At 33.1% G+C, this 47,477-nt stretch carries 39 protein-coding genes and 3 pseudogenes; 21 read left to right on the top strand and 21 right to left on the bottom strand.

Translation table 11 applies throughout. The features are described 5' to 3' along the window. The first annotated feature begins 37 nt into the window (after nucleotides 1-37). The 3 genes from umuC (at nucleotide 38) to QE177_RS15525 (ending at nucleotide 2,699) form a co-directional block, all read left to right on the top strand. Entirely contained in the window at nucleotides 38-1,309 is a 1,272-nt protein-coding gene (umuC, locus tag QE177_RS15535) for a translesion error-prone DNA polymerase V subunit UmuC (RefSeq protein WP_280552630.1), read from the top strand. A 498-nt stretch (nucleotides 1,310-1,807) separates the two neighbouring features. Further along, on the top strand, nucleotides 1,808-2,452 hold the full coding sequence (locus tag QE177_RS15530) for a DNA methyltransferase (protein WP_280552628.1): 645 nt from the start codon (nucleotides 1,808-1,810) through the stop codon (nucleotides 2,450-2,452). 25 nt (nucleotides 2,453-2,477) lie between these two features. Beyond that, nucleotides 2,478-2,699 (top strand): hypothetical protein, encoded by a 222-nt coding sequence (locus QE177_RS15525; RefSeq protein ID WP_280552626.1) that lies wholly within the window; start codon nucleotides 2,478-2,480, stop codon nucleotides 2,697-2,699. Between the two features lie 327 nt (nucleotides 2,700-3,026). On the opposite strand, the gene QE177_RS15520 is transcribed toward QE177_RS15525, so the two are convergent. The 3 genes from QE177_RS15520 to QE177_RS15510 are packed head-to-tail and all read right to left on the bottom strand — an operon-like array spanning nucleotide 3,027 to nucleotide 4,617. Then, complete coding sequence (locus tag QE177_RS15520; RefSeq protein ID WP_280552624.1) at nucleotides 3,027-3,551, bottom strand: hypothetical protein; 525 nt, start codon at nucleotides 3,549-3,551, stop codon at nucleotides 3,027-3,029. Nucleotides 3,552-3,565: 14 nt separating this feature from the next. Continuing rightward, on the bottom strand, nucleotides 3,566-4,270 hold the full coding sequence (stbB, locus tag QE177_RS15515; protein ID WP_280552622.1) for a StbB family protein: 705 nt from the start codon (nucleotides 4,268-4,270) through the stop codon (nucleotides 3,566-3,568). Then, on the bottom strand, nucleotides 4,267-4,617 hold the full coding sequence (locus tag QE177_RS15510; protein WP_280552620.1) for a hypothetical protein: 351 nt from the start codon (nucleotides 4,615-4,617) through the stop codon (nucleotides 4,267-4,269). Before QE177_RS15510 ends, stbB begins: the two co-directional genes overlap by 4 nt. Nucleotides 4,618-4,988: 371 nt before the next feature. On the opposite strand from QE177_RS15510, the pseudogene QE177_RS15505 reads away from it, so the two are divergent. Beyond that, nucleotides 4,989-5,750: pseudogene (locus QE177_RS15505) on the top strand (Rpn family recombination-promoting nuclease/putative transposase). Nucleotides 5,751-5,921: 171 nt separating this feature from the next. On the opposite strand, the gene QE177_RS15500 reads toward QE177_RS15505, so the two are convergent. Together QE177_RS15500 and QE177_RS15495 are read right to left on the bottom strand one after the other, a co-directional pair. After that, entirely contained in the window at nucleotides 5,922-6,056 is a 135-nt protein-coding gene (locus tag QE177_RS15500) for a hypothetical protein (protein WP_280552618.1), read from the bottom strand. 341 nt (nucleotides 6,057-6,397) lie between these two features. After that, entirely contained in the window at nucleotides 6,398-6,910 is a 513-nt protein-coding gene (locus tag QE177_RS15495; protein WP_280552616.1) for a lytic transglycosylase domain-containing protein, read from the bottom strand. A 250-nt stretch (nucleotides 6,911-7,160) separates the two neighbouring features. On the opposite strand from QE177_RS15495, the gene QE177_RS15490 reads away from it, so the two are divergent. Next, complete coding sequence (locus QE177_RS15490; RefSeq protein ID WP_280552666.1) at nucleotides 7,161-8,126, top strand: Rpn family recombination-promoting nuclease/putative transposase; 966 nt, start codon at nucleotides 7,161-7,163, stop codon at nucleotides 8,124-8,126. Between the two features lie 46 nt (nucleotides 8,127-8,172). Here QE177_RS15490 and QE177_RS15485 read toward each other — a convergent pair whose 3' ends face one another. Continuing rightward, nucleotides 8,173-8,643, bottom strand: coding sequence for a lytic transglycosylase domain-containing protein (locus tag QE177_RS15485; protein ID WP_280552613.1), 471 nt, complete (start codon nucleotides 8,641-8,643; stop codon nucleotides 8,173-8,175). Between the two features lie 509 nt (nucleotides 8,644-9,152). Between QE177_RS15485 and QE177_RS15480 the strand changes: the two genes are divergently transcribed. Both QE177_RS15480 and QE177_RS15475 read left to right on the top strand, forming a co-directional pair. Beyond that, entirely contained in the window at nucleotides 9,153-9,548 is a 396-nt protein-coding gene (locus QE177_RS15480; RefSeq protein WP_280552611.1) for a hypothetical protein, read from the top strand. A gap of 222 nt (nucleotides 9,549-9,770) precedes the next feature. Continuing rightward, complete coding sequence (locus tag QE177_RS15475; protein ID WP_280552609.1) at nucleotides 9,771-10,820, top strand: acyltransferase; 1,050 nt, start codon at nucleotides 9,771-9,773, stop codon at nucleotides 10,818-10,820. 39 nt (nucleotides 10,821-10,859) lie between these two features. Here QE177_RS15475 and QE177_RS15470 read toward each other — a convergent pair whose 3' ends face one another. The 7 genes from QE177_RS15470 to QE177_RS15440 all read right to left on the bottom strand — a co-directional run bounded on the left by QE177_RS15470 (nucleotide 10,860) and on the right by QE177_RS15440 (nucleotide 18,246). After that, entirely contained in the window at nucleotides 10,860-11,765 is a 906-nt protein-coding gene (locus QE177_RS15470) for a sugar phosphate nucleotidyltransferase (RefSeq protein WP_280552607.1), read from the bottom strand. A gap of 247 nt (nucleotides 11,766-12,012) precedes the next feature. Beyond that, entirely contained in the window at nucleotides 12,013-13,062 is a 1,050-nt protein-coding gene (locus QE177_RS15465) for an acyltransferase (RefSeq protein ID WP_280552605.1), read from the bottom strand. A 44-nt stretch (nucleotides 13,063-13,106) separates the two neighbouring features. Further along, the gene (locus QE177_RS15460; protein WP_280552603.1) at nucleotides 13,107-13,808 is read right to left on the bottom strand and encodes a glycosyltransferase family 2 protein; all 702 of its coding nucleotides are present in this window, start codon (nucleotides 13,806-13,808) and stop codon (nucleotides 13,107-13,109) included. Nucleotides 13,809-13,833: 25 nt separating this feature from the next. Then, nucleotides 13,834-14,766, bottom strand: coding sequence for a glycosyltransferase family 2 protein (locus tag QE177_RS15455; protein WP_280552601.1), 933 nt, complete (start codon nucleotides 14,764-14,766; stop codon nucleotides 13,834-13,836). Next, nucleotides 14,759-15,613 carry an NAD-dependent epimerase/dehydratase family protein gene (locus tag QE177_RS15450; RefSeq protein ID WP_280552599.1) on the bottom strand — a complete coding sequence of 285 codons (855 nt, stop codon included), beginning with the start codon at nucleotides 15,611-15,613 and terminating at the stop codon, nucleotides 14,759-14,761. Before QE177_RS15450 ends, QE177_RS15455 begins: the two co-directional genes overlap by 8 nt. Next, nucleotides 15,610-17,502: a rhamnan synthesis F family protein gene (locus QE177_RS15445; protein ID WP_280552597.1), complete on the bottom strand. Its 1,893-nt coding sequence runs from the start codon at nucleotides 17,500-17,502 to the stop codon at nucleotides 15,610-15,612. Before QE177_RS15445 ends, QE177_RS15450 begins: the two co-directional genes overlap by 4 nt. Nucleotides 17,503-17,514: 12 nt before the next feature. Then, nucleotides 17,515-18,246: an ABC transporter ATP-binding protein gene (locus tag QE177_RS15440; RefSeq protein ID WP_280552595.1), complete on the bottom strand. Its 732-nt coding sequence runs from the start codon at nucleotides 18,244-18,246 to the stop codon at nucleotides 17,515-17,517. Between the two features lie 288 nt (nucleotides 18,247-18,534). On the opposite strand from QE177_RS15440, the gene QE177_RS15435 reads away from it, so the two are divergent. Next, entirely contained in the window at nucleotides 18,535-18,840 is a 306-nt protein-coding gene (locus tag QE177_RS15435; RefSeq protein WP_280552593.1) for a hypothetical protein, read from the top strand. Between the two features lie 191 nt (nucleotides 18,841-19,031). Here the strand turns inward: QE177_RS15435 and rfbD are convergent, their stop codons facing one another. The 3 genes from rfbD to QE177_RS15420 form a co-directional block, all read right to left on the bottom strand. Further along, nucleotides 19,032-19,886 (bottom strand): dTDP-4-dehydrorhamnose reductase, encoded by an 855-nt coding sequence (gene rfbD / locus QE177_RS15430; RefSeq protein ID WP_280552591.1) that lies wholly within the window; start codon nucleotides 19,884-19,886, stop codon nucleotides 19,032-19,034. Beyond that, the gene (gene rfbC / locus QE177_RS15425; RefSeq protein WP_280552589.1) at nucleotides 19,883-20,419 is read right to left on the bottom strand and encodes a dTDP-4-dehydrorhamnose 3,5-epimerase; all 537 of its coding nucleotides are present in this window, start codon (nucleotides 20,417-20,419) and stop codon (nucleotides 19,883-19,885) included. The genes rfbD and rfbC overlap by 4 nt, the downstream gene beginning before the upstream one ends. Before the next feature lie 221 nt (nucleotides 20,420-20,640). Continuing rightward, nucleotides 20,641-21,282 carry a recombinase family protein gene (locus QE177_RS15420; protein ID WP_280552587.1) on the bottom strand — a complete coding sequence of 214 codons (642 nt, stop codon included), beginning with the start codon at nucleotides 21,280-21,282 and terminating at the stop codon, nucleotides 20,641-20,643. Between the two features lie 167 nt (nucleotides 21,283-21,449). Here QE177_RS15420 and QE177_RS15415 point away from each other — a divergent pair, with 167 nt between their 5' ends. Continuing rightward, nucleotides 21,450-21,629: a DUF4158 domain-containing protein gene (locus QE177_RS15415; protein WP_280552585.1), complete on the top strand. Its 180-nt coding sequence runs from the start codon at nucleotides 21,450-21,452 to the stop codon at nucleotides 21,627-21,629. A gap of 32 nt (nucleotides 21,630-21,661) precedes the next feature. Here the strand turns inward: QE177_RS15415 and QE177_RS15410 are convergent, their stop codons facing one another. Next, the gene (locus QE177_RS15410; RefSeq protein WP_280552375.1) at nucleotides 21,662-22,213 is read right to left on the bottom strand and encodes a recombinase family protein; all 552 of its coding nucleotides are present in this window, start codon (nucleotides 22,211-22,213) and stop codon (nucleotides 21,662-21,664) included. 200 nt (nucleotides 22,214-22,413) lie between these two features. Here QE177_RS15410 and QE177_RS15405 point away from each other — a divergent pair. After that, nucleotides 22,414-25,374, top strand: a pseudogene (locus QE177_RS15405) (Tn3 family transposase). A gap of 179 nt (nucleotides 25,375-25,553) precedes the next feature. On the opposite strand, the gene QE177_RS15400 reads toward QE177_RS15405, so the two are convergent. Both QE177_RS15400 and QE177_RS15395 read right to left on the bottom strand, forming a co-directional pair. Further along, entirely contained in the window at nucleotides 25,554-28,790 is a 3,237-nt protein-coding gene (locus QE177_RS15400) for a P-loop NTPase fold protein (protein ID WP_280552663.1), read from the bottom strand. 446 nt (nucleotides 28,791-29,236) lie between these two features. Further along, nucleotides 29,237-29,862: pseudogene (locus QE177_RS15395) on the bottom strand (recombinase family protein). 961 nt (nucleotides 29,863-30,823) lie between these two features. Here QE177_RS15395 and QE177_RS15390 point away from each other — a divergent pair. The 7 genes from QE177_RS15390 to QE177_RS15360 all read left to right on the top strand — a co-directional run bounded on the left by QE177_RS15390 (nucleotide 30,824) and on the right by QE177_RS15360 (nucleotide 37,566). Then, nucleotides 30,824-31,756 carry a replication initiator protein A gene (locus QE177_RS15390; RefSeq protein ID WP_280552661.1) on the top strand — a complete coding sequence of 311 codons (933 nt, stop codon included), beginning with the start codon at nucleotides 30,824-30,826 and terminating at the stop codon, nucleotides 31,754-31,756. Nucleotides 31,757-32,115: 359 nt separating this feature from the next. Further along, complete coding sequence (locus QE177_RS15385; protein WP_280552659.1) at nucleotides 32,116-32,880, top strand: ParA family protein; 765 nt, start codon at nucleotides 32,116-32,118, stop codon at nucleotides 32,878-32,880. Next, on the top strand, nucleotides 32,877-33,194 hold the full coding sequence (locus tag QE177_RS15380) for a hypothetical protein (protein ID WP_280552656.1): 318 nt from the start codon (nucleotides 32,877-32,879) through the stop codon (nucleotides 33,192-33,194). The genes QE177_RS15385 and QE177_RS15380 overlap by 4 nt, the downstream gene beginning before the upstream one ends. Nucleotides 33,195-33,345: 151 nt before the next feature. Beyond that, nucleotides 33,346-35,055, top strand: coding sequence for a HEPN domain-containing protein (locus QE177_RS15375; protein ID WP_280552654.1), 1,710 nt, complete (start codon nucleotides 33,346-33,348; stop codon nucleotides 35,053-35,055). A gap of 341 nt (nucleotides 35,056-35,396) precedes the next feature. Then, nucleotides 35,397-35,828 carry a TIR domain-containing protein gene (locus QE177_RS15370; RefSeq protein WP_280552652.1) on the top strand — a complete coding sequence of 144 codons (432 nt, stop codon included), beginning with the start codon at nucleotides 35,397-35,399 and terminating at the stop codon, nucleotides 35,826-35,828. Between the two features lie 4 nt (nucleotides 35,829-35,832). Continuing rightward, on the top strand, nucleotides 35,833-36,822 hold the full coding sequence (locus QE177_RS15365) for a caspase family protein (protein WP_280552649.1): 990 nt from the start codon (nucleotides 35,833-35,835) through the stop codon (nucleotides 36,820-36,822). A gap of 201 nt (nucleotides 36,823-37,023) precedes the next feature. Then, nucleotides 37,024-37,566, top strand: a complete 543-nt coding sequence (locus QE177_RS15360) for a recombinase family protein (RefSeq protein ID WP_280552646.1) — start codon at nucleotides 37,024-37,026, stop codon at nucleotides 37,564-37,566. A gap of 91 nt (nucleotides 37,567-37,657) precedes the next feature. Here QE177_RS15360 and QE177_RS15355 read toward each other — a convergent pair whose 3' ends face one another. Continuing rightward, nucleotides 37,658-40,243 (bottom strand): AAA family ATPase, encoded by a 2,586-nt coding sequence (locus tag QE177_RS15355; protein ID WP_280552643.1) that lies wholly within the window; start codon nucleotides 40,241-40,243, stop codon nucleotides 37,658-37,660. Nucleotides 40,244-40,866: 623 nt separating this feature from the next. On the opposite strand from QE177_RS15355, the gene QE177_RS15350 reads away from it, so the two are divergent. The 4 genes from QE177_RS15350 (at nucleotide 40,867) to QE177_RS15335 (ending at nucleotide 46,418) form a co-directional block, all read left to right on the top strand. Beyond that, nucleotides 40,867-41,832, top strand: coding sequence for a DUF4238 domain-containing protein (locus QE177_RS15350; protein WP_280552641.1), 966 nt, complete (start codon nucleotides 40,867-40,869; stop codon nucleotides 41,830-41,832). A gap of 1,499 nt (nucleotides 41,833-43,331) precedes the next feature. Continuing rightward, nucleotides 43,332-44,636, top strand: a complete 1,305-nt coding sequence (locus QE177_RS15345) for a nucleotidyltransferase (protein WP_280552639.1) — start codon at nucleotides 43,332-43,334, stop codon at nucleotides 44,634-44,636. Continuing rightward, nucleotides 44,629-45,201 (top strand): SLATT domain-containing protein, encoded by a 573-nt coding sequence (locus QE177_RS15340; protein ID WP_280552636.1) that lies wholly within the window; start codon nucleotides 44,629-44,631, stop codon nucleotides 45,199-45,201. Before QE177_RS15345 ends, QE177_RS15340 begins: the two co-directional genes overlap by 8 nt. Nucleotides 45,202-45,458: 257 nt before the next feature. Then, a complete protein-coding gene (locus tag QE177_RS15335) occupies nucleotides 45,459-46,418 on the top strand; it encodes an Rpn family recombination-promoting nuclease/putative transposase (protein ID WP_280552634.1) in 960 nt (319 codons plus the stop codon). A 41-nt stretch (nucleotides 46,419-46,459) separates the two neighbouring features. Here QE177_RS15335 and QE177_RS15330 read toward each other — a convergent pair whose 3' ends face one another. After that, nucleotides 46,460-47,302, bottom strand: a complete 843-nt coding sequence (locus tag QE177_RS15330) for a GIY-YIG nuclease family protein (protein WP_280552632.1) — start codon at nucleotides 47,300-47,302, stop codon at nucleotides 46,460-46,462. Nucleotides 47,303-47,477 lie beyond the last annotated feature (175 nt).

Genomic DNA, 47,477 nt, shown 5'->3' with positions numbered 1-47,477 from the left:
AATATGCTGTTTATTGCCAATAAGTGTAAGAGATTTTATGTTTGCATTAATCGATGTTAATAGTTTCTATGCCTCATGTGAGCAAGTATTTAGGCCTGATTTAAAAGGTAAACCGGTAGTTGTTTTATCAAATAACGATGGCTGTGTTATCGCTCGCTCAAGAGATGCTAGAAAACATATCCGAATGGGGGCACCGTGGTTTGAAATTGAATCTTTTGTGAAAGAAAATAACGTTGCCATTTTTTCATCAAATTATACTTATTATGCTGATATGAGTATGCGTGTCATGGAAGTATTAACCTCTTTAGTTCCAAAGTTGGAAGTTTATTCAATCGATGAGGCATTTTGTGATCTCTCGGGAATTGATTCAATACATGATTTAACCCAATTTGGTTTTTATCTACAACAACAAATTATGCAGCGCTGCCATTTACCTGTTGGGGTAGGAATATCCACGACCAAGACGTTAGCGAAATTAGCCAATTTTGCGGCAAAACAATGGCAAAAAACCGGAGGTGTTGTTGATTTAAGCCTAAAAGACAGACAACAAAAACTGATGTCTCTTGTCCCGGTTAATGAAGTCTGGGGAATTGGGCGAAAACTTTCAAAAAAACTTCAGTTGCTTAATATTAATACGGCATTAGATTTAAGCCGGTTACCGCCAGATGAGGCTAGAAAATTACATTCTGTCGTTTTGGAAAGAACTGTCAGAGAGTTAAATGGTATTTCATGTTTAACACTAGAAGAGCAACAAAACACAAAAAAACAGATAATTTGTTCTCGTTCATTTGGTAATAAAATCACTAATTACGATTTTGTTAGGCAAAGTATATGCGCTCGTGCGGAGCGGGCAGCGGAAAAGTTAAGAGAAGAAAAACAATTCTGCAAATTAATCAGTGTATCTATTCAAAGCAGTCGTTTTTCAAAAAAAGATGGGGGATTTTATCGATATGGCTCTCAAAAACTGACTTATCCAAGTCAAGATAGTCGAGATATTATAAAAGCTGCCACCCAAATTTTAGATAATATCTGGGTGGAAGAAATTAAATACAGTAAAAGTAGTGTTATGTTGAGTGATTTTTTTGATTCTGGCGTGACACAGTTTTCCCTTTTTGAAAAACAAAAACCCTATAAAAATGGTGATATATTGATGCAGCTTATTGACGATATTAATCGATCTTCACCAGCAAAAATAGGTTTTGCGGGCAAAGGTAATGGAGAGAAAAAGTATCCATGGCAAATGAGAAGAGAATATTTGTCTCAAAAATGGACCACTGATATTGATCAGACTGCTATCGTGAAATGTTAAACAAATCTTATTAAGTGAAATTCACAGGGTTAACAAAGATTGAATTGAGTCGCTTATTCAAAAATTAAAAATGTTCGCACGCAAGAAATCATGCAATAGATAAGGATGTCGCCACAATTAGCGGCTCCACTTTTTTCTTCGGGATATTAGAAACACATTAAAAAAGCGTATTACTTAAAGAAATTTCACAAAAAACGTCTTCTTTTCGTACGAACCTTTTTGATACAACTACCATTCAGCCCAAAATTAAGTTTATCTCACCTGGTTAATTCAAAATTTAAAGGCTTCCCTTACTGCCCGATGCCAGCTTGCCATACGCCCATTTTAAGGGGACGGCAAGCCTTCAAGTAGCTTTCGCGGCATATCCTCGCCACTAGTGGCTCCGGTATTCCACGTTCCACTTGACCCCAAATGGTCAATGGCTTCGTGACATCGGGCAGTAAGGGAATGGCGATATAGGGTCGCCTCCTGCTGTCCCATTAAATAGGAGACACGGCAATGTCCCGATTTATACAAGGCGACAGCCTGAAAATTATGTCAACTTTTCCTGATAATGCAATCGATTTTATTTTAACTGACCCACCATATCTGGTCGACTTTACTGATCGGTCAGGGCGTTCAATTGCCAACGATAAAAATGATGATTGGTTGTTACCCGCTTGTCAACAGATGTTTCGCGTATTAAAACCCAACAGTCTAATGATAAGTTTTTATGGCTGGAATCGCGTTGAGAAATTTGTTGATGCGTGGAAAAAGTCAGGGTTTCGTGTTGTCGGTCATTTAGTTTTTAAAAAAAACTATGCATCAAAAAAGGCTTTTTTAGGGTATAGCCATGAAAGCGCTTATCTGTTGGCTAAAGGTCATCCACTAATGCCAAAAAAACCCATAAAAGACGTACAAGCATGGCAATATACCGGTAATCTTTATCATCCCACTCAAAAACCAGTCAGTTGTTTACAGTTGCTTATAGAGTCTTTTACGCAACCTCATGACATCGTACTCGATCCATTTGCGGGTTCTGGCGCTACCTGCATCGCGGCAGCACTGTCAGCACGGCGCTACATCGGGATTGAGCTTCTTCCTGAATATCACACCATCGGTCAACAACGTATTGCCGCTTTACGTAATCGCCAAGTTGCTTAATTTCATCACACAAAAGGAAATTAAAATGAATTATTCCAACCATGAAATTCTAAGAAAAGATGTGGCTTTACTGGTAAAGAAAATAGATAGGTTTTATTTTCAGCTTTTTGAGTTTGAGAAAAAATATTCAGATGACGCCAATGATCTGATCGGGTGTTTAATCGCTCAACTTATCAAACCGATAACAAAGCAAGCGCAAAATGTCTATAAACAAATGATCATATTGGATAGTGCTTTTAAAGATTAATAAAAAGGGCGGTATATCCGCCCAGTTATTAGATTAATTTTGTTGGCGTAAAACCGAGCTTGCAGCGTCGATACTCGACGCGCCGCATCAACCGCGCTGGCCAAAAAATGGCCAGCGCTTTAAGGACGTCCTAGCTTGGAGGTGTGCCAAATGTATTTACACTTATCTCTGCATCTTTTAATTTTGAAGGAGCAATAGGACGTGAAAATATAAGGGAGTGATTAATTATTTTTAAAATTAAACCATCAATTTTTTGATGGTTATGCTGATTTAGTAGTAGAAAGGGGGATAGAGGGCATTTTATGAGCAGCTCCATAGCGATACGATCTATTTTTCACTCAGTAATTTCCTTTTTTCCTCTTCAAATTGTTGTTGTATTTTTTCCGGGAGGTTTGCTATAGCGGCTTGCTGAATTTGATAAGCATCGGCATAGTTTTCCATTTTTTCTTCGTATTTTTGTTGAGAGTAAAATAAAAAGCCTAACATACAACCACAAAATAAGGTATTGAATATCACTAAAAATGCCATAATCACAGACAGGTTATGAGTTTTGGTGTGATGCTTTTCTGACAACATTGTTGTTCTTTCATTAATAGCCATTTTTTGCTTAAAATTGTCAGCTTCATTATCTGCTGACGATTTTATTTCTGCTTGAAATTTTTCAAGCACCTCTTTAGCGCTTTTCTCAGTTTGTTCAACGGCGTCTGCAATTAACCTTAACGAACCCTCTACAGCATTTTTAATATCTGATGGTAATGCGGTGATTTGGTCGTTGACACGACCTAAATCTCCAATCAGTTCAATCATCAATGCGTCTCTGGCGCTTCTTGGATTGGGTTCTTTTTCATCCATTCTTTTAATCTCTATCAATCGAATAAATTATCATAAACAGAGTCCAGGTTTCTTTTAACGCTTTTTGCTAGAGCTTTAAGACCAAACATGTCTGCCCAATGATTTCTGTCTTTTTCGCTGGCCTCTTTGTTATTTTTTAATAATGATTTGTAATCGGTTTCATCAGAAAGTAATGCATCAACGGTTAATCCTTTTACAGACAAGGCGTCAAACAGCTCATTTTCAAAAATTGCGCACTCTTTATTAAGGGTAAAATTTTTCTCTTTTTTGTGATGATTAATCACAAAACAAAATTCTTCATCAATGTCATTATCAACTCGGTTGAAGATAATTTTTATCTTTTCTTTTGGAATACCAATATTTGCAAGGGTATTAATCATCAGAACTGTCTCTTTCTGTTCTTTCGTGCCGGAAGTGACAGGAACTAAAAAAAAGTCTAATTCTTCATGAGAGTCATCAAATTTAATCATGTTGTTCATGAATTCTTCGATGTTTGATGAGCCGATATCGATAATTGCAGCATCTTCCAACATAAGTTTCTTAAATAGTGTCCTGAACTTATTGCCATCCATTTTTTCAACATCAATCCCTAATCCCTGAGCGGTTTCATTGATTGATTCAATAGCGAAAACGGGGGCTTGCATTCTCGGTGATAATAAATGGGCCGCGACAGTGGTTTTTCCGACCGTTCCAGTGTAATTAAGAATGGCTATTTTCATGATTCAGGCTCCTGATAATTTTGTAAGTCTTCCAGATCAATTGATTGTTCTCTCAATTTTTTTAAATCTGACGGATTGCGGATTTTTTTTACGGTTTCAGCTTTACTCTTTTTCTCTATCGTTTTTTTAGGCGCTGGCACAGAACGCATTTTCTCTAAAAGATCAGCGCAATATTTTTTGATATAACGATTAAATTGGGATTCACTAAGGGCAAATTGATAGGTTTCAACTAAGTAAAAATAGATTTGTCGGTTAGTATACCCTTGATTGAGTTTTTCTCTGATTTCATTGAGGTGTTTTATGAAGACAGAGCGCCCAATTCTTGATTTTGATCTCCAGTCATTCATTTTCTATCCCTTCTAATTAGCCGAGTTATGTTGAAATATAACATTAAAGCATATTAGTGCGTTTTAAGGAGTTTTAATGATTATTAATGACATTATACGCATGTTTATTGCGTATTAAAGCGTTTTATTACGTAATAGTGAAAATTAATGAATTCGAACCTTAATCATTGAAATACCAGAGGCACGTCACCGATGTTTACAATGGGCTAAAAGCCCACTGTAAAATCGACCGTGCCAAAGGGGGCTCCCTTTGAAACCCCAGGTTCATTAGATAAATAAAATTTTGCCGATATTGGTGGCTATCAGACCACATCTGGGCCTTCATCATCTACCTCTGTTTGCGGTGTTTCTGTTCCATTATCGATAGTGAGATGAAGACCTATCAAAGTGATATTTTGTATTCAGTTAAAACAGAAAAGGGGAAAGGTTACTTTTATCTGTTAATTGAAGCGCAGTCATCACCAGATAAGCTCAATGCATGGCGACTTATGCGTTATTGTATGGCGGCCATGTAAAAGCATTTAGAAGCCGGCCACAAAAAGTTACCTTTAGTATTTCCTTTCCTATTTTATTGTGGTGAAAAAAGTCCTCATCCCTATAGTACTAACTGGCTTGACTGTTTTAGTGACAAAAAATAAGCAGAGCAAATTTATACTCAACCCTTTAAGCTTGCGGATATCACTGTACTCGACGATGATAAGATCATGCAGCATCGTCGAATGGCTTTGTTAACGCTAATACAGAAGCACATTCGTAGAAGGGATATGACGGAATTATTGAATGAAATTGTAAAATTATTGTCGTATGATTATTATACAGACAATCAAGTAATTACTATGATGAACTATCTCATACAGGAAGGGAACGCCGAGCAACCAGCAAAACTAATCAAAGAGATAGCTAAACAATCAGAAAAACATGAAGGAGCACTTATGAACATAGCTCAAGGGTTAAGACAAGAGGGGCGCAAAGAAGGTATTCAAGAAGGCATTCAAGAAGGGATGCAAAAAGGCAAACTTGAAGCACAACTTGAGATAGCAAAGCAGATGCTCGAAAGTGGTATGAATAGGCTGTCAGTGATGAAATTTACTGGGTTGTCAGAGTCTGAATTAAGAAACCTGTTTAAAGATTAAAGTATGATAGAACGCGAGAAATTAAGTCTAACATGCCACAGAACTGTTTCTTAGAAGAAATAGCGTATTCCTTGTTCATCAAAAAGTTATTTTCAATAATCAATTCCTATTCGCATGAAATAAACGCCTGTCTGTACTGATTGGCATCGAGCCAATCACTCCAGAACGTTGTTACCCACCGCTTGATTTTGTTGCAGGTACGGCTTCGCCTACCCGTACGCAACGGATATGCCCACTTTTTTGGGTGGGCATAGCCTGCTCAAAAAAATTGGCAGTCGTGGATAACAACGTGGGTGTTGGCGGCATGGATAGTGACCAGCAACTGTAAAACCCAGCTTGCAGCGTCCATACTGGACGCGCCGCATTAACCGCGCTGGCCGCTTTTTTGCCAGCGCTTTAAGGACGTCCCACCCTGTGGTGAGCATGAATACACAAAATGTCAAAACCGCCGCTCAAAAGCCTTCTGAAAGATGGGTTAAAAAAGAATCGACAGTGATTGAGCAACAGGCCGATGGCTGTTAGAACAACTAATGGCAATAACTAAAAATGAGGAGTAGCGGTAATTGCTTTTGTTTGTAAACAGTTTGAAGTATCTTTGTGTTTTGAGGTAACGATGGCGCGTGAAGATGCAAGAGTGTAATGGGTGATTAATTATCTTTGTTGATTTGATTACTTCTAGAATCAGCTAGGTTAATAACTGATGATTTTTTTATTTTTCCACTTTTTATTTTCTTATAGTGATTATAAACTTTTTGCGCGTAGTGATAACGATTTTCAATCGTCGAATTAGCATTACGCATCCCCGCATTATACATTCCAATTGCCAACCAGTGTTTGCCATAGGCCGCAAAGTTTCGATTTAATATCATTGCCCCTAGATGAATATTCAAACAGGGATTAATTAATAAATTATTTTCCGTTAATGTGGGATATTCTTTTTTTATTGATTTAAATGTTTTGGTATTAATCTGCATGATACCTAAATCGAATGAACCATCTTTATTTTTGTTTTTTGCATTTGGATTGAATTTTGATTCTTGCCAGGCGATAGCCCTTAAATAATCAGGATCGATTTGATAATACTTGCCTGCGCTGTCAAAACAATCAGCGGTTGCGGTTTTTGCAATAAGTGTAATGAATAAAAAATGTATTTTTTTCATTTTAGTTCATATTGAGTAGCAAATTGAAAGCGAATTTATGTATTACAGGTTTAATTATCATAATAATTAAAAAATATTATATTTTGAAAAATTAAAAGTATAAAAATAAAATATATGTATATTAATTATACTGTACATTATTTTTTACAAATACATTGATGAATTTTACTGTTGAAAATAAAAATGATGATGAATTTACTATTAAATTTTGACTAAAGTGATGGCAGGAGTTATCCCTCAAGGTTATACTGTGGCGATGAAAAAAACACTTTCCCATCATGATAGCTTGTTTAAAAAATTCCTTGGCGATATTGCGATTGCAAAGGATTTCCTGGAAATCCATTTGCCTGAAAATATTCGCAGATTGTGTGATTTTAGTACGTTGGCAATGGAGTCCGGTAGTTTTATTGAACCAGACCTGCGTAGTCAGTGCTCTGATATGCTCTATTCTGTGCAAACAACAGCGGGAAAAGGGTATATTTACACGCTTATAGAACATCAAAGCCGGCCAGAAAAATTGATGGCTTTTAGGTTGTTAAGATATAGTGTGGCGGCAATGCATCAGCATCTTGAGCAAGGTAATAAAACCTTGCCGGTCGTGATACCGCTACTGTTTTATCAAGGTAAAACTTCACCTTATCCTTACAGTACCCAATGGCTCGATTGCTTTGCTGATCCAGAACTGGCAAAATCTGTCTATATGCAAGCATTCCCGTTGGTTGACATCACGGTGATCCCAGATGAGGAGATTTTAAGCCACCGACGAGTTGCATTAATGGAATTGGTACAAAAGCATATTCGAACCCGCGATATGCTAGAATTTAGTCAGGAGATAGCTAGTTTATTAAATCAGTATGTAATACAGCCAGAGTTGTTTAAAGGATTAATGTATTATATTGTTGAGCGTGGGAATACTTCGGATGCAAAACAGTTTTTGCATCAGATTGCGGAAAAAGTGGATGATTATCGGGAGGTCGTTATGACTATTGCAGAACAGCTACGCCGTGAGGGTGAGCAAAAAGGTAAGATTGAGGGTATTCAAGAAGGAATCCAAAAAGGAATCCAAGAAGGTATTCAAAAAGGTATTCAAGAGGGTGAAAAACAAGCTGCAATGAAGATAGCTCGTCAGCTTCTTGAGAATGGTGTTGATAAAAATGTTATAAAAATGTCAACCGGTCTTTCAGATGCAGAGATGAAAAAGTTGTTTAAAAATTGATGTATGACGATAGATTACATTAATAGTAATGTGGTAGAAATGGTTTTCAATAAACCTCTTTGCAAGAAATTTTCCCTATTTTGATTTGATTGTAATGATGATAGATTTTTTGCGCGTAGTGATAACGATTTTCAATCGTCGAATTAGCATTACGCATCCCTGCATTATACATTCCGACTGCCAACCAGTGTTTGCCATAGGCCGCAAAATTTCGATTTAATATCATTGCCCCTAGATGAATATTCAAACAGGGATTAATTAATAAATTATTTTCCGTTAATGTGGGATATTCTTTTTTTATTGATTTAAATGTTTTGGTATTAATCTGCATGATACCTAAATCGAATGAACCATCTTTATTTTTGTTTTTTGCTTTTGGATTGAATTTTGATTCTTGCCAGGCGATAGCCCTTAAATAATCAGGATCGATTTGATAATACTTGCCTGCGCTGTCAAAACAATCAGCGGTTGCGGTTTTTGCAATAAGTGTGATGAATAAAAAATGTATTTTTTTCATTTTAGTTCATATTGAGTAGCAAATTGAAAGCGAATTTATTGCCTACAGAGATTTATTTATAATAAACAATTAAGCATATTGTCGCCCATAATTTGAAAATTTTTTTAACAGATATTACCTTAATTTTTTTCTAATTAGCCTCGCTAAATCGCTTTTTTCACTGCTAACTTACACACCACACGCAAAATGTATATTTTGTTTTAACTTCATGATATATAAATTATTTATTCAAAATAACCTAATTTATGTCTCTAATAGATAGATTCTTTATAGAATCTTATTGGCTTATTAAAAGCATCATTATGATTTTAAAACAAATTCATTAAAAAGATTCTTATAAGATTCTTTATGAAATCTTTTTAGATTCTTTTTTATTTTTAATTAATTGATTTTATTAATAAATAAATTAACCTGTTTCATTTTTATTCCAATAGATGCTATGTAGATTCTATAATCTAATGTATAATAGTGTAAAAGTTGATTCATAATAAAGGGTTGAGGAATTCTGCATGGATAAAACAAAAAATAAATACCGCTTATCATTACCTATTCCCGATTCAGTTTTGCAACAAATTGATCAGTTCGTAGCGGAAAAACGTGCGGATGGCGAACCAAACTCTACTTCTAATCGTACGGTTATTGCCATGGAGATGTTAAAAATTGGTTGTCTTGTAATGCAGAAAAGAAGGGATAATAAGGACAATGCAGAACCGAAAATTACATTAGATGATAAGTTAGCGCTTATCGCTAAATCGGTTTTAAAAATCGAATTTATGGAAAATCTTTTGTTTTATGCAACCAAGAAGGATCAAGAAAAAGCATCACAATATATGTCAGATGAAAATTATCAAAAGTACCTGGAAGAGATGGAATATAAACTCAGTTATTTTTTTAAAGAAAAATAAAATTACTGATTTCTTTTATTATTATTAAATTTTTTTGATAAAGTCCGTCTAATAACATTCATAATATCAATTATTACTCTTGATGCGAAAAAATTGTATTTTTAGTTTCCGATTCTTAATAAGAAAAAATCCATAAATTTTTATAAAAGAAGCTATAATTAACTAAATAATTTTTAATTATAAATGACAATATTAATTATAAAAAACAAAAGTGAATTGATTATGTTTTTCAAAAATATTCAAGCATTACGAGGAATAGCTGCTTTAATTGTTTTTTTTAGTCATCTTCTATGTACAAAAAACGAATTATCATCTCCATGGATTTTTCGTACTGTGAGTATTATTTGCCCAGCGGGAGTAGATATTTTTTTTGTACTGTCTGGTTTTATTGTGACATTATCAGCAATTAATTCGTCATCGAATTTTATGGATATAAAAAGTTCATTAATGTTTTTTTTAAGAAGAGTGATGAGAATTTATCCAGCATATCTAATTATACTTTTTCTCACATTTTTTATATCTCCACCGGTATGGTTGTCTCCTGATTGGTTACCTCATTATCCAGTTTATAGGCTTGCTACATTAACAACATCAATCAACTATAAAGTTATGGTTGCATGGACCTTGGCATTTGAAATGTTTTTTTATCTCGTTCTTTCGATTATTATATTTTTTGGTAAAAAGAAATTTAGCGTTATTTTATTTTCTTGGGTTTTTATTGAAATTATTTTAATTTCATATTTTAACTCAGTGGATAAAAGTTATGCAGAATGGGTACCATTAAATCCGCAGATTATTCAGTTTTGTACAGGTAGCCTAATGGCTTTATTTATTAAAAGCATTACATATCAATATGGCAGAACCATACTCTTCAGTGGTTTTTTTATCTTTATAATTATGTGTTATGTTAATATGAATCTGGGTAGCTGGAACGCATGGAACAGAACATTAACGTTAACATTACCTAGTGCCATGATTGTTTATGGTGCTATAGCAACTGATCTTGGTAAATCATTTTCGTTCGGAAAACAATTTATTTGGTTGGGTAATATTTCATTTTCAATGTATTTATGGCATCAACTTACATTTCAAACAATGCTTTATTTATTTGAAAAATATAATTTAATGGGAATAAATAATATTGTAATATTAACAGTATGGGCATCAATTGCTATTTTAATTGGTTTTTTATCATTTAATTTAATTGAAAAACAAGTAAATAATCTGATGAAAAATAAAGTAAAAATTATATCATCATTAAAAATAGCGTAATTAGTAAAAAGGACTCTTTATTTTCAGTGCGATAACATACTAACTTTCAATAGCTTCAATGGAATGAATTATTTTTGAATTTTGTTCAACAATTCTAAGAAGATATTGACCATATAAAGTTTTACTAATCATTTTTGCCTGAAAAATTACCTGTTCTATAGTCAACCATCCATTTTGGAATGCAATTTCTTCAAGACAAGCAATTTTAAGGCCTTGACGATTTTCAATAGTATGGACGAATTGAGCGCCTTCAATGAGGTTGTCGGGAGTTTCTAAGCATATCCATGTAAACCCACGTCCCAGTAATTCTACATTTAATTGACTCATATTGAGATATGCTTGATTAATTAAGTCTATTTTTACCTTACTCCTGGTAGTAGATTTTATTTCTCTTGCAATTTCAACAATACAGTTATCATAAAAGCAGATACCCGTCATAATCCAAGGTAATTTTGATTTTATTGACTCTTTTTCAATCGATAGCACTTTATAATTCTCATCAAATTCCACTGCTCCAAAACCATTACATTCGGTTGTTTGATGGATAAATATAGTTGCTCCTGTTTCTCTTCGAGAGATAATTTGAAGTCTTTTAATAAAATTGTGACCGTAATATATACTATCATCTAAGATCAATGCACAACGTTCTCCATTAATAAATTCTTCATTAATCAAAAATATCTGAGCTATATCATCAGTATTAGATTGATTTTGATAACTCAGGTTAATACCTAAATGATGACCATTACTAAGTAATTTTTTAAAAGCGGATATATTTTTATGGTCAGTAATAATTAGAATATCCCTAATTTTTGCTAACATAAGTACAGCGATAGAATGATAAATTATTGGTTTATCATAAATAGGCAATAACTGCTTGGATATACTATTAGTAACCAGATGTAGCAACGAAGTCGAATTATTAGCAATAATAATCCCTTTCATTATTTTTTCCTATAAAATTAATAATATTCATTTTATTGTGAGATAGAATAAATATATTAAGTTATAAATTAAAATTTAGCCAGAATATTATTATTTTATACGATTAATTGTTTTTTTATGCTTTTTATAACTAATGAAACTTTAATATGATTTATAATAAACAACAGTAATATGATGTTATTTTATAATGAAAAAATAATAATTAATCATGTTCAGAATAATATAAATATGACTTGTTTTTAATTTTCTAGTAAAGTTTTAGCCATTTGGATATAAAATGTCTTATTTTTTTTATCAATGGATCACACAATTTAGCTGTAAATAAACTGAAAATAACAATTATAATGTAAAAAAAGATTATCTCTCCGAAGTTGAGCGCGTAAAAATTTATTTTATGAAAAAGGAAAAATAATATTTGGTGATGAAAAAGAAAGGCGGTAAAACAATACTTAGAAATAAAATTTATTAATTCTTTTATTAAAGAGATATTATCAAATGGTTGAGAAATAAAAACAAGAATACTAAAAGTAGAACAACCGAAAAACAATATATAAAATAAAAATGAAAGTTTATCTTGCAAGAAAGTAATCATAATATAAATTATTATCACACCAAAAATAAATAACAATCGATGTATTTTTTTTGTTTTTGAAAAATAATATCCATATAAAATCCCAAAGAAAAATTCAGGAAGTCTCATAATTGGATTACAGACAATGGGAACCTGGAAAGTGTTATTATAATTTACTGAAAGTGATAAAACAATAACAATCAGGGTAATAAATGTTGATTTTGGATATTTTATTGCTAACAAAAATAAAATAGGAAAAAACAAATATGTCAGTAACATAAAACCAGTATACCACTCACCAATAAGATAATAATTTGACATCTTATAAAGAAAATAACCATCTAATCCAATAATACTAAGTATAAATTTCCAATGATTTCCATCACCAACAAAACCGCTATTTGTAATAAAAAAGAATATAGCAACAATAATGTAAGCAGTCCAAAAAGCTGGATAGATTGAAAGTATACGATGTTTAAAAAAACGCATAATATTTAATTTATCATCACTACTTACTGCTAAAGAAAATCCGGAAATAATAATAAATAAAGAAATTGCAATGTCACTTATTGAATAACCCGCATAACTTAACTCACTAATTGCACGATCTCCTTGATAATTAGTGAAAATTTCATAATTAAAATGAGAAAAAACAATAGCTAAAAATGAAATAACTCGAATAAAATCTATATAAAATAGTCTATTTTTTTTATGTTTGATACTCAAAATATTTTCTCTTTTGTTATAAAATTTGGAATATAATTTAATATCTAGCCAGTGAATTTTTTATAATACATATATATTATACTCTTAACATGATATATGAAATTTTTGCTGAATAATTTTCGGTTATCACTTTGGCAAAAATGAACGGCTTTAATTTCTGGGATATAAAAAAGTTTATAACCTTTTTTTCTTGCTCTAAAACATAAATCTATATCTTCGCAATACATAAAAAATTTCTCATCAAATCCGCCTAATGATTCAAATACGTAACGTTTTATTCCTAAAAATGAACCAGCACACCAATCAATACTTTTATGCACATTGATATTAGAACGATCAATAATACTGGGATTAAAATGGAAAAAATAAGATGTAAAAAAATCAAGTATATTTGGAAAATTTCTTACAAATGGATCTCTGATAGACATTTTTTCATCTTTAAATAAATCAATTGTAAAAAGATCATAGTTGAATTTTTCAAGAATACTTGATAACTGATTAATTTTTTTGTATTCAATCAATATGTCTGGGTTTATAAAAAGATAATAGTCATCACTATCAACATAAAACATTTTATTTATAGAAGAAGTAGCAATGTTATTATTTTTAGCAAAACCAGAGCAAATATCAGAAGATAAATAGTTAATATTATTTTTTCTGCAAAAATATTCTAATTTTTTATTATTTACATTATCTTTAACATGCAGTTTGAAAACTTTCCCTTGATGAATATGTAAATTATCCATCAATGAGATTATGAATTTTTCACTATTATGATTTACGGTGATAATATGTATCATTAATTTTTATTAAAGCGTCACGCAATGAATAATAATAAAATTTTATATATTCTTTGTTTTTTGTCAAAAAATAAAGAATGATTTGATGAACAAAAGAAAAAAAAATTTCCCTTATTGCAACAAGCTTTGGAATATGTGGTAGCATTAATAAGTAAAATCCATTTCTGACTCTGTAATAACGACGGCTAGGGGAATGGATAGGTAGAATAAAATCACAAATAGAAATATATGAATCACCAATTTCATGGTTTATAATCACATTTGGTGTCACGAAGATACTATATCCTTTTGTGAGATTACGTAAACACCATTCAGTGTCGACATAATCAATAAATAGCTCTTCGTTCATTAAACCAACTTTGGCTATAATTTCATTATTAATTAAACTACCTGAAGCAATAACGCATGAAACAGAGAATGGAATTTTACTATTAATGTTTGGATGTATTTTTTTTCTAAATCCATGTTTTGATAGCCTTAAAAAGGGATAAAAATGCCCATTTCTAATATCTTTAATTACTGGAGCTAATATCCCTAAAGAGCAATTTTTATTGATTGTTAAAAAATCTATTAGCATTTTTTGGACAAAGTCATCAGGAATTACACTATCTTGGTCAAATAGTAAACTAAAATGGCTTCTTGCTTTAATTCCATAGCGAATTCCGATATTTTGTGCAGAGGCAATACCCATATTTTGTTTTAGTCTAATTATCTTTATATTATTATAACAAATTGTGATTGATAAAATAGAATCAATGTTTGTACTTGCATTATCTACAATAACAATTTTAAAAACCTGATTTTGCAGTTTTCTGATTAACTTATCAAAATTATATATAATTGGATTATGAGTAACAATGATAGCTGCTACATTAGCTAATTTAGTATCAACTATATTAATCATTTTTATTAAATGCTTCCATAATCTGTTTAATTTTAAAATTATTTCCCCAAATAGCAGGTGAATCATAATTGCGCTTTGGAAACGCATTATATTCCGGTTTTATGTTAAGATTATGCTTTTTAATAAAATTTTCTACGGCATTGCGCAAACTAATAGGAGTACCGCTGCAACAATTAATTATACCAATTTCAAAGTCTTGTATAATAGCTTTAGATATTTGTTTGGAAAGATCATCAATGTGGATAAAGTCATACAACATTTCACCACTATTTAATGGAAAACTATGCTTACCCTCAGCGTTTGATTTTAATATTTTAGAAAAAATAGAATTATTTAAATGATCAGCACCTGTAATATAATATAAACGTAACCATTTTAATAAAACATTATTTTTAACAGCTTCATAAAGAGCAATCTGCCGAAGAAAATTTTTTGCGATACCATATGGGTTGACAGGATTGCAAGGAGTATTCTCATCAACTTCACCAACATAATAACCGATTTCATGCATAGTACCAGCAATGGAAATATCTTTAATCCCTATTTTCATCAATTTGGTTATAAAATTAACATGTCCCATAATGTTTTTGAAATGATTACAATCATGATGATTGAATCCAGATTGCCATGCGAAGTGAACAATCTTATCTACTCCTTGTAATGATGTTTTTAATTCTTTAGTTGTTGCATTAAGAATATCCATTGCAACAATATTATTATTACAATATATATTGTCATCTCTCAATGGATGAACCAATTTCAAAACGTCGTGACCTTCTTTTTCAAGACAATCAACCACATGTCGACCGATGTAACCACGTGATCCAGTAATTGCTATTTTACTCACTTCAACACACTCCATTTATATAGGATTTTATAAATTTTTAGTGCTGGTCTATAAGGGTAAGCTAAAAAATGGCCTAAAAGCGGATGTTTATGTTTAATTCTTTCCTTCAAAAGAAAGATAAAAACTCTAAAACTTCCATGGAGAGAAATATTTTTGTTGCTTATAAGATTTTGATATTGTTCAAATACATCACCATTATATAATTGAGACATAATAGAAATCATTTTTGTCTCTAAATGAACATAATTTTTCTCAGCGGATTCGGTATTCATCGCACAAAATGTTTCATAGCCTGCATCTGCACTTGCGTAAGCAATCAAGCGTTCTAAAACGTGAGCAAGCCCACCATCGTTGTGATCTGGCTCTTCATTAAAATCTGTCCATTTAAACTCATACATAAATATTTTTCTTAATGCTTCGGGTTTAAACCAAAACATAGTGCCATAAGCTGCAATTGGAGTATTATCATCAAACGGAGTACTAATATTAAGTTTGTTCGCCCAATATTGAGCAGGCAGCTTATTTGTAAACCATGCATGCCCTAAAGTTGGATATCCTATGTGTACAACTGGGGGAATTACAATTCCGGCATTTTCTTTTTTCATAAAATAAAGAAGATCAATTATATAAGAAGAACTAGCTAATAAATTATCCAACAAATGTTCTTTAAAATGTAAGGCTATATTTTCTTTATTTTGAGGGGATTTTTTGGAGTGTAATCGACAGATAAAATCATAATGATTATCAATACATATATCTCTAAATGTAATAAATAATGATGACATATCACGTCCCCGATTTTGTTCAACAACCCTAATGCTTTTTTTTAAAAAAGGATAATCGATAGTAATAAATTCTTTAAGAATTTTTTTATTATTATAATTTGAAGTTGAAATATAAAGATCAAAATTAATAGGAATTCTATCTAAATATAATTTTAACTCATGCCACATATCTGTATAGTGTAAATGTATAATTACAGCTATTTTTTTGTTGTTAAGATATCTCAATTTATTTTTATTAATAACATTATTTATTGGAAATATCTTCAACATTTCCTGGTTTGCGTATAAAGTACGAGGTTTTACCGTCCTAAGCAGATTACTTTTGATCAGATTGAAATCATAATCTGAATTTTGTTTGATAATATTTCTAACCTTATTAAGACTAATCGCATTTTTATCTAACCAAAGGGGCTCATGGAAGAAAGGTCTACGCTTAAGAATTGGAGATCTATTCTCTAACGTTTTGTCAATTTCGTTAAAAAGAGGATATTCTGTTTTATAATCCTCTAAAGGTAAATAACATTCATAAGAATAACCTAGATTGTTAAAATGATAAGTAAAGCGAGATTCGTGTATGAGAATTGAATCAGTGTATGATTTTATCTCTGGCATTTCTTCCCAATATTGTTGGAATTCCAAAGATGAAAACATTTTATTTCTAACAGCGATAAAATGTGATTGAATATGACGATGAAGAGAGCCATATCCAGTAAATGGATTTGGGATCACTTCAGCATGTTCGCTAATTCCCCAAAAGTCACACTGTCTAGATTCCATGTCATTGAATAGCTCTCTAAAAGAAAATATTGGACCAAAAAAAGTGTAATTCAATAGGATTAATTCATCATAATTTTTTGTTAATTTATTAAAACCAATAGATTCCAATCCATCTTTGTAACCCCAAACATCAAAACCCATATTCTCTCGAAAGAGTAAATCAACTCCAAGATTTTCAAGTTTTAATTGACTATTTTTTGTCAAAGGTGTATTACAAATTACAATAATTTTTTGAACATGTTTATTTAGTTTATTTAGTTTATAAGGGATATAATCGTCAACAACGCCATTTTCATCATAAAATAAATAAAAAGCAATTCTATGCATTTATTGCCCTTACTATTGATTTAAATATCTTTCTATAATTTGCTTTGGGTTACCATCTGCAACAATACAGCCATGTTCAATCCAAATTACTCTATTGCATAATTCAAGAAGAAGTTCCATTTGATGAGAAACAAAGACTATTATATTTGCATTCTCAATCATGGTTTTTATTCTTGTTTGAGCTTTCTTTATAAAATTAAGATCTCCACCTGCAAAAAGTTCATCTAAAATTAAAATATCAGGTTTAATAGAAGTAGCGATAGAAAACGCTAATTTCATATACATACCTGTCGAATAATGCTTTATCGGCATATCAATGAATTGAGTTAGCTCGGAAAATTCGATAATTTCATTTTCAATATTTTTAATTTGTTGTTTAGTGTAACCAAGGATAGTACCATTTAGATAAATATTCTCTCGACCACTAAGCTCATTATTAAATCCCGCTCCAATTTCTAATAATGGAGCAATTTTTCCATTCACTTTGATAGTGCCTGTAGTTGGAGAATATATTTTACTTAATATTTTTAGTAAAGAGCTTTTCCCCGCTCCATTAAAACCTATTATACCTAACCTATCTCCTTGTATTATATGTAAATTAATATTAATTAATGCAGAAAATATTTCTTGTGTTTGACGATTTTTTTTTGATAAAAAATCGATAAAAAATTCCTTGATAGTTAATTTTTTATTATAAGCTATAAAATCAAGCCCTACATTTTGCAAAATGATTTCGGAAGTCATAGTTATAACCTAAAAATAACTTTTTTATCATTAGAACGAAAAAAATAAATACCTGACATTATGCTAACTAATGAAAGGAATGAACAAATTAGTATAGAATTTACTTTCGGTAATTTATGTAAATAGATTGGATCACGAAATAATTCAATGAAAAATGACATAGGATTCCAGTCAAATATATAGTGAAATTCTATTGGTATAATGTTTATTGGATATATTATAGGTGTGGCAAAATATAATATTTGCAATAATGTTCCTATTAAATGCTGAACATCCCGATAATATACTGTGGCAATAGATAATATTAATGCTAATCCTAGCGAAAAGGTAATCAATACTAAAAATGCGACAGGCAAGAATAATAGTACTATAGAAATTTTTACACCTATAAATAAGGTAATAATAAAAAGACATACTGTACTTAATAGAGAATCTATTAGCGTTGAGATAATAATTGATATGATAAATAACTGTTTTGGTAAATATATTTTTTTAAATAAAGATTCATTTGTAATTAATGCGATACATCCTTGGCTTAATGAAGTTGAGAAGATAGACCAAGGAATCATTCCTGAAAACAAAAAAATCGCATAATCATTGATCTGAAATTTCATTACCAATGAAAAAACAACTGTAATAACAATCATATTCAATAACGGATTTAACAATGTCCAAAAAAAACCAAAAATTGTTCTCCGATATCGAATTGTAATTTGTTGGTAGATCAATTGCATCAATACTTGATGATAATAAATTATTTCATTAATAAAAATAATCATATATTCTCATTTAAAATTCATTAGTTTATCGATGGAGTGAGTAATACCATACAAAAAATTTGATCTCTTATATCCGTACCTTTCTAGCTTATTACAACTCAATGCACTAAAGGACGGTCTGATAGTAGAAAACTTATAATCTTTAGAATCAATTTTCATTATTAAAGATTTGTCAGCGCCCATCAAATGTGCTATTTCGCAGGCAAAGTCATACCAACTAATAACTTTATCCCCGCAGAAATGATATAGCCCAGGCGAAATAGTATTATTTTTAATAATTGCAATAATGAGGTCTGCTATATGTGGAGCATAAGTTGGGCATCCAATTTGATCTCCAACTATATGAATGTTTTTTTTCTTAAGAAGTAGATTATATATAGACTTAAGAAAATTTTTACCATATTCACTGTAAATCCATGAGGTTCTGATAATATATGAATTTACGTTATTTTCAGTAATAAATAATTCTCCAGCTAGCTTTGTTGAACCATATATATTCAATGGTTGAGGTTTATCAATTTCTTTATAGGCAGATTTAGTTTTACCATCAAAAACATAGTCTGTTGAAATATGAATTAACTTTGAACCATATTTTTGTGCAGCACAAGCAATATATTTGACACCAAAATAATTGACTAACTTTGAGCTTTCAATATCTTTTTCAGCGGCGTCGACAGAAGTAAATGCCGCAGTGTTAATAATGATATCAGGCTTAAATGAACAAATTACCTCATAAACATGTCTTTTTATTGATATATCCAATATAACTTTATCTGTAGATAAAATTACCCAATCAGAGGGAAATACTCTGTTAAGACTTTGACCCAATTGACCTTTTCCTCCAGTTAATAATACTTTCATTTCAATAACTTCAACAAAGAGACACCATTCCTATCTTTTGGTGATAATAAAGGTGTATCGATAGGCCATTTAATCCCCACTGTTACATCATCCCATAATAAGCACCCTTCGTGTTCAGGATAGTAATAATCTGTACATTTGTATTCAAAGTCAGCGATATCAGAAAGTACGCAGAAACCATGAGCTAATCCTGGAGGGATCCATAATTGATTTTTCTTTTTTGAAGATAAAAAAACTCCTACCCATTTGCCAAATGTCATGGATTTTGGCCGAATATCGACAGCAACATCAAACACTGTACCATTAACTACACGAACTAATTTACCCTGAGGGTTTTTCTTTTGAAAATGTAGTCCACGTAACACACCTTTCGTTGAGCGTGAATAATTATCCTGAACAAAATCAAAATTAATATTGAGTAATTGTTGGTAACGTGTTTTTTTGTATGTTTCTAGAAAAAAACCACGTTTATCAGTATATACAGAGGGTTCTATAATTTTTACATCTGCAATAATTGTATCGATTATTTTCACGACCAATATCCTATTACAAAAAATTACATAATTATTTTTATTTTGTTAAAAATTATTTTAATAATCGTTAATTATTGATTGTTTGTTATGAACAATAGTATCTAACTGAAATATTGCAAATTATATTAGTTAATTTTGTTATTGATATAATTTTTGGCTTTAAAGTGACCATTAAGGGGTCAGTTTGGATATCGAAAATTATTGTACGTTAAGGCTACTTTTTAATCAGACTCAACGTCTTTATAGAAGGCCTGAATGCGACAAACCTGGGAAGTACTGTAGCCTGTCGCGTCTGCCGTTTCGCGGACGCTGAGTTTTTTTACCTGCCGGTAGTACATCACTTTCTGATGCCGTTCCCGATCTGCCTGCTTTCCCCGGTATCTATCCAACGTATGTGCCCGTTCAATTCCCTGTTTTTGTCGCTGGAGGCGACTCAGCCAGTCCTTATGTGACATTGCAGCCATCAGGTCGATTAGCATGTTATTGATAGCAGTTATTACTGCGCGGGTGATCGGGTCAACCTGCGAAGAATCTTTATCTGACAGCGACTGCCATGATGTGGGCACATCAAGACTAATAATCCGCAGCTCGTGTTGTTCTATCTGCTTTTTCAGCGTCATCCAGTCGCTGTTGCTCAGACGGGTCAGACGGTCTATCTGTTCGACCAGCAAGATATCATTGTGGTGACTGTCCATCAGTAAGCGTCCCAGCTCCGGGCGGTCAAGTTTTGTGCCGCTGATATTCTCCCGGTAGTAGCTGGCGATTTTATGTCCCCGTTCCTGGACGAACTGCTCCAACATCTCTTTTGCCCGATCGGCGAACTGATCTTTCGTCGATGCTCTTAAATAAGCTCTGATAAACATTTTTTTACCACATTATCGCATTTAGATTATTGCATTTATTCTATCGCATTTAGGTTATTTCATTAGTGGAGTGTCGTCACGTTTTGGTTATAGCGCTAGGGTGTACCCTTATGCGATAAGCATTTTTGTTAAAAATACCGCACCGAATAATTTATGAGGGAAACTATATGGCACGGAGGCTAATTCTTTCTCTGTCGGAAAGAGAATCATTACTGGCATTACCGGACAATGAGTTAACGCTGACACGAATGGCGTATTTCAGTGAGCAGGATCTGGCATTTATTAATGCTCACCGTAAACCTGCCAGCCGTTTTGGTTTTGCTGTTCTTCTTTGCTATCTGGGGTAGCCTCAGAATTCGGAAAATATAGCACGCTAAGCCTATTTAGAGGCGGGGATCCATCTATACAGTGTCGGAATAGATACTCCTAAGTTATTTGCGACATCTTTTGGGGGGACTCCATTAGCCAGCAATTGCTTTGCTGAGGATATTTTGCTCTCGGTCATTTTGGGTTTACGACCACCTTTCCGGCCTCGTAAACGTGCAGCTTCTAGTCCAGCTTTGGTTCGCTCTGCTATTAGATCTCGCTCCATCTCAGCAAGACTAGCCATCACATGGAAAAAGAATCTACCGGAAGATGTCCCAGTATCTATTGAGTCTGTGAGGCTTTTAAACTGAACTCCCCGTTGCTGTAATTTATCGATTAGCTCTACTAGCTGTTTTACAGAACGCCCAAGCCTATCTAGTTTCCATACAACTAAAGTGTCTCCATCTCTCAACATTTCCAATGTTTTGTCTAAACCTGGCCTGTTTGCTCGGGTACCACTTATTTGATCTTCAAAGATTTTCTGACAGCCATGTTTTACTAATGAATCTTTTTGCAACTCTAAATTTTGTTCTTCTGTAGATACCCTTGCATATCCAATTAACACTGTAATTCTTCTCCGTAATTCCATTGCATGACAGGATTTTTATGAACAATTGACTCTCGAAACTCATTGAAATGGTAGTAAATTGAGAATAATGTTTCAAGAATGGTTTTTGAGAACAGTAACGTATTGATATTGCGTACAGTCGAAGGACAACAAAAGACATTCTCGCAAACCTTCGTTTTCAAGAAAAAGGAAACTGTATGCCTCGCCGTTCAATCCTTTCTACCGCCGAGCGCGAAAGCTTGCTGGCGTTGCCTGATAACAAGGATGAGTTGATCCGTCACTACACGTTTAGCGAAACTGACCTATCCATCATCCGACAGCGTCGAGGAGCAGCCAATCGCCTGGGGTTCGCGGTGCAACTCTGCTATCTGCGCTTTCCCGGCATCGTCCTTGGTATCGATGAGCGGCCATTTCCGCCCTTATTAAAATTGGTTGCCGACCAGCTTGAGGTTAGTATCGAAAGTTGGGACGAGTATGGGCAGCGGGAGCGAACACGGCGCGAACATCTGGTTGAATTGCAAACAATGTTCGGTTTTCAGCTATTCAACATGAACTACTACCGGCAGGCCGTCCATGCCATGACTGAGCTGGCTATGCAAACCGACAAGGGCATTGTGATGGTGAACGCATTAATTGATTATCTGCGGCAGCGATCAATTATTTTGCCAGCCATCAATGCTGTTGAGAGGGCTTGTGCTGAAGGACTTACCCATGCCAATCGACGTATCTACGATACCTTAGCCAAATCGTTGTCAGACTCGCACCGTCTTCGTCTCGACGATCTGCTCAAACTGCGGGATAACAGTAAAACTACTACTCTGGCTTGGCTCCGTTTATCACCAGTAAAACCTAATTCACGGCACATGCTGGAACATATCGAACGACTCAAGGTATGGCAGGCACTCGATCTGCCTATTGGTGTCGAACGGCTGATCCATCAAAACCGATTACTGAAGATTGCCCGTGAGGAGGACAGATGACCCCGCAGACTTGGCCAAGTTCAAGCCCCAACGTCGCTATGCGACATTGGTTGCGCTAGCCATTGAGGGGATGGCCACCGTCATCGATGAAATTATTGACCTTCATGATCGTATCCTGGGTAAGCTGTTCAATGATGCCAAGAAGCGACATCAGAAACAGTTCCAAGCATCAGGAAAGGCAATTAATGCCAAGGTGCGATTATTCGGCCGTATAGGCCAAGCATTGCTCGAAGCCAAGCAGGCCGGCAATGATCCGTTTACTGCTATTGAGACAGTCATATCCTGGGAAGCCTTTGCAAAAAGCGTGACAGAGGCACAATCGCTCGCGCAGCCAGAAGAATTCGATTTCCTGCATCGTCTCGGGGAGGGATACACCACACTGACCGTTACGCTCCAGCCTTCCTCACTGTGCTCAAGTTGAGGGCCGCGCCCACTGCCAAAGATGTATTGGAGGCTATCGATGTGCTGCGTAGTATGAACAAGAATAATGCCCGCAAAGTCCCTTGCAATGCGCCAACGGGGTTCATCAAGCCTCGCTGGCAGAAGTTGGTGATAACCGACGTCGGCATCGATCGACGTTACTACGAGCTATGCGTGCTATCGGAGATGAAGAACGCATTGCGTTCCGGTGACATCTGGGTGCAGGGATCTCGCCAGTTCAAGGATTTTGAGGACTACCTTGTTCCTCCCGATAAATTTGCTGGCCTCAAAGAGGCAGGAGAATTGCCGCTGGGCATAACTACCGACTGTGATCAGTATCTGAATGAGCGGCTGATGCGTTTGGAAACGCAGCTTGCTGCTGTCAATCGCCTGGCGAAAGCAAATGAACTGCCGGATGCCATCATCACAGCCTCTGGCCTAAAGATCACTCCGTTGGATGCAGCGGTACCCACTCACGCGCAGCTCTTTATCGATCAAGCCGCTAGAACCCTACCACATGTCAAGATCACTGAGTTGCTGCTTGAAGTCGATGAATGGACTGGTTTTACACGGCATTTCACACACTTGAAATCGGGTGTTCTGGCTAAGGACAAGAATTTGTTGCTGACGACAATCCTTGCCGACGCGATCAATCTGGGGCTGAGTAAGATGGCTGAATCGTGTCTGGGCACCACCTATGCCAAACTTGCTTGGCTGCAAGCCTGGCATATCCGAGACGAAACGTATGGCGCAGCCTTGTCCGAGTTAGTCAATGCACAATACCAACATCCGTTTGCCGAGCATTGGGGTGATGGTTCCACGTCTTCATCTGACGGTCAAAATTTCCGCACTGGCAACAAGGCGGAGAGCACGGGACACATCAATCCCAAATATGGCAGTAGTCCAGGACGGACCTTCTACACTCACATTTCTGATCAGTACACGCCATTTCATACAAAAGTGGTCAATGTCGGTGTACGTGACTCAACCTACGTACTTGACGGTTTGCTTTATCATGAATCAGATCTTCGAATCGAAGAGCACTACACCGACACGGCAGGATTTACCGATCACGTTTTCGCGTTGATGCACCTATTGGGATTTCGCTTTGCCCGCGCATACGTGACCTTGGAGAGACCAAGCTCTACATTACAAAGCGAGATGTCACCTATGAGGGATTGAAATCAATGATTGGCGGAACACTCAACATCAAGCTCATCCGCTCCTATTGGGATGAAATTTTGCGGTTGGCGACCTCTATAAAGCAAGGCACGGTCACGGCCTCCTGATGTTAAGGAAGCTTAGCAGCTACCCACGCCAAAATGGTCTGGCACTCGCCCTACGCGAGCTGGGACGTATCGAGCGCACGCTGTTCATTTTGGATTGGTTACAAAGTGTTGATCTCCGTCGCCGCGTACACGCAGGATTGAATAAAGGGGAGGCTCGTAATGCCTTAACTCGAGCTGTGTTTTTCAATCGTCTGGGGAAATCCGAGACCGCAGTTTTGAGCAACAGCGTTATCGAGCAAGTGGTCTTAACCTGGTGACTGCCGCCATCGTACTATGGAACACAGTTTATCTGGAAAGTGTGGTGAATGGATTACGTGCCAAAGGACATATCGTTGATGATGCGTTATTACAATACCTATCGCCGCTGGGTTGGGAGCACATCAACCTGACAGGGGATTACCTGTGGCGTAGCAATACCAAGATCGGCTTAGGTAAGTTTAGGCCGCTACGACCACTGCAATCTGCTTAGCGTGCTATATTTTCCGAATTCTGTGGCTACCCCAATATGGAATTCAGTGGGAATTTGAGCAGGGTCATTCTGATATAGGTGAATAGGTTTTTATAATTTTAAAATAGCAAGCCTCCATTATTTATTTTTTATATCTTAATGGAGGCTTAATTATATAAAAAGTAATTTATTATTATTTTTTAAATTTCTTCTTCACTTATGGCGATTTTAGCATATTCATTTTTAATTCGATTTCTAATAAATATAGAGTTTTTACACAAAGTTGGAAATTTATTTTTATTATTGATAATGCAGTGTAAAACTGTTTCTTGATCTTCTTTTGCCCAACTGGAAAAGTTAAATTTTTGTTTATCAAGCCAATCTATTAGTGTTTCATCGTTTAACGCTGCATTAAATAGGTTGGCAATACTGCGATGATCTTCTTTTTCAATTTCTTTAAAGGTTAGTTCTGTGTGAAAATAATGAATGATATTAATGCGATTATTTTGTGCTGTTTGCCTCTCTAAAAGAACATCATGAAGTTCATCTAAAATTTCGCGGCGTTGTACGTCCTCCAAACATGACCATAAAAAATGAATATTTTTGATGTTATTTATAGTTTCTTCTGACCCATATCTAAATAAGTTTGCAAATATTATTGTATTGATATCCATATGAATAAAATGTTCTATATCAATCATATGTTGCAAAATATATCGCCTATTACTATTTATCTCTTTTAAGGCAAATTGTAATCTTTCCTCGTTGTTAAAAATATCCTGAGCCAAGATATATAATTTATTATTGATCTCTGGTAATTCGTTTAGTGCGAGAAGATCAGTTAGAAAAACCTTATCTAGATCTCGTATATGTTCTGATCTTAATTGATCTAATAATAATTTTTCTTGTTTTTTTACTAGTGTCATTGGTTTGGAATTGGGTACTTTTTGTTTAATCAAATCATAATAATTACTAACATATTTAATAATAGATATATTATCTACATTACAATCATTAATAATTTTACATACAGCATTTTCTATGTAGGGTAAAATAGAGTCATTGGATAATTCATTAATAACATTATCTAATGATAGTGAATAACGAAGATAAAATTCCATAAATATAATAAATTCTTTATTATTGATATATTCATTATATTGTTCTAAGTATGAAAAATCCCTGACCTTTATCATGTGTGTAATAGCTTGAGCAGCAAATTCAGTTGAAAATTGTTTTTCTGCATTTATTTTATTTTTATAATATTGATAATGATTTGATTTATCCCATTCAGGATTTAAGATTACCTTTCTAAAACCAAATTTATTATTGTTGATTTCATCATTTCTTAACATTGATAGAGTGTTGTTATTTTGATTATGTACCTCTTCATTGTCAATGATATCCCTAACAATAGTATTGGAAAGTTTAATATGTCTGATAACGTTAGGATTGAAAAGATCGCCTTCTTCATTATTGAGAATACAAAGAAGCATTTTTTTTATGTTGTCATTCGTAAGTTTAAGGCTATTAATATTAAGGTTAGAAAGCTCATCTTCATAAGGAAAAAGAAAATTTGCATAGATTTCTCCATTTATTTTATTTTTAATTAATCCTAATAGGTTTTTATTAAAAATTTGAGAATAATCATTAGCATCTTTTAATAATTCAATAATAACCTCATCATCATATTTGTCAGTAATCTGAAGTTTATCAAGTTCATCAATAATGAAATTTTTTTGTCGTTCTAAAAAAGGTTCTTGTTCTATTCTCCCAGAATTTAATAAATGTAATAAACTTTGATTCAGATCTCTATCTGAAGGTTCTTTTGTTAAGATTGCAAAATTAGCGTTAAACATATCGACTAGTATGGCAATTTCATTTTTTATCAAATCTAATGTATTTTCTTTTAATTCCGAAATCGCTATTAAAGCGTTGCGTATTTCTATTTTCTGCATAATACGTCGCCAAGCATGGCTGAATCCCCACCAGGTTATTAGTTCTTCTAATTGCGTAGTGTTATTTGTATTAATAGCTTCTACAAGTGGGTTATCTAAAAGTTCACTTCTAGCTAATTCAATATCAGTTTGATAATGAATACTCATGAAAAACTCATTCCAACGGCGAGTATCATTATTAAAAATTCGTGAGAGTTGTTTGATAGTTAATTGTATTTTTGTATTAAGTTTATCTTTGTCTTCTTCTGTTTCTTTTTTGGGAGTACGAAGTAATATTTTAATATCATGATCAGAGTATTTTACAACGAGAATGTATAATGCAAAAAGAATATATCGGTGTTTTTCTAATGCTGTGATAGTTAGGTTAAGAATATAAATATCGTTAACAAATTTTTTCATTAATCGCGGTGTTATATATGGATATTCAATCGGTTTCCATAACTCCAGTAGTTGAGAGACTTCTTTACAAGAGTAGATATCTGATGGATCCACTGTTTCTTTCCAAAGTTGTTGAAAAGCTTCCTGCCAACCAGCAGTGATTAATGGTGGTGTTATAAAAGTGATTGGGATACGCTTTACAATGAATTCTCTTCCATTATGTCCATCTACAGCAAGAGATGCGGTAACTTGTTTCGCGGAGTAAGGTACAATAATTTTAAAATGCTTGTGCGTTGTATTTGCAATTAGCTCTATGTCGCTCCAAAGTTCTTTGACTTTATCTGAGCTAACGCGATCTAAATTATCAATAATGAGAATTATACGAATATCTTCTAGGATAGTCCCTTTTGAAGTAAATCCTTTAAGAGCTTCCGTTAGTTCAATCGTACCGACCTCTTTATTTACTAACCAAGTTTCCTCAATTCTGTCTATGCTATTTCGTTTAAAAAGATCTCCAACAGAAGGAATTTTATTTTTTTTTCGAGAATATGGCAGTAGAAGATAGAGTAGTAGAATAACAGGTGATATTACACAAAGGATTTCAATAGCTATTATCCAAAAACTTGCATGATTCTTTAATATAAGGTTATTTAAATCTACTAGTAGAGGACGAAATATTTGAAGACTTAAGAAAGAAAAGATAATAAATGTTATTGTCCACCAACTGATTCTACTATTCACTTTTTTATCATATTTTACAATATTACCTAAGGCTTGATTCTTGAATTTATCTAATTTTGTTTGGTCGACGTTTTTTTGCTTACTTATTCCTTCATGAATAACTTCTATTAAAGCTTTTTTAGTCGAACCATGCTGGTAAAGCTCCGCATCGAAATCAATAAAAATAAATTTACTATCGAGTTCTTTTTTCAGGAGTTTAAGTATCGTTGATTTTCCTGAGCCAAGCTCCCCTTCTAACCCAACGATATCAATATCTTGTTGTTCTACTATTTCAGCCATTTTCTCGGCGACCTTTTTATGGCTGTTACCTCGAAATATATCATTTTCAGCGGGAGACTCAGTCTGCAATTTGAGAGACATACAATACCCTTTTACTAATATTTTATTGATTCGGTAATAAGTTAAATGATCATATTAAAAAATAATTTATTATTAAATTAGCGACATATTATTACACTATTTGAGTAACAAAAGATAATTATTCTGTTAGTTTGACAAAATCAAAATTTAGTTACAACATGAATTATCTCATAATAAAACAATGATACCCCTTTAACTCCTTCAACAAGCGATAAGGGGTCGCCTCAGAAAACGGAAAATAAAGCACGCTAAGCAAGTTGATATGAGCCCAAGTCATGGGAACATGCGCTGCTATCGCTCGGATTAGGTTTTCTCTGACCTCGGTGTCCGTTGCCTTTTCGAGTTGGCGTGCAAGATAAAGATAGTTCCAGCAGATGATGCTGTTCTTGATGAGCCGATTAGGGCTCCGTTTAGGAAACGGAAATATTGTACGTTAAGACTACTTTTTAATCAGACACCACTTCTTTATAAAGAGTTTGAATACGGCAAACCTGCGAAGCACTGTAGCCTGTTGCTTCTGCTGTTTCTCGGATGCTGAGTTTTTTCACCTGACGGTAGTATATTACTTTTTGGTGCCGTTTCTGATCAGCTTGTTTCCCTCGATATTTACCCAGCATATGCGCGCGCTTAATTCCCTGTTTTTGTCGTTTTCGGCGACTCAGCCAGTCCTTATGTGACATGGCTGCCATCAGGTCGATAAGCATATTGTTGATGGCAGTTATCACCGCGCGGGTGATCGGTTCAGTCTGCGAAGGTTCTCTATCTGGCAGCGCTTGCCACGAGGTGACAATCCGTAATTCATGTTGCTCAATTTGTTTTTTCAGCGTCATCCAGTCACTATTGCTTAATCGAGTCAATCGGTCTATTTGCTCAACCAGTAAAATATCATTACGGTGACTTTCCATTAGTAAACGTCCCAACTCTAAACGGTCGAGTTTTGTACCGCTGATATTCTCCCGGTAGTAGCTGGCTACTTTATGCCCTCGTTCCTGAACGAACTGCTCCAGCATCTCTTTGCCCTATCGGCAAATTGATCTTCCGTTGATGCCCTCAAATAAGCTCGAATGAACATTTTCTCTCCGCGCTATCGCATTTAAGTTATTGTATTTATTATACCGCATATAAATTATATCATTACTAGTAGAACGTCACATTTTCATTTTTGCGCTAGTAAGGCCTATTCAAAAATCAGCGTAAAGCTCATAAAATAATTAGTTACAACATACAATAAACATAAAAAAACAACCATACTTTACTTTACCCTTTTAATAGACGACATGAACAACTTAAAATTGTCTAATAGGATTAGATGTTTTATCCAAGAAAACCTCTTAGAAACGTTCTTAGCGTGTTTAAACGCTAGAAAAATTTATTGTCTTAAAAACTTCTACCGCTCACCGCAGCTAAGTGACCGAAGCGTTAGCGAGCGAACGTGCGAGGAAGCGGAATGTCATCAGAGTTCAAAAATAGATTGGGTTACTCAATTGATTAAAATTTGCTCTATTAGGACTAAGTTTAGTTTATTAGAACGTTAAGTGAAATGTTCACATTGTCTTGAGAAAGTTATCCACAGTAAAAGTGAACAAAAAAGACAGTTAAATATAGTTATGTATAGTTAAAAGAAGTTAAGGGTAAAAAAACTTGATATATCTTCATGTTTTTTATGTGTTTTTTTTTGATTAAAATTCCTGAATCCCAGTAATTTATTCCTGAATCCCAGTAATTTATTCCTGAATCCCAGTAATTTATTCCTGAATCCCAGTATTGAAAACGAGTTATCCACATTAAAAAAAGTAAAAAATGTGATTTAAGCTACAATACTAATATTGAATTATTCTTGAATCCCAGTAATATTTTCCTAAATCCCAATATTTTGAGTATAAATTTTAGAAAAAGCGTATTCCTAAATCCCAAAAACTGATTCCTGAATCCCAAAATTGATTCCTGAATCCCAAAAACTGGCAAGCCGCTCAAATGCTACTAACACTTGAACGGCTCTAACCAACAACCCTAATTGCACTAGGATTGCGGCTATGTTAGATCTTACAAAGAAATCGAGAAAATACAACTTGAAAACATTACGTCCCCATAAACATAAGCAGCTCGAATTTTTTATCGCGGATGATGTTGATATTTCAACATTTCGTGATGAATTAGCCAGCATGGAGCACCCATTTTTTGCATTGAAAGCAGGTGATGTTAGGGATAGAGAATATAAAAATGGTGCGGTTACTGTTACTGTAAAACCAACTTCATCAGGATTGGCAACTGTTTTCGATAAAGACATCTGGATTTATGCTATTTCAAAATTATTAGAAGCGATAAACGATCATCAACCAATTAGTAGAACAATAGCTTTCACGCCTTACGATTTTTTCGTTACGACTAATCGAGAAATTGGCGGTAGAACTTATAAGGAACTTGAAAAATCTTTAGAGAGATTGGCTGGTACAAGAATAACAACGAATATTATTTATTCTTCCGATAAACAAGAATCAGTAGGATTTGGGTTGATTGATAGTTGGAGAATTTTGGATGAGAAAAAGGGAAAATTAGAAATTGGGATGGTGGAAATAACTCTCCCTGATTGGTTATATGAAGGTATAACTAAAGAGAAAATACTCAAAATTAGTCCTGATTACTTTCGTATTCGTAAAGCTATTGATAGGAGACTTTATGAAATTGCTCGAAAACATTGTGGTAATCAGCATGAATTTTCCATATCTTTGGAAAAACTTCATTTGAAGACAGGTAGTACTGCAACCTCTTCAAAATTTAAATTTAATATTAAGCAACTAGCTAAAACAAATGATCTCCCTGATTATGAAATCTTATTTGATCCTTTGACAGAAAAAGTTACGTTTAAAAATCGCCAGCAAGATATATCGTCAGCAGAAGTTTCGCGCAAAAAAGAGAAAGGAAAACGCGAAGTTTTTAAAATAAAAAAATCATTATTAAATAAATAGTTATTATAGATAACTTAAGGAAATTACTTATATATTTATCTGTATACTGATAAATATATGAGCATATGTGTATATGTTAGTGTGTGTACTTATGTTGGTATACTTTTAATTATGTGTGTTTATGCAAATTTTATCTTTTCTGTTAATGATATGTCTGATTGTGATTGTTAATATGTGTATGCTGGTATAAGTATGTGTATATATGTATGTTTATGTAAGTATTAATATGTGTTGATAAACATTAAATTGTATCGATAATTAAAAAATTTTGGATTAATAGAATATATAAAAATAATAGCTTATAATATACACATACACATACACATACACATGTAAGCATGCATTTAATGGCACAATATATGGCTAAAGTAATAACAATCATAAATCAGAAAGGCGGAGTAGGGAAAACCACTACAGCACAAGCTATAGGTGTATGGATACAAGTAAAAAAAAATAAAAAAGTATTGTTTTTAGATTTAGATCAACAAGGAAACCTTACATACGCTTTAGAAGCAGGAAATAGTGATTACAACACTTTAGAAGTATTAGAAACAGGAAAAATACGAGCAGATAAAGCACAGCTAACAACAAGCGGATTTAGTGTTATCCCTTCTACACCTTCACTAGCTAATGTTGATGCGGTATTAACTCAGACAGGGAAAGAATACAGATTAAAAGAAGCTTTAGCTGGTTTAACTGACTATGACTTTGTAGTTATGGATACTCCTCCAAGCTTAAATATAATCACAATTAATGCTTTAACAGCCAGTGATTACGCTGTGATACCTGCACAAGCGGATATATTTAGCTTGCAGGGAATCACTCAGCTTGGACAGACTATAGAAACAGTAAAGCGCTATACAAATAAAGATCTAAAAGTTCTTGGTATTGTATTAACGAAGCACAATACACGTAGCATATTAAGTCGTGACTTGCAGAAAGTAATTACAGATACAGCTATGCATCTACACACAAATGTATACACACAATATATAAGAGAAGCAGTAGCTATTAGAGAAGCACAGGCTATGAAGAAGGATATATTTAGCTACAATTCTAAAAGTAATGCTACACAGGATTATGACGCATTAATGAAACAGATCTGGAAGGATATTAACCAATGAGTAAGAAAAGTTTTGTTAATGCTAACCCGGCAATGGCTTTTATTAGCATGGTGGAAGGTGCGGAAGATTTTTCATCAGTAACTGAACATGCTAAACAAAAATTATCAAAAAAACACCATCAGAAAGAAGAAAAAAAAGTAGTTAAAACCGTTCCAATGAAGAAAAATCCCGAATTTATAGAAACAAAAAGTAAGCGTGTGCAAATGCTTATACAACCTTCTTTATATAATGAAATCAAGGAAGAGGCCAAAAGGAAAGGCGTAAGTGTTAATGAAATGATGCACGAAATACTTAAGTCTTATGTAGATTCGTAACTATCAATTGAAAGGATTTCGTAGTCGGTACTGTTGCAAACATAGTATGGGGCTTCTGTGCAATAACAGATGATTATATATTCAAAAATATTGTTTACCAGATATACCTCATTTAGAGTGATAGCCAATATCATTCAGTAGGAACTGTAATATGACAGTCAGGAGCAATAGTTTTTACCTGGAACAAATAATTGATGTGATCATAGATGTGGATAGCCAAACGCTGTATGGTACATTACATTTTGGTGGTTTCGGGAGGATTCCGGAGTTTCGGGTTAAAAGTGGGGCATCACCTGCGCTACCTGATTTTTATGTATATGTCCGTGATAATAAAAAACTTACTTGTACCTCACTCCGTGACGCTAAAACTTACACCCTTCATGAAATAAAGTTGACGAATGATTTAATTGTCTCAGCTGATTACATTACTATGGGCAAGCAGCTTCCGCATTTTGATAAATTTGAACTTCATCTGACGGGAATATCAGTCTGGATTGAGGGAAATAGAAATTTTATTCTTAACGGTGATTGTCTTGAGCGAAATATCAGTACTGAAAAAATCAGTAAGCTATTCAGCTTTGATTCTGAAGATTATCTCCTCTCTACCAATTACCACATCAATACTCATAACGAGACTCCTGTAGATAGTCATTTCAGTATTGAGCACACGCTAGTTATCCAGAAAAAAAAGGAAAATCTCTCTTTTGAGGAATGTAAGAAAGTATCTCATGAGCTCAGGAACTTATTTTCCCTGCTGATAGGTAATTCACTATCTGTTAGTGAAATCTGGATTTTTAATCATGACGATCCAACAAGAAATCAATGGCTTTATTTTCCGACAGTTTTGTACGCGCAGCAGCCGTTGCAATACGCATTTGAGGCGTTATTTCCTTTTGCATACCTGACTAATGAAAATAAATGGGTCAGTATACTTACTCAATACTTCAGTAAAAACACTTCTCGAGATATCTGGCAACGGCTTCTGCCTTCATACGGAAAAATGGCCGTATGGGAATATGGTATTTTATCCAGAGTCGTCATATTGGAGATGTATGCGGGTGTGAAAACAACTAAAAAAAAATTGAAGATGGAAAACAATCTATGTAAGGATTTCAAAAAAGAGCTAGAGAAAACTATTGATACTTTTAAAAGCTCAAAAAATATTTCTGGTGATAACCAAATCGTGATTGATAGCATGAAAAAATGTATTCTGAATACAAAAAATACGATATTTCCGACACTAAGAGAAAAGTATGAAAAATTAATGAGAGAAATCAGCCCTGCCCTTAAAGACGCTATCACATTTACAGATGATGATTTCATCAAAATCAAAAAGATCCGGGACAACACGGTTCATGGGCTCGATTATAAAGGAAACAGCAGTGGTAGTGATATAACCTACGAAATGCAACTGAGCGATCGCCTTCTGGTGCTATTGATGTGCTTTGTTTATCTGGAACTGGGTTTCACCGAAACTGAAATCGCCTCATCCCTGCAACATTCACACTGTAAATTTATTATCGGCGCGAATCTTAATAAACGCAAGCTGAGCTTGTTAAGCGGCAACGCTATGTTGATTAAGCTTACCGAACAACCCAAAAACATGGTTTTAAGAGACTATGACATGGTTGTTGTAAATCATTTAATCAGAACGAATACCTGGTACCTGAATGAGCAAATAACTCAGAAGCTACGTACGGAATATCGCAACATAGGAGTATCCACTTTACTAGATTATGTAAAAGGAATCGTACCCAACAAAAAAGGCCAGAAAATTGAATTAATACAACAGGCTTATATTGAGAGCGAAAGGGGTGAAACAGAGCATTATTCAACTGTGGTTATTTGCTCCTGTAATTAGTGATAGCTAATACGTATTGACAGTACCATCGTTACTGTCAAAATGACAATGCTATAAATAAAGTGTCGGCCTTTAAAAAACATTTATGCTGAGTACCATTGATTTAATTGTTAAGGAACATTATCAATAAACCGATTTTGCAACAGAGCCTCTTAAAAGATAAAGTTGTGTAGAGTTACTTACTGAAATAAAACAAATTTGTATTTTGTGATCCCCGCCATTGTTTCTATCATAAAAAAATTATTAAAGTTGTTTACTTTTAATATCATTACTATTTCAATGGTTAATGACTTATAAAAAGTATTATTTTAGATTTTTATAGACTCTGTAATAAGGGAAAAATGAAAACTTATCAAATTCATGTATTCATTAGCCATTCCTGGAAATATTCTAATCATTATGAAAAGCTCGCTGATTGGATTTTTAATAAATCATGGCGTTCCGGGGAAACTTTATTGGATTTTCGCGATTTTTCAGTACCTAAAAATGACTCAATTCATAATGCTAGCACAGATAAAGCACTGCAAGATGCGATATTCAATCAAATAGTGAGAAGTCATGTAATCGTTATCCCTGCTGGTTTGTACACAAATTACAGTAAATGGATTCAAAAGGAAATTGATGGGGCAAAAGGGTATAAAAAACCTATTTTGGCTGTTAATCCATGGGGACAGCAATACTCTTCTGACATTGTTATATCGAATGCAAATAAATGTGTAGGTTGGAACTCTGAATCGGTGGTTAGTGGAATCTGGGAACTTTACAGGATTTAATATTATGAGAAAGGCTCTTGTGATTGGTATTGATGACTATCAAAATTGTCGTTTAAATGGTTGTGTTAATGATGCTGTAGCTATTGCAAATACCATAGAAAGGAATGGTGATGGTTCGCCAAATTTTTCAGTACGTTGTCTAACAAGTAATGAATTAACCGTAACAAGCGCTGTTCTCAATAATGCAGTATCTGATTTATTCCGCGATGATGCAGATATTGTTCTGTTGTTTTTTGCTGGTCATGGAATAATTAATCCTAACACAAATGCTGGTTATATTATTAGTCAAGATGGGCATCAAGCAGCATGGGGAATGTCTCTATCTGAGATATTAACTTTGGCTAACAGAGCATACCCACGTATAAAATCTACTGTGATTATTTTAGATAGTTGCCATTCTGGATACACAGGAGAGGTGTCATCTCTCGGTAATGAAAATATTGCAGCAATTGGAAATGGTGTAACTATTTTAACGGCTTGTCATCGAAATGGGGCTGCCGCAGAAACGAATAATCAAGGCTTGTTCACTAAAATTTTATTGGACGGATTAAGCGGAAGTTCGGCGGATGTATGTGGGCGAATTACACCTGCTTCGTTATATGCTCATATAGATCAAACTTTAGGACCTTGGGAACAACGTCCTATTTACAAAGCAAATGTACAGAGGTTTGTTGCTCTTAGAAAAGTTGATCCAAAAATTCCTTTAGATATTCTTAGACGTTTACCAGAATATTTTCCTGATGCTACTTCTACGTTCTCATTAAACCCTTCATTTGAGCCAGATCGCGATAATGTACCTGATAAATTTAAAAATATGCCTGTAAATTCGGATAATGTTCGTATTTTTCAAGAGTTACAAATATGTAATCGATATGGTCTAGTTAAGCCAATTAATGTAGAACATATGTATTATGCAGCAATGGAGTCTACTGGTTGTGAATTGACTGCTTTAGGTGCGCATTACCGAAAACTTGCAGAAATGCAAAGAATTTAAATAAGGTGCAAATTAATTTTATTTTTTTAATTAATACAACTAAAACAAAGTATATCGTTATTATTTAAATAAATTATTAATTTGTCTAAAATATTATAAATTTTTAGACAGTTGAAAATATCTGCTCTAAAATGTCTATTAAATCGTTTTTATAAAAATAAAAGACATTCTGTGTCTTTAAATCGATTAAGGAGACATTTAATGCGGCTTTTTGGTTATGCCAGAGTTTCAACCAGTCAACAATCGCTCGATATTCAAGTTAAAGCCCTTAAAGAAGCTGGGGTAAGAGCGAATCGAATTTTTACTGATAAGGTCTCAGGTAGCCATACCAAACGGGATGGACTCAATCTATTGCGTTTGAAAGTCGAAGAGGGCGATATTATTTTGATTAAAAAACTGGATCGTCTTGGTCGTGATACCGCCGATATGATCCAATTAATAAAAGAGTTCGACCAAGAAGGGGTGGCGATACGATTTTTAGATGATGGTATCAGTACCGAAGGTACGATGGGCAAAATGATAGTAACCATCTTATCAGCAGTGGCTCAGGCAGAACGCCAACGTATTTTAGAACGGACAAACGAAGGCCGGCTGGAAGCAAAATTAAAAGGTGTTCAGTTTGGGCGTAAGCGCAGCGTTGATCGAGAAAAAATTAGACAACTACGTTCTCAGGGAATAGGAGCAACAGCAATTGCTCGTCAATTAAATATTGCGCGCTCAACGGTTTATAAGGTAATTTATTAAATGTCTAATTTCGATTAATTTATGTTCAAAATGCATTAGTGAAAAATATATATAAACTGTATCTAGGTTTTTATTATTTCAAATAAGAATCTTATGATCTGCATCTTGGACTATTTTGAAGCTCTTGTGAGAAATTGTAAATTGTATTCAAATCTTGCTCCATTTCCTCAATAGATATATATGGCTCACCTATGGCTGTAGCGCTGTCATGACCTCTTAAATAAGTGCTACACTTTTTCATTGCTTTATTAATTTTATCAATATCATCTTGACATATATCAGTTAGTTTAGATAATCGATTAGTTTGAATTCCTCGTTCAAAGCGAGTTACAACCTTATTAAGTAGTTTTTCTTCAACAAGTCTTTCCCAACTTTCGCGCAAATACCCGTAAAAGTTGTAGCATTCATTGTGAATTTGATTAATTGTATTGTTTTTACTTCGTTTTTTTATATTTTCTAATTTTTTTCGAAGAGCCTTTATACGTCCGCCGGTTGTTAAAGCAGGCCATGGAGCATGGCATCTAATTATACCTGCATCTCTGAACGATCGTTCAAATGTAAAATTGGAGTGTTTTATATCTTTACTTTCAGCTGATTCAAGCAATAATTTACAAAAAGTAAGGCTATGAGTAAAAATAATAACTTGTCTTTCTTTTGATTCATCAACTAAACGTTTCGCTACTCGTTTGCTCCATCCATGACTCAATGAATTTACTGGGTCATCAAATATTACTGCTGACTTTCTTGAATCAGCTTTCATTTCAGCTAAGAAACAAGCTATTGCAATACAACGTTGTTCACCTTCACTTGCAATTTTTGCGACAGTAGATATTTTTGAATTTGAAATACTTATTTTAAATTGTTGATTTCCACGTTTATTCCTGGAGTCTACTTCAACATTAAATCGATTAAATCCAAACTCTGATAATTCGTTTTTAAAAGCGTCCATTAAAGGTTGAACAACATTAGATTGATTTATTGTTGAAGATATATCTGATATAGATTTTGTATTACATTCAGAAAGAATTTTGTCCTGCATTCTGATTCTTTTGTATCTTCTGATATTTGAAATAATATTTTCTTTATTTTCCTGCACGTATTTTTTATCTTCTAGATGAGAAAGTTCTAATTCTTTTTTATTTATTAATTTTAAAAGATCTTCATCTGAATAAAGACTTTCAATTTGCATTTCAATATTTGTAAAAATATATTTTAATTCATCAATACATTTTAAATCTAACTTTTCAATTTTCTCAGGTAAGTTTGATGTACTAAACAATTTTTTTCTTTCTTCTAGTTTAGAAAATAGTTTTTTGAATTTTTTATCTAAATTATCTTGATGTAAATTTAGTAAATTAAGTGCTGCTTCATAAGAATTTAAACTAAGACTAATATTTGATAATTCATTAATATTTTGATCAAATAAATCTTTAGCTTTTTTTGCTTCTTTTGCTGCCTGTGCATTTAGATATTTGTCCAGATTCGCCATTCTTTTTTCACTTCTTTCATCAATTTCTTGTAGGCAAAGAGGGCAATATTCTTCTTTTTTTAATGGAAAAATCTTTTTCTTAGTTTCTTTGACTATAAAATTTTTAGCTTCTTGCCATAAACTTAGCCAATTTAATCCTCCAATAGATTCCAATGGTAGGCCTTTCAATGTTTGTTGCCGCATATTTTCAGCGAAGGTTTCTTTCTTTATCTTATCAACATATTGTTTTTTTAAATTTTCAAATGCTTCATCACTTAATAAATTTAGGATGTCTTCACATATTTTTTTTAAAGGAGTAAGGATTCTTATATTTTGTTGTAATTCTTCTTTCTTTATTTTGACTGTTTGAGATTTACTTTGGATAATTTCTTTTTTTAGTGGTTCTATTCTTTGTAATTCTTCAACGGAAGCAATATGTAGATTAATATCATCCTCGTTTGTATTCGCAGATAACTTTGTTATAAATTCAGCTGTAACACTACAAGATGTTAGTTCTGGTAAATTTATTAAACCATTATTTGCCATATTATCTTCTTCCATGTTTAATTTAACATGATTCACAGCTTTACTGAGTTCGGATAAAAGATTTAAGCCGATAGGTTTAAATCCTAATTCGTCCTCTTTATTTATATAATGATGTGCTGATAAACTGTCGAATACTCGTATTGATTTTAGGATGTCAATGCTAGGTTTTTCAGGATTCCAAAAATATTGAATTTTTTTTTCATTACATATAACCGAAATTTTTGCTTGTGGTATTGGATTATTTTTATTAAATGCATTCCCTATTATTTCAGGTTGATCACCGCGAGTTAAACAACAATGTTTTAATATGTTTGTGTAACTCGATTTCCCTGTACCATTCTCCCCATAAATTATAATTAAATTTTCATTAGAAAATTCCAATGTTTGATTTTCTGCTAATAAAGCCACTCCTTGAATATCTGAAATGGAATGTAAAAATACTTTATGCTGCTCTGGAAAATAACCAGTAAAATCTAAGTCAGATGAGCAATAGGGATAATTATCATTTTTTTTCTCTAACCCGTGTTCCATTTTTGCTATTTTTAATATTTCATTAAGATCTTCACTGTCTAATTTTCCGTGCATCAATGTGAGTCTTAATGAATGCTGCCACCAAATAGGCTTATCCTTAGACCATTGTGCAATTTTATTTATAGTTGTCATATAATATACTTTTAAAGATACATTTTTAGTTTTAAAAACGGACATTACATAAAACATTCATATTTACAAATAGTATATTGATTATTTTTTTATATTTGAAAATAATAATAAATTTTTTATTCAAAAAAATATATAATTAGGAATAGATAATGTGATTTATATCTATAAATTCATTTGAAAATAGAGATGATAGTTTCTTTATTTTTTATTTTATTGTAATATTACCCATGTAATTGTTTATTATTACATTAAAAAATATTGCACGTTTGTTTAATTTTAAAAAAATGTTAATATAAAGTATAATATTTTATGCCGGTTATATTTTTGAAAATAAAAATCTTGGTGGTAATTGATAAACAAAAATCTTAATTACAAGTTATATATTACTAATTTTTTAGTTTAATATTAATACATTTTAACTTGTTATGTTCATAAAAATAAAGCATATCTATGTTAATACTATGGTATATTATTTTCACATATACCTTATAATTTTTTTCGTCCAAAATAAGCTGCATAAATCTCAGAAGGTATAACGGCTTTAATGTTAGTTCCTTAAAAGGAAACGGCCAAAAAGGCCTTTTATCTGATATAGGTTCGAGTGCAATTCGAGTGTAAAATAAATGAATAGTGAAATGAGAATTCCAAACAAGAAGATTAGGCACCACTACGTTTGGGCATATTATCTACGTAGATGGTCTAGTGATAAGGTAAACATTTGGTATATCAGCCGTACAGGTAAAATATCAAATGATGGTATTAAAGGGTTAGCTCGTGAAGATAACTTTTACAAAATAGGTTTTTTTAAGGAAAAAGATGTCCATCTAGTTAAAGAGATAATAAAAAATTGCCATGTAGAGTTACAAAAACAACACGTTAATTTCTTTAAAAAGTTTGCAGAAATTCAAAATCTTGCAAAAATAGCATCTGATATTACAGATAACAAAGATATAAATGATAGAATAACAAGTAATATATTTGAAGATTATTTTAGCTCAATGGAAAAGCGAGCTATTGATTTGATCAATAGTTTAAATGATGGAAAAACTGATTACATTGAGAATAAAGATAAATATTGTGAATTATGCCTCTTTGTCGCCTATCAATATTCAAGAACATTAAGGATGAAAAGGATTTTAATTGATGCGTTAAATACAATTGAGGATACGCCACACAAAGCATTGCTTAGAGATTTTTATCAGAGAAATTGGTGGTTTATGTGTTCATTTTTTGCTGGTAACCTATCATATGATATGGCTACAAATAAGTCAGCAAAGATATTTATCCTAAACAATGAAACTGATATTGACTTTATAACATCAGATCAACCTGTGATAAATATTAACCCTGATGGTCATAAGGCGGAAAACATAGATTATTACTATCCGTTATCACCAAAAAAAGCACTTCTAATAATAACTAGTGACAACAATTACTTTAATATAAAAAAATTAACTAAAGAGAATGTTTGTTTTTTGAATAGAGAGATTGCACTGCAATCATACAAAACAATATTTTCCATAAATAAAGATGGTATTAATAATAATAGGGACTATTGCAAAGTTCAAATTGTTGATAATCTTCCATAACGATTAAATCAGTGTTGCTCAGCATGAATATTTTTAAAGGCCGATACTTTACCCACGACATCATCTTTTGAGCGGTACATTAGTACTGCAAATATGGCATCTGTTATCGAGAATTACAGAAAATACCTGCCGAATGGGATATGAATGTTGATCATACATCCCTTTATTGTTGGGTTCAGCATAAGGAGCATGAAATAGAAAAACGACCATGGTGGTACTGGCTATCCCCTCCCAGCTCAGTCCATGAAACATCTAGTGAACAAAATTTTTGAAATTTAATTCTCTGTTATTACACAAAAGTGCTCTCTATATTCATATTTACAGCAATACGAAAAATAAAAATCATTCGTTAAACATTAAAAATATGTTGTATTTATTACATGTAACAAATTAATAAAAAGTCGTAATTTCATCATACTTATTTTCAATATAATCTATTTAATTCAATACATTGTGATTAAATTTAGTTTAAGTATTGCATTAACATCGTTATGATATGTTACATCATGATTTTGGTATAAAGACTTTAATTTGCACAGATATAAATTAAAAGATAGCTATAATGCTTTATAAGCATTTATTCTAAGTTTAAAAAATGCTTTTCTAGAGAATCTTAATAAAGATCACAACAATAACAATGGATAATTTCAAAATGGGAAAAATATTTTTATTATTAATTATATTGATATTTTCTTTTAACTCCTTTGTATTTATAACAAACGATTAGGATGATCCTAATATAAAAGCGATATGTAATGATAGTTCTTTTTCAACATCCGAAGGACCAGGTACCTGTTCATATCACGGCGGTGTCAGATACTAGTTTAAGCTAGTACGTAAAAATCAGGTTAAATTACATCTATGTATACCTCATAAACCTCTGCTACTGGATTTTTCTTCATAATCACGTAATTATATAAAATCAATATAGTTTACAATATAAATCATTGTAAACTTATTATGAATTTTATGATCAGTGACAGATTTCACAAATAAAATAATATATATACTAATTAAATATTGATATATTTCACACATTCGCTATTAAAATGTTTTAAATATTTTAATTTATTGTAAATAAATTTGTTATGGTTATTTTTTGTGTAAAAAAAATATTAATTTATATATATGTTTTTATAGGCTTTCATATGAATCAATTGAGTAATATCGTAGATATGTTAGTAACAGCTAAAATAGAATCGTTAATTGCAGTAACTTTCCTTGGTACTATTTTTTTTGTCTATTTAATTATCAGAGCGATATTATCGATAATAAAAAACAGATAACCATCTTATTTTAAAGTTAATTTTTATACTGAATTAGAAATAAAGTTAATTGATTAAACTAAAGATTTTTACTTTAATCATTATTAGTTATGTAGAACAAATTAATATATAAGAGTTGAAATTAAAAAATAAATATTCAGTTAAAAATCCACACGGCATTATTTAATATTTTTAAATTGCTATCTATAAATTTCATAATGAAGAGAAATAGGAATGAGTATTTCAGAGATATTTTCGCAATTCATTAACAATCTTACAATAAATAATACCGAGACTATCAGTACACGTTATGGTGAACTTACAGCAGCTCTTAACAGACAATTTCGAGATACAGACTCAAAGGTGGCAAACACACTTCAAGTGGGATCATTCGGTCGAAAAACTGGCATTAATAACATTTCTGATTTAGACATGCTTTACATTATGCCTAAGAATAAATGGGAACATTACGATAAACCTGGCGGTCAATTAAAGCTTTTGCAAGATACAAAAGATGCAATTATTAAACGTTATCCAACTACCAACGTTCGAGTTGATCGTCTTGTTGTGACTGTCACTTATACGAATTTCCATATTGAAGTACAGCCCGTTTTTGAGCAAGAGGATATGAGCTATAAATACCCTGACACTAAGAATGGTGGTAGTTGGAAAGTCACAAAACCAAGAAAGGAAATGGAGGCTGTTGCTAATTTAAATGCAGAAAAAAATTTAAATTTACGCCCATTATGTAAAATGGCGCGTGCATGGAAAAATAAACATGGTATTGGAATAGGTGGGTTACTGATTGACACGCTAGCTTATAATTTTCTTAACTCTACTTCGACTTATGACGATAAAAGCTATCTTTATTACGATCAGTTAAGTCGTGATTTTTTTAAATATCTTTCTGAGTTACCACCACAAAATGAGTATTGTGCTCCAGGAAGTGGACAGCGAGTAAAAGTAAAGAAAAGTTTCCAACGACTTGCTAAGAAAACACACGAGCTTTGCCTTAAAGCAATTGAGGAAAAGGGAAAAGATAACGTTAACGAAAAGTGGAAATCTATTTATGGACAGCCATTCCCGGCTACACAGATCAATAGAGACCTTACTTCTCAAACATGGGACAACACTGAGGAGTTCATTGAAAATAAATTTCCTGTCGACATACGTTATCAATTAAAAATTGACTGTGAAGTCATTCAGCGCGGTTATAGAAAATTTCTTCTTCGTGATATGTTGATTAAAAGAATTCCTTTGAAAGCAGAGAAAAAACTCAAATTTTTGATTTCTGAGCTTCCATCTGTAGGTGGATGTTATCAGGTTTATTGGAAAGTTTTAAATAGGGGAGAAGAAGCACAGCGCCGAAACTGTGTTCGTGGTCAGATAACATTAGATAAAGGTCACAAAACGAAAGAAGAAAACAGTAATTTCCAAGGAGATCATATTGTTGAATGCTATCTTGTCAAAAATAATATTGTTGTTTCTAAAGACAGAATACACGTTCCAATAATAGCAAACAGAAGCGATTATGACTGATAACTATAAAATTCTTGAAGGACAGTTACGCGAATGTTATGGACGAATTATTTACTCTCACAAAACACACGAAAAATGTGCAGATATTCTATTTAACCGCCATAAGTTTATAAAGTGTAGCCAAATAGTCCTATCTGCTTTTGTGACAGGCGGATTGGTGACAGCACTTTTTGATTTTAGTGCACTGATTGAATATAAAAAGCTTGGTACGTTGGTAGCTGTTTTATTGTCTACAATTTTGCTTACCCTTAACTCCTACATTAAAGATTACGATCTTGGAGAAATTGCTCAAAAACATCGACAGGCAGGGGCAGATTTGTGGATCATCCGAGAGAAATATCTTTCCCTGTTAACGGATTTGCGTATGAAAACTGTGCCGCTTAATGATCTTTGTTTGCGGAGAGATAAGCTTACAGAAGATTTACATGCTGTTTATACTGGGGCACCGAGTACAAATTATAAGGCTTACGTGAAAGCTCAAAAAGCGCTGAAAGAACTTGAAGATATGACTTTTTCCGATGATGAGATAGATGAATTTCTTCCTAAAGAATTAAGGAGAAAATAATTATAACTATCAATCAAGAAATATGAAAATTTAGTGGTTTCAGGAGATGTAATTAAAGTAATTAAAAACAATATATTATGTTATTAATGTATTTTTTACATAATTATTCTAGAACTATATAATTGAACATTAAAACAAATAAACAGCATACTTTCATGGTAAAAAATTTCCCCTAAACTATTTTTTTATCACAAGTTTTATAATGTTTTTGAGCTAATTTGATAGCTTGAATTACCCCTCAAGGTTATACTGTAGCAATGAAAAAGACACTTTCCCATCATGATAGCTTGTTTAAAAAATTTCTTGGCGATATTACGATTGCAAAGGATTTCCTGGAAATCCATTTACCTGAAAATATTCGCAAATTGTGTGATTTTAGTACATTGGCAATGGAATCAGGTAGTTTTATTGAACCAGATTTGCGTAGTCAATGCTCTGATATGCTCTATTCTGTGCAAACAACAGCGGGAAAAGGGTATATTTACACACTGATAGAACATCAGAGCAGGCCGGAAAAGCTGATGACGTTCAGATTGCTGCGCTACAGTGTAGCGGCAATGCATCAGCATCTAGAACAGGGAAATGATACTTTACCTGTGGTAATACCGCTACTGTTCTATCAAGGGAAAACTTCACCCTATCCTTATAGTACAGATTGGTTTGATTGCTTTGCTGATCCGGAACTGGCAAAATCAGTTTATACTCAAGCATTCCCTCTGGTTGACGTTACAGCCATTCCTGACGAGGAAATCATAAAGCATCGACGTGTTGCGCTGATGGAGTTAGTGATGAAACATATCCGAGCACGTGATATGCTAGAATTTAGTCATGAGATAGCTGGCTTATTAAATCAGTATGTAATACAGCCAGAGTTGTTTAAAGGATTAATGTATTATATTGTTGAACGGGGAAATACTTCTGATGCAAAACAATTTTTGCATCAGATTGCGGAAAAAGCGGATGATTATCGGGAGGTCGTTATGACTATTGCAGAACAGTTACGTCGAGAAGGCGAACAAAAAGGTATTCTTAAAGGAATTCAAAAAGGTAAACTTGAAGGCATTCAAGAAGGGATTCAAAAAGGTAAACTTGAAGGCGAAAAACAGGCTTCCCTAAAGATTGCGCGTCAACTTCTTGAAAAAGGTGTGGAAAGAGATATTGTGAAGTTGTCTACGGGTCTTACTGATGCTGAATTGAGAAAGCTATTCAACGATTAAAATGATCGAACACCAGAAATCAAACAAGTGATAAAAATTTATCACAAATGGATTATGGTGATATTTTTATCTAATATTGGACGACACAAGATCTTATACATATCATGGTCAAATTTATCTGTTGCCTGATTAAATGTTAATGTCTGACTGAGATTTTCAACCGAACCCAGATAAACCCAGTTATTAACAATGTGAATTTGTGTTTGTTGAACCCCTTTTTCGACGATGCCAATTGCGCCTTTGTAAGGCCAGACAGCTAATTTATGTTGTTTAAACGCCTGTAATAACCGGTTATGATGACATTCATGACTTTCTTTATTAACACAAACTCCACGACAATAACCAAGCTGAAGCCGAAAACAGCCTGATTTTTTCTTCTCTTCCATTCCAAGTTTGGCGTAACAGAGATTATTTTCATCCGCAATGGATTTAAGTTTTTTTAAAGCGGAAAAGCGATTTTTGTACAAACCATAGAGGTTTTCTGATTTAGAAAAATCTATTTCTTTCGCATAAACAATATCAATTTTATTGTTTGTTATCTGAAAAGCACAAAGCTCGTGGTATTTTCTTAGCCGTTTATTGAAAACAGGTTGATATAATTTAATTAATTTAGCTTCGAGCAATAGTGCGCCTATTTCACCTGCAGTAGTTTGCCAGTAAATATATCTAAGTTGTTTTATTAATCTTAAATTCTTTTGATAAAAGTGAGATAACACTCTTTTTTTAAGATTTATGCTTTTCCCGATATAGATTGGCAAAAATTCATTTTGACCGAAAAATAGATAGACACCTGGTAGATTGGGAATACTGGCGTTTATTGTTTTAAGCTTTTTCTCCTCATTACCTTCCAATTTAATGGATTTATTTTTACAGATTTCTAACACTTTTTTCCTTAATTTTTAGAGAGTTAATTTTTAACATTCAGTTTTAAAGTCTTTATATTTTCCTTCAAAAGATATTTATTTGAAATAAAAGATGGCTAAGAATTTCTTTATAATTATATTATACTGTTTTTATGTCCAGTAAAAGAGGGCGTTATTAGAGTAGCCATTTTCACTG

It is taken from the genome of Arsenophonus sp. aPb (assembly GCF_029873475.1).
In the GTDB taxonomy this organism is placed as follows: domain Bacteria; phylum Pseudomonadota; class Gammaproteobacteria; order Enterobacterales; family Enterobacteriaceae; genus Arsenophonus.
Note: the sequence above shows the minus strand (reverse complement) of the source record. Positions and strands in the feature narration are given on the sequence as shown.

What these genes read in the sequence shown, in the direction of transcription:
- QE177_RS15345 (WP_280552639.1), top strand. Translation starts at nt 43,332, where the DNA reads ATGAGTATTTCAGAGATATTTTCGCAATTCATTAACAATCTTACAATA.
- QE177_RS15445 (WP_280552597.1), bottom strand. Translation starts at nt 17,502, where the DNA reads ATGCATAGAATTGCTTTTTATTTATTTTATGATGAAAATGGCGTTGTT.
- QE177_RS15360 (WP_280552646.1), top strand. Translation starts at nt 37,024, where the DNA reads ATGCGGCTTTTTGGTTATGCCAGAGTTTCAACCAGTCAACAATCGCTC.
- QE177_RS15475 (WP_280552609.1), top strand. Translation starts at nt 9,771, where the DNA reads ATGTTTTTCAAAAATATTCAAGCATTACGAGGAATAGCTGCTTTAATT.
- QE177_RS15480 (WP_280552611.1), top strand. Translation starts at nt 9,153, where the DNA reads ATGGATAAAACAAAAAATAAATACCGCTTATCATTACCTATTCCCGAT.
- QE177_RS15500 (WP_280552618.1), bottom strand. Translation starts at nt 6,056, where the DNA reads ATGCCGCCAACACCCACGTTGTTATCCACGACTGCCAATTTTTTTGAG.
- QE177_RS15380 (WP_280552656.1), top strand. Translation starts at nt 32,877, where the DNA reads ATGAGTAAGAAAAGTTTTGTTAATGCTAACCCGGCAATGGCTTTTATT.
- QE177_RS15510 (WP_280552620.1), bottom strand. Translation starts at nt 4,617, where the DNA reads ATGAATGACTGGAGATCAAAATCAAGAATTGGGCGCTCTGTCTTCATA.
- QE177_RS15415 (WP_280552585.1), top strand. Translation starts at nt 21,450, where the DNA reads ATGGCACGGAGGCTAATTCTTTCTCTGTCGGAAAGAGAATCATTACTG.
- rfbD (WP_280552591.1), bottom strand. Translation starts at nt 19,886, where the DNA reads ATGAAAGTATTATTAACTGGAGGAAAAGGTCAATTGGGTCAAAGTCTT.
- stbB (WP_280552622.1), bottom strand. Translation starts at nt 4,270, where the DNA reads ATGAAAATAGCCATTCTTAATTACACTGGAACGGTCGGAAAAACCACT.
- QE177_RS15525 (WP_280552626.1), top strand. Translation starts at nt 2,478, where the DNA reads ATGAATTATTCCAACCATGAAATTCTAAGAAAAGATGTGGCTTTACTG.
- QE177_RS15390 (WP_280552661.1), top strand. Translation starts at nt 30,824, where the DNA reads ATGTTAGATCTTACAAAGAAATCGAGAAAATACAACTTGAAAACATTA.
- umuC (WP_280552630.1), top strand. Translation starts at nt 38, where the DNA reads ATGTTTGCATTAATCGATGTTAATAGTTTCTATGCCTCATGTGAGCAA.
- QE177_RS15460 (WP_280552603.1), bottom strand. Translation starts at nt 13,808, where the DNA reads ATGGATAATTTACATATTCATCAAGGGAAAGTTTTCAAACTGCATGTT.
- QE177_RS15455 (WP_280552601.1), bottom strand. Translation starts at nt 14,766, where the DNA reads ATGATTAATATAGTTGATACTAAATTAGCTAATGTAGCAGCTATCATT.
- QE177_RS15365 (WP_280552649.1), top strand. Translation starts at nt 35,833, where the DNA reads ATGAGAAAGGCTCTTGTGATTGGTATTGATGACTATCAAAATTGTCGT.
- QE177_RS15420 (WP_280552587.1), bottom strand. Translation starts at nt 21,282, where the DNA reads ATGTTTATCAGAGCTTATTTAAGAGCATCGACGAAAGATCAGTTCGCC.
- QE177_RS15355 (WP_280552643.1), bottom strand. Translation starts at nt 40,243, where the DNA reads ATGACAACTATAAATAAAATTGCACAATGGTCTAAGGATAAGCCTATT.
- QE177_RS15520 (WP_280552624.1), bottom strand. Translation starts at nt 3,551, where the DNA reads ATGGATGAAAAAGAACCCAATCCAAGAAGCGCCAGAGACGCATTGATG.
- QE177_RS15495 (WP_280552616.1), bottom strand. Translation starts at nt 6,910, where the DNA reads ATGAAAAAAATACATTTTTTATTCATTACACTTATTGCAAAAACCGCA.
- QE177_RS15350 (WP_280552641.1), top strand. Translation starts at nt 40,867, where the DNA reads ATGAATAGTGAAATGAGAATTCCAAACAAGAAGATTAGGCACCACTAC.
- QE177_RS15530 (WP_280552628.1), top strand. Translation starts at nt 1,808, where the DNA reads ATGTCCCGATTTATACAAGGCGACAGCCTGAAAATTATGTCAACTTTT.
- QE177_RS15370 (WP_280552652.1), top strand. Translation starts at nt 35,397, where the DNA reads ATGAAAACTTATCAAATTCATGTATTCATTAGCCATTCCTGGAAATAT.
- QE177_RS15470 (WP_280552607.1), bottom strand. Translation starts at nt 11,765, where the DNA reads ATGAAAGGGATTATTATTGCTAATAATTCGACTTCGTTGCTACATCTG.
- QE177_RS15385 (WP_280552659.1), top strand. Translation starts at nt 32,116, where the DNA reads ATGGCTAAAGTAATAACAATCATAAATCAGAAAGGCGGAGTAGGGAAA.
- QE177_RS15375 (WP_280552654.1), top strand. Translation starts at nt 33,346, where the DNA reads ATGACAGTCAGGAGCAATAGTTTTTACCTGGAACAAATAATTGATGTG.
- QE177_RS15400 (WP_280552663.1), bottom strand. Translation starts at nt 28,790, where the DNA reads ATGTCTCTCAAATTGCAGACTGAGTCTCCCGCTGAAAATGATATATTT.
- QE177_RS15335 (WP_280552634.1), top strand. Translation starts at nt 45,459, where the DNA reads ATGAAAAAGACACTTTCCCATCATGATAGCTTGTTTAAAAAATTTCTT.
- QE177_RS15340 (WP_280552636.1), top strand. Translation starts at nt 44,629, where the DNA reads ATGACTGATAACTATAAAATTCTTGAAGGACAGTTACGCGAATGTTAT.
- QE177_RS15440 (WP_280552595.1), bottom strand. Translation starts at nt 18,246, where the DNA reads ATGACTTCCGAAATCATTTTGCAAAATGTAGGGCTTGATTTTATAGCT.
- QE177_RS15485 (WP_280552613.1), bottom strand. Translation starts at nt 8,643, where the DNA reads ATGAAAAAAATACATTTTTTATTCATCACACTTATTGCAAAAACCGCA.